The sequence below is a fragment of the Hyphomicrobiales bacterium genome (assembly GCA_039989895.1).
Taxonomy (GTDB): domain Bacteria; phylum Pseudomonadota; class Alphaproteobacteria; order Rhizobiales; family JACESI01; genus JACESI01.
This window is the reverse complement of record JBDXGY010000002.1, coordinates 229,792-287,462: the sequence shown is the minus strand read 5'-3', so window position 1 is coordinate 287,462 and position 57,671 is coordinate 229,792. Positions and strand designations below refer to the sequence as shown.

Here is a 57,671-nt window from a genome sequence, read left to right as displayed (position 1 = left end):
CGTGATCAAACGGGATGACGCTGTCATCCAATTAGACCGAATGTTCCGCGATACTGTTCAGCAATATTGTGGCTATCGGCAACTACATCTTAGGAGCGTGGGCCATTAAATGGTCAGCTCAACGAGCCGCATTCCTGATTGTGAATGCGACCCGCATGGGACCCTTCGCGATTAATGCGACTGGCTCCAAAATATGCCCGAGAACAAGGGCTGGAAAGACAGTTGAGGGGTTTTATGACTGATAATTTTGCAAGCACTCATGCGCCAATGCCAAGTGCATCCAAAAAGTCAAACCGCGCGCTGAACGCAAACGGTTTGCCCGTTGCGCAAGGTCTCTATAACCCTGAGCGTGAACACGATGCCTGTGGCGTAGGCTTTGTTGCTCATATGAAGGGTGAAAAATCTCATTCCATCATTGAAGATGGCGTTAAAATTCTCGTAAACATGACCCATCGCGGTGCAGTAGGTGCGGACCCTTTAATGGGCGACGGCGCTGGCATGCTCACACAAATTCCGCATCAGTTGTTTTCTGAGACCGTCGATTTTGATCTACCCGCCGCTGGTGATTATGGCGTTGCTTTTCTCTTTTTACCTCAAGACGATGCCTTGCGAGCCAATTGCAAAGAGCTGACAGAAAAAGCGGTCGCCTCTGTCGGCCTCACAATTCTTGGTTGGCGCGTGCCTGAAGTGGATAACAGCTCCCTCAGTCAAGCCGAAAACATTGCCGCAACCGAACCCGTTCACAAACAGCTTTTTGTTGCCCGCCCGGATGGCATGGATGAGGAGACGTTCGAGCGCACGCTTTATCTGGCCCGTAAAGTTCTCTCCAACACTGTATTTGGTCAGACAGATGGTCGGGACAACGGCTTTTATCCCGTTTCATTCTCATCGCGCACGATTGTTTATAAAGGCATGTTCCTAGCTTATCAGCTTGCTGCCTATTTCAAGGATTTAACCGACCCGCGCTACCAATCTGCCCTTGCACTTGTTCACCAACGGTTTTCAACCAACACGTTCCCTTCATGGAAACTGGCACACCCATACCGCGTGGTCGCCCACAACGGTGAAATCAACACCAAACGTGGCAATGTAAATTGGATGGCAGCACGCGAAGCGTCCGTAACATCACCTCTTTATGGCGATGACATCAAAAAGCTCTGGCCTATCTCTTATGAAGGCCAATCTGATACGGCCTGTTTTGACAATGCCTTAGAATTTCTCATGCGTGGCGGCTATTCAATGGCCCATGCCGTGATGATGCTGATCCCTGAAGCTTGGGCCGGCAATCCCCTGATGGATCAAGAGCGCCGCGCGTTTTATGAATACCATGCAGCACTTATGGAGCCATGGGATGGTCCAGCTTCCGTTGCCTTTACCGATGGCCGCCAAATAGGTGCAACCCTCGACCGCAACGGCCTACGCCCTGCCCGCTATATTGTCACCAATGATGATCGCATTATCATGGCATCCGAAGCAGGCACACTGCCTGTAGATGAAGCAAAAATCATCAAAAAATGGCGCCTCCAGCCCGGCAAAATGCTTTTGATCGATCTGGAAGAAGGCCGCATCATCTCTGATAACGAGCTAAAAAAAGACATCGCCACAAAGAAGCCGTATCAAGAATGGCTTGATGAAACACAGATTATATTGGAAGATCTTCCAGACACTGGCGCACGCCCTCGCCGCTCAAGTGTGGCGCAGCTCGACCGACAACAGGCTTTCGGTTATTCGCAAGAAGATTTGAAACTACTCATGACTCCTATGGCCACCACTGGCCAAGAGGCCATCGGCTCCATGGGTACCGATACACCGCTTTCCGCGCTGTCAGACAAATCAAAATCACTGTTCACTTACTTCAAACAAAATTTCGCACAGGTCACCAATCCACCGATCGATCCCATCCGCGAAGAAATTGTGATGAGCCTCGTGTCTTTCATCGGGCCGCGTCCAAATATTTTGAATAAAGCGGATATGGCCACAAAAAAACGTCTCGAAGTGCGCCAGCCTATCCTTACTGATATCGACCTAGAAAAAGTACGTATCATCGGCGATATCGGCGATAATCAATTTCAGACCATCACGCTTGATTGCACCTATAATGCATCCAAAGGCGCTGAAGGCATGGAAGGTGCGTTGAACCTTATCTGTGACAAGGCCGAAGAAGCCGTCAATAAGGGTGACAACATCATCATCCTTTCAGATCGACTGGTCAGCCCTGATCGTATAGCTATCCCATCTCTCCTTTTCACAGCTGCCGTACACCATCACCTCATTCGCAAAGGCCTACGCACATCTGTAGGTCTTGTCATTGAAACCGGTGAAGCGCGCGAGGTACATCATTTCTGCGCATTGGCTGGTTATGGCGCAGAGGCAATCAACCCCTATCTCGCCTTTGAAACACTAGCAGACATGCACGCTCAAGAAGAGTTTCCAGAAGAAGTGGATGAATTCGAGGTTGTTGAACGCTACATCAAGTCCATCGACAAAGGCATTTTGAAAGTCATGTCCAAAATGGGCATTTCTACCTATCAATCCTATTGTGGTGCTCAGATTTTTGACGCTGTTGGTCTTTCATCTGACTTCGTGGAAAAATATTTCTTCGGAACAGCCACCACCATTGAAGGAGTTGGTCTCGCTGAGATTGCCCGTGAAACGGTTATTCGCCACGAAGCTGCTTTCGGCAATGTGGAAATTATGAAAAACGCCCTTGATATTGGCGGAGAATACGCATTTCGCCAGCGAGGTGAAGCTCATGTGTGGACACCGTCTGCGATCACCAATCTGCAGCACGCCGTACGCACAGAAAACTATTCAAAATACGAACAATTCGCCGCTGAGGTGAATGGAGAAAACAAGCAACGCAAAACCATTCGTGGGCTGTTTGACATTAAAATGGCGAAAGACATCGGTCTTGAGCCCGTATCCATTGACGAGGTCGAAACCACAGCTGATATCGTTAAGCGATTTTCAACTGGCGCCATGTCCTTCGGCTCCATTTCGCGTGAAGCCCACACGACACTCGCCAAAGCCATGAACCGCATTGGCGGCAAATCCAACACAGGTGAAGGCGGCGAAGAACGCGACCGCTATGAAGACTTACCAGATGGATCAAAAAACCCAGAACGCTCTGCCATTAAGCAGGTAGCTTCCGGCCGTTTCGGCGTGACCACTGAGTTTCTGGTCAATGCCGATATGATCCAGATTAAAGTGGCACAAGGTGCAAAACCCGGCGAAGGTGGGCAGCTGCCTGGCCATAAGGTTGACGCGCTGATTGCCAAAACCCGTCACTCAACACCTGGTGTCGGTCTGATCTCACCACCACCACACCACGACATCTACTCGATCGAAGATTTGGCACAGCTGATTTTTGATTTGAAAAACGTCAATCCAGACGCCGATATTTCAGTCAAACTCGTCTCTGAGGTCGGTGTTGGAACCGTGGCCGCTGGCGTTGCCAAAGCCCGCGCTGATCACATAACAATTTCAGGGTTCGATGGCGGCACTGGCGCCTCTCCCCTGACATCCCTCAAACATGCAGGTTCAGCATGGGAAATGGGTCTTGCCGAGACACACCAAACACTCGTCTTGAACGGTCTTCGTTCCCGCATTGCCCTTCAGGTCGATGGTGGTTTGCGCACGGGCCGTGATGTTATTATTGGAGCTTTATTAGGCGCGGATGAATTCGGTTTTTCCACCGCACCTCTGATCGCCGCTGGCTGTTTGATGATGCGCAAATGTCATCTCAATACATGCCCTGTTGGCATCGCCACACAAGACCCTGAACTGCGCCGCCGCTTTAAAGGGACGCCTGAACATATCATCAATTACTTCTTCTATGTTGCCGAAGAAGTCCGGCAGCTGATGGCCGAAATGGGCTACCGCACCTTTGATGAAATGATAGGCCAGTCCGATCGTCTCGACAAACGTGACATGGTAGATCACTGGAAAGCAAATGGCCTCAATTTCGAGAAAATTTTCTACAAAGTAGACGCCGAGCCAAACGAAATTTATTGGACACAAAAGCAAGATCATCCAATTCATGACATTCTGGACCGCCGCCTTATTGCCAATGCGCAAACTGCGATTCAAAACCGTGAGCCAATTAGCATCAAAACAACCATAGGCAATGTTGATCGTTCTGCTGGCGCCATGCTATCGGGCGAAGTTGTGAAGCAGCATTTCGTTGAGCCACTCGAAGATGACACAATTAATGTTCAATTGACGGGTACAGCAGGCCAAGCCTTTGGTGCGTTCCTTGCTCAAGGTATTACTTTTGAGTTGATCGGTGATGGCAATGATTATGTGGGCAAAGGACTTTCAGGCGGTAAGATCATTATTCGCCCGTCCGATGACAGCACCATCATCGCAGAAGAATCCATCATTATTGGCAATACCGTGCTTTATGGAGCAACAGCCGGTGAATGTTATTTCAGCGGTGTAGCTGGAGAACGTTTCTCGGTTCGAAACTCTGGCGCATTGGCAGTTGTTGAAGGCTGCGGTGATCACGGGTGTGAATATATGACCGGTGGCGTTGTTGTTGTGATCGGTGATACAGGCCGTAATTTCGCAGCGGGCATGTCTGGCGGTGTAGCTTATGTCTTAGATGAAGACAAAACCTTCGCTCAGCGCTGCAACCTTGCTATGGTTGATTTGGAACCCGTGCCTGAAGAAGATGATATTCTAGAAAAAATTCACCACCACGGCGGTGACATCATGCATAAGGGTCGTGTTGATGTTACGGCAAATATGACAAAGCATGATGATGAACGCCTGCGCCAGTTGATTTCAAATCATCACCGCTATACGGCCTCACAACGCGCAAAAAATATTCTCGATAATTGGGAAGAATTCCGTCCTAAATTCGTGAAAGTAATGCCAGTTGAATACCGCCGTGCACTGCGGGAAATGGAAGATCAAAAGCTAAATGGTGTGGAAGCTGCTGAATAAGCAATCGCACCTTAATACCGCTAATCAAGTTTGGACTACATTATGGGTAAAGTAACAGGGTTTTTAGAAATCGATCGCCGCGAGCTTAAATATGAGCCTGCGTCTGATCGTATTCGCCATTTTCGCGAGTTCACACTTCGCCCATCAGAAAACTCTATAAAAAATCAAGCCGCCCGCTGCATGGATTGCGGTGTGCCTTTCTGTCAAGGTGACGATGGTTGCCCGGTGGAAAACCAGATCCCCGATTGGAACGATCTCGTCTATAACGGCAATTGGCAAGAAGCAGCAGACAATCTGCATTCGACCAATAATTTCCCAGAATTTACAGGCCGTATCTGCCCCGCTCCTTGCGAAATGGCTTGCACATTGAACATAGAAGATGTGCCTGTCTCAATTAAAACCGTTGAGCAAGCCATCGCTGATAAGGCGTGGGAAAATGGCTGGGTTAAACCGCAACCTCCAGAACAAAAGACCGGCAAGTCTGTTGCCATCATAGGAGCCGGACCAGCTGGCATGGCGGCGGCTCAGCAGCTCGCTCGCGCCGGACATGACGCCCACATCTATGAACGCGAGCCGCGCGCAGGCGGCCTACTCACCTATGGCATTCCAGATTTCAAAATGGAAAAACACCATGTGGAGCGCCGCGTACAGCAGATGGAAACAGAAGGCGCTATCTTCCATTTTGGCGTCAATATTGGTGTCGATATCAGCATGGATGAGCTACAGAAAAAACACGATGCAGTACTCTTATGTGCCGGCGCAGAAAACCCGCGCGATCCAGCCATCCCCGGCATGGACTTGACGGGTGTTCATTATGCAATGCCCTTCCTTGTGCAACAAAACCGGCGCGTGGGCAGTGAAGAAAATATTCCTGAAGAATTAATAACTGCAACAGCTAAAAACGTTGTAGTCGTCGGCGGTGGTGATACCGCATCAGATTGTGTTGGCACCTCTTTTCGTCAAGGTGCAACCAACGTCACCCAAATGGATATCCGACCTCTTCCTCCTGAAAAAGAAGACAAGATGACAACTTGGCCTTACTGGCCGACACGTTTTACCACGTCTTCATCACAGGCCGAAGGTGCAAAACGTGAATTTCAGGCAGCGACGCTGGAGTTTGTTTCCAAAGGCAACACTGGAAAACTCACCCACGTCAAATGCGCAAAGGTGGATGAAGCTCGTAACCCAATTGACGGCACTGAATTTTTCATTAAAGCCGATTTAGCTCTTATCGCTATTGGTTTTGCCGGACCCAATGAGAATACTTACTTGAGCAATTTCAATCCTGAAATTTCTGTCGATCGACGCGGTAATAAAGCTATTGCAGCCAATGAACTAAACTATCGCACTTCTGTTGACGGCGTATATGCCGCTGGTGATGTGCGTCGGGGTCAATCTTTGGTGGTCTGGGCAATACGCGAAGGCAGACAAGCAGCACACGCGATAGACCTTGCCTTAATGGGCAAAACAAACCTACCGCGCTAATTTTCTAATCATGTCACTAAAATCATTTGATCAATAATAGATATTGATTATTGCGACAGAGTGGGATCTTCTTGCTTTGGCTCAACCCATGAGAAATCATCAGCACGCCCCTTTGGGGCTACAAGAGACTTGCCACCAACAAAATAATCACGCGCTCTTTCATCTTTATAAAATGCACTCACTCTTCCGTTGCCGCCTGCTAATGTAGCGCCTTGTATCAAAGCTGGACGCGTTAAAATAGCTATCTGCTGTGCATTGCGTTTTGTTGTTCCGGCCTGTAATTGCAATCCTTGATTAAGTTGCGCATCAAGGATGTCATCAATTTCCTTTTGAACGTAATAGGCAATTTTTCTAGAACCACTTTTGGTGAACCCTATCCCCAACCCATCACGTAATTGAACACGATTACCATTAATACTGACCCCGCGATGTCTAAACTTGCCTTCACGGTTCAAAAATCCCCCATGCACATCAACCACGCGGAAATTAAGTGGCTCTACTGCACTACGTTGGATTGCTGAAATAGCCACGGCCATTTCAGTATTCTCATCATCTATAACTGGTGGCGGCAACACCCAAATAATAGGTTTATTTAAAAGCTGCAATTGCGCTGAAACATCCACTAAACGGCGGCGATAAGCTCGCTCCCATTGTGGCGTACCAAATGCCTCTGTCTTTCCCCCGCTAGCAATCGGGCCTCTATCAAAGCTACCAAGAGCGATCACTACAGCTCTCACTCTATCCCCTAAAAAAGTAAAATCTGAAGCATCCAGCCAAGTGTAAAACTTATCTCCTACGATGGAGATATCCTTTTGTATGCGTGGCGAGATAACAACCGAAGGTGTACGCTTATAGCTTTCCACCAAACCTTTAGATATCGATTCAGCTGTTGAATCACCTATTACTACGATACGATTAGCATCATCTATTTTAGGCAATGCAGCGATGGCTTTTCGAGTTTTACCTGGGCTTTTGCGCTTCTTCTTCACGTTCTTTTTTCGACGGGTTTTTGTCTTTGTTTCAGGCACCTGTTGTAAACGCTTCTTTTTCTTCCCAAAAAGGCGCTGAAGAAAGGTGCGCTTTTTCTCTTGGGCATGAGCAATAGACGTTTCCCCCAATATGGGTGCGTGAATATCGCTAATCACAAAAGACGTTGTGAGAATAACCAGACAAAAAAACTGAACCAAACGCTGCAATGTAAAATTCCATATATAGATTTACTAACGCAATTATAACGCAAACATGTCAGAAAGAAATGCCTGTATTAGAGCTACCGTTAAGACTGTAATTCCTCTAACAGCAGCGTGGTGACAAATCCATCCGGTATTTTGCCTATTGCTTTTTGGTAAGCACGTACGGCCGCACGTGATTTTGGACCAAGAATACCGTCAACGCCACCAGTACTAAATCCTTTCTGTGTTAAAAGCCGTTGTACTTCTTTTGTTTGATCGTGGGTCAGCGGTTTTAAATGTCGGGGCCATGTCGCCTGAAAGGGAGTGGCTCCCTCAATGCGATCAGAAAGGTGGCCGATCGCTAAGGCATAAGCATCTGCATTGTTGTATCTTTTTATGACCTCAAAGTTTTTGAAAAGCAGAAAAGCAGGTCCAGAAGCGCCGCCAGGCAAAAACAATCGAGCCATATCTGACATAGAAATATTATTACTTAAATTTAAGGTAATTCCTTTATTTAACCATTCTTCTGTAGATTTCTTTATTTTACCATCCGCCAGATCATAATCAAACTCAGATGGCAGTGTTACTTCTACCCCCCAACCTTTTCCGCGCTGCCAGCCACTAACAGCTAGATAATTAGCTGCCGATGCTAATGCATCATGCGGCAGCCCCCAAACATCACGTTTTCCATCGCCGTCATAATCAATCGCATGAGCAAGGTAGGTCGTAGGAATGAATTGCGTATGCCCCATCGCACCGGCCCAAGAGCCCGTTAACCTGTCGAGCGTTGTGTCACCATTTTGAAGAATTTTAAGCGCCGCAATCAATTGCGTGCGGCCAAATTTTGCCCGCTTCCCCCCTTGATAAGCGAGGGTGGCCAGTGAGCGTATGACACTTTTCACGATTTTGGGGTTATCCAAAATATCCCCATAGGCTGATTCCAGCCCCCATATGGCTACTAATACAGATTGATCTACGCCCCATTTCTCTTCCATCAGAGCCAGATCAGCCGTGAATTCTTCATGCTTTATTTTGCCATTAGCAACACGCGTATCAGAAACAGCACGATCCAAATAATCCCAGATGGCTTTCACGAACTCAGCTTGATTATTTGCAGCCGCTAAAACAGTTGGATCAGGCGTAATCCCTTCAAAGGCACGTTCGAACACCTCTTCCTTGATGCCATTTGCCTTTGCCACAGGCAATAAACTGCGCACCCAACCATCAAAGGCCGGATCAGCTTGAATTGGTTCAGCCTGAGCTGATGTAGCTTGAATTTCCGTAGCCTGAAGTGGAGCGGCAAAAAAGCACATGGCCCCGCACAAAATAAGCTTTATTATGCTCAGATATTTCATCACAAAACCTCTATATGAGACGAATCAACCAAATCATACGCTGAACAATATGGCAAAATATCAGTGGACCGTTAAGCCTCAACACAAAGAACGCCTTCATCCATAGACGGGATCGGCAAAAGCAATCACCAACAAAGTGACACTTTCTTAAGCACAGAATAAAATATCCCAGACAAAATGAGTAAAATATGAGATTTTGTAGTAAGAATCTGAACCAAAGGGATTGATATGTCTTCTAAAATTCGCACTGCTGTTCTTCCCGTTGCTGGCATGGGCACCCGCTTTCTTCCTGCAACCAAAGCCATCCCAAAAGAAATGCTAACTATTGTCGACAAACCAGTCGTCCAATATGTCGTTGAAGAAGCGCTAGAGGCAGGCATAGAGCACATTGTCTTCGTCACGGGACGAAACAAAGGCGCAATAGAAGAACACTTCGATATCCATTATGAGCTTGAAACAACCTTGCGGGAGCGCAATAAAACAGACGCCCTGCGTGAAGTAGCAAGCTCCCAAGCGCCAGCCGGATCAACGAGCTTTACCCGACAGCAAGCACCACTTGGTCTTGGCCATGCGGTATGGTGCGCGCGCCAGATTATTGGTCGCGAGCCTTTCGCGCTGCTCTTGCCTGATATGCTAAAAGCGGCCGAGCCAGGCTGCCTCAAACAAATGATGTCTGCCTATGAAAAACATGGTCAAAATGTCGTGGCCGTAGAAGCCTGCCCGCCTGATGAAGCCTTTAAATACGGTGTTGTCGGCATTGGCGAAGGTGACATGTCAGGTTTTGAAATAACAGAAATGGTTGAAAAACCGCCGAAAGGTGAAGAGCCGTCAAATCTTTTCATTTCAGGTCGATACATATTGCAGCCGGAGATTTTTGATATTCTCGAAGATCAAGAACCCGGTGCAGGCAATGAGATACAATTGACAGATGCCATGGTGACGCTTGCTAAAACACAACGATTTACCGGCATGAAATTCGACGGCGAGGCCTATGACTGTGGTACCAAAGTTGGCTTCCTAGCCGCCAATGTCGCATATGCCTTAAAACGCGCAGATATCGCGCCAGAGTTCAAACATGAACTGACCAGAATATTGGGCTAACGTAACAAGCCGCCGCTATCTCTCCGCTCGTAGCCCTAGAGTGAATGTATTGGATGTAAAGTCTGCACCACCATCAGCTGTAAACTGCTGTGCGTAATTGTAATTCAGTGCAACACCAAAATTGCGACCCAATTGATACTCAAGCCCAAGACCCGCCGTAAAGGTGGTATCTGTATCCCTACTGGCTCCATCAACCTGAAAGAGCAACCCAGACCCAGCTGTTGCCGTGAGGTTATCGCGGATATCTCGAGACGCATTTAAATTAAACGTATATGTTGTATCGCCGGGCGTTGCGATCGACGGGAAAGCATCCAGCGTTGTCGCGCCATTAAACGTCACAGTGGTTAGGCGCTGCGGCGACCAATTCAAGTTAAATTCAGCGACAAAGGCACCAAAATCCTCAATGCCATCACCATCCACAAGTGCTTGAGCAAAACCAAGACCAATGTCGCCTGTTAATTTTTCTCCACGGTCAATTTCCACTCCGACAATGCCGCGCAATTCAGTAACATTACGTCCATTGCCTAAATCATCGACATCTTCATCAAAAATCTCTCGGGATACATCAGCTTCAACAAAAGGCTCAAATGCCCCGCCGCTACGAAGCGTCCCGCGAAGATTCGCGCCAAATAGCACCGAATTCAAGTCTTCTTGGTCATCTGTAACACCAGCCGCATCTACAAATGAACCATTAGAGTTACGCGAAACCCGCACTTGAGAACGGGTATCGATCTGACGCAAAGCATGATCGAGCTGCAAACTTGCGGTTGTCGTTGTTTCCAACGGATCATCAGAGACGCCTGTCAAATCATCCTCTGCAGCCACAAAGTTCAACGTGCCAGTAATTGATGTATCTTCATCCACATCAAATCGACCGGTTGCATTAATAGTGACCTCAAGGTCAGAACTGTCATCACCAGAGGCAAATCTATCCAAACCGGCGTCAACCTGAAGTCCTAGAGCATGACGTGCGAGGTCAGATTCAATATTAAGTTCAGGACGGATACTAACAAAAGCTGAGCTTGAACCTGTTACATCATTTGTGCTGTTTGTTGTATATCCCGTATCCACCTCGAGTGCGGGCCGCAGAATATATTTACCAACCCTGACACCAAGTGGTTCAAAAGGTGCCGTATCGGCAGTCCGGCCACCACCGCCCTGTATCGTTGGTTCACGTGGGGAGCGCTGCTGTTCTGTGACTTCAAAAATTTCAGGAAGGGCACGTACCGAACCAGCTGTTGCCCCTGCTACGGCACCAGCACCCACCCGACCTGCGAGCGGATTATCAGCTGCTTGATTGTTGCCATTTTGACCTGGTGTATTTTGATTATTTCCTGCTTGAGCCCCCGTTTGGGCTTGAGCATTATTTGTGGCATTTTGACCAAATAAAGTGCCAGCGTTTTGATCTGCAACACCACCAAGCGTTCCTCTGTTACTTAAAAGCGCAGGATTTAAACCATTAAGAGGAGGCAAATCACCCGCTGCCTGACCATGTGCAAAATCACCGTGATGTATGGTCGCTATCATCGTCACGCCAAAAAACATTATAGCGCGCAAAGGCATAGCCGCACGCTGCCTATGCAACAGGGCGTAACAACTTGATGCGCCAAACAGGCGAATGTCTTTTAAAGCAGCCATCAACGCTCACGAGTCTAAAATACTAAACAGACAGTAAATACTCATGGTAAACAAAACGTTGTCAGCACCCTTCTAGGCGCGCTAAAAGGTATAATTATTGTTTGAAGGAATATTATATGCCTGAATTAGTCAAAATGGCTTCATCAGTTACGGCAAAAGATCCAATGCCAGCTAGCTATTTACGTCAACTCAATGCTTCCGCGCGGCGCACATTGATGAGTGAGCAGGCAGGCATATCTCTTCTTGCTGAAGCTTTTGAAGGTGAACTTGGTATAGAATTCCCTAAAGCCATGCAACTAATGCATCAAGCAACCGGCCGCATTATTGTAACGGGTGTTGGCAAAAGTGGACACATCGGCTCTAAAATTGCAGCAACACTTGCCTCAACCGGATCACCCTCTTTTTTCCTCCATGCGGCAGAAGCCGGCCATGGTGACCTAGGTATGATCATAAAGGGTGATGTCATCATCGCTCTGTCTTGGTCAGGGGAATCATCAGAGCTTCATTCAATTATTGATTATTCCAGCCGATTTGGCATCCCGATGATTGCTATCACTTCAAAATCACATAGCTCACTGGGCCTACATGCGAATGCCTGCCTGACACTCCCAGCGGCCGTCGAAGCCTGCCCCAATAATTTAGCCCCAACGACCTCAACAATCATGCAACTAGCGATAGGCGATGCCTTGGCAGTCGCGCTTTTGGAAGCACGCTCCTTTTCCGCCAATGATTTTGGTATATTCCATCCTGGTGGGCAACTAGGCGCCAAGCTCAAGACCGTAGGCGACATTATGCATCAAGGTGACGCTCTTCCGCTCACCGATGAAAAAACGATGATGAGCGATGCTATAATCATTATGAGCGAGAAAGGATTTGGCTGTCTCGGCATTTGCGATAAAGAAGGGTGCCTCATAGGCGTCATCACAGATGGCGACTTGCGACGACATATGAAGCATGACTTGCTTGAAAAAAAGGTTAGCGATGTGATGACAACAAATCCCATCATCATCGACCCCAGCAGACTAGCAAGTGGTGCACTTGATTTAATGAATTCATCAGGTTCTGGCGGCATCAATGCTATATTTGTGGTCGACAATAATAAGCCACTCGGCCTTTTACATATCCACGATCTGCTGCGCCTAGGTGTTGCTTAAGCCTGAGAGGATTAAGTTTGAATGGCAATGAAGAATTTCCCGCTTCTTGATGCCTTTTAGCATCTGGCATTCTCAATTTATTAACTTTGTTCTTTAGCGATATATTATTCATCGAACCGTATTCTGTCTCTCAATGGGAAAAGGCTTTTTGATAAGTCAGACGAATATTTAGACACGGTTTTGGCGGTGGGATTATGGATTTAGCAACTCTAATAGGAATTGTAGCGGGTTTTGGCATTATTGTTGCTGCGATCTTCGTTGGCGGTGAATTATCGACATTTGTTGATGTTCCCTCAGTTCTTATTGTGGTTGGCGGCGGCTTAGCCGCAACGCTGATCCGCTTCCCTCTTTCAGGTATCTTAGGCGCTTTCGCCCTTGGTGGGAAAATAGCCTTCACTCACAAAAAATCCTCACCAGCTGGCATCATCGAACAATTGACCGAAATGTCAGAAATCATTCGTAAAGATGGTCCACTTGGCCTTGAAAATTATGAGATTGCGGAAGAAACAATGGCCAAAGGTGTGCAATTTATAACCGATGGATATGAGGCCGACTTCATTAAAGAAAATATGGAACGCGAAGCTGACCTTGGTCTACAGCGACTTGAAGAAGGAAAGCGTGTCTTCACAGCACTTGGCGATGCTGCACCCGCATTCGGCATGATCGGTACACTCGTTGGCCTGGTTCAGATGTTGGCGACAATGGATGACCCAGCCACAATTGGTCCTTCAATGGCGATCGCGCTTTTGACAACCATGTATGGTGCGGTGCTCTCAAATCTGATTTGCTTGCCTATGGCAGACAAAATGGGATCGAAATTTAAAGTGGATGAGCAAAAGTCCGCGCTTATAATCGATGGCGTTCTTCAACTGCGGGCTAACAAAAGCCCAGCCGTCATAAAAGAAATGCTCGTCGCTTATCTTCCAGAGAAACAACGCGCACAATTCGCAGAAGAAGCACTAGCTTAATTGCTAGAGCGGCGACGCGAAAGGAGCCTTTGATATGGCAGAAAAATGCAAATGCCCAGAACCAGTAGCAGGTGCGCCGGCCTGGATGGTGACTTTCGCTGACTTGATGTCATTGCTGGTATGCTTTTTTGTTTTGATCGTTTCATTTTCCATTCAAGACAAAGAAAAACTTCAGGTAGTTGCAGGCTCATTGCAAGAGGCTTTTGGTGTTGTCGAAGAACAGCGCAAAAATGGCGTGATCGAAGTGGAAGGCAAACCAACGCGCGACTGGCTTAAACAGATTGCCCTTATAGATAATGAACAAGATGCCGATTTTGATCCCATCCGTCAGGATGATTCTCGAAAGCAAGGTCCCGAGGCCAACACACACACATTTGAGCGCGCAGAAATCTCTCGACCAAAACAGTTTGCAACAGCCGCCGCCTCTCTGCGTCAAGCATGGCAAGAGCTTCCAGAAATTGCCGAACTTTCCAAAAGCATCATCATTGAAGAAACACCAGAAGGATTGAATATTTCTTTTGTCGATCAAGATGGTCGTTCAATGTTTCCCGAAGGCTCAAAACGTCCATATGAAACAACCCGCAAACTGCTGGAAGCTGCCGCGCCAATATTGCGCCAGATGCCAAATCGCCTCAGCATTACAGGCCATACAACCGCAGGTGCCATAACTGCCAATCCGAACTATACAGGTTGGGAACTATCCGCTGATCGCGCAAATGGCATTAGGGCAATCTTGACCGGCGCAGGTCTTGGCAGTGACCGTATTTTTGCAGTTGTTGGCAAAGGGTCAACAGAACCTTTATTCCCGAATGATCCGTTTTTGGCATCTAACCGCCGGATTGAGATATTGCTGATGCACGAAGCACCCCCAACACCAGCTGGCCATAAACTGTGATACGTCAACGATAACGCATCAAACAGCTTCCACGATAAGCATTGTTCCTTCGGACTCAATCACCTTGACGCTAGTACCAGCGGACAATCCATCAGGTCCGCGCACAAGCCAGAATGTGTCACCAGCTTTGATTCGTCCTTGCCCGTTTTCCAGATCATCTTGCAGCATATAAGTTCGTCCAATATGTTGTTTTCCACGCTGATTAAGGGTCGCGCTTTCATCTGTCTTACCAAAGCGATTATTAATCCGCCGACCAAGCACCGCAAAAAGCAAAGCCAGTATAGCAAAGCCGATGATTTGGGCCTGCCATGTCAATGGAACAAGAAGTGCTGCAGTACCAAGAACGAGTGCTGCAAGACCCACCCATAAGAAAAACACGCCCGGTGCTATAATCTCAAGAATGAGAAGCGAAAAACCTAAGATCCACCAACTCCAAGGCCCAAGCTCAGTAATAATTTTCAAAAGCATAGAATCACCCTTTTAAGATTATCGTGTCGTGGGTACCGAAGGCCGTTTTGAGTTTTTTTGTGATGGATTATCATCACTAAACGCAGCTTTAGCAATTTCACTGATACCCGAAATAGATCCAAGCAACGATGTGGCTTCAACCGGCAACATCAACACCTTTTGGTTTGGCGCACCGGCCAACGCTTCAAGGGCACCAACATATTTGTTTGCGACAAAGTAATTAATTGCCTGAACATCGCCTTTAGCAATCGCAGCAGATACAGATTCGGTTGCTTTTGCTTCGGCTTCGGCTTCCCTTTCACGTGCTTCAGAGTCTCGGAAAGCGGCTTCTTTGCGACCTTCTGCCGCAAGAATAAGACTGGCTTTCTCACCTTCGGCTTTCAAAATTTCAGATTGACGCAATCCTTCTGCTTCAAGAATAGAGGCCCGCTTTTCGCGCTCTGCCTTCATCTGGCGTCCCATTGCTTCAACCAGGTCACGTGGTGGATTAATATCCTTGATCTCGATACGGGTAATCTTCACGCCCCACGGTTGTGCCGCCCGATCGACAACGGTCAACAAACGCGCATTAATTTCATCACGATTAGACAACAATGAATCGAGGTCCATAGATCCCATTACTGTTCTCAGGTTTGTCATGGTGAGGTTTAAAATAGCATATTGCAGATTGGTGACTTCATAGGCCGCAGCTGCGGCATCGATCACTTGATAAAACGTCACACCATCCGCCGTCACTGTCGCATTATCACGCGTGATAGCTTCCTGGCTTGGCACATCAAGTACCTGCTCCATCATATTGAGTTTCGCACCAATTTTATCGACAAACGGAACGATAAGATTCAAACCAGGTCTAAGAGTGTTCGTATAACGACCAAACCGTTCAACAGTATAATTCATGCCTTGTGGAATAACCTTCACTGCGGAAAGAACAACAACCAACAGCAAAACAACAAAAATAATGGCAGCTATATCAAATGCGCCTAGAAATAAATTCATTTTAAACCCCTTATAGTATTCATAATGCGAGTTGGGATTGTGCACACATAACACAAGGCGATAAACAATAATCCCCTACTCGAGCCATCTTAGACCCAGCCCGCCAGCTCGCGCTTTGCAAGCATTTCGATCACATCCATACCATGCTCGCTGTCATTCAAACATGCAATCGCGGCGAAGTGTTCACCACCGTTTTCTTCAAAAATCTCTCCCGCTTCCCCAGCAATCTCTTCCAGTGTTTCCACACAATCAGCAGAAAACCCAGGCGTTACAACGGCGAGACGCTTCACGCCATCTTTTGCAAGTTGTTCAACCGTTTTATCCGTATAAGGCTGCAACCATTCTTCTGGCCCAAAGCGTGACTGGAATGTTATTTTGAGCTTATCGCCATTCTCCCCCCACCCGAGATATTCTCGCATCAGCCGTGCGGTTTTATGACACTGACAATGATAAGGATCACCCTTGGCAAGATAGCTTTGCGGCACCCCATGGAAGGAAGCGAGCACCAATTCTGGCTCAAAATCAAGCTTTGCGATTTCCGCTTTCATGCTTTCGCATAACGCCTTGATATAGGCGGGGTGATCCGCATAAGGAGCAGCAGTGCGCACGGCTGGTTGCCAGCGTTGCTTCATCAAATATTCAAAAACCTTATCATTCACCGTTGCTGTCGTTGCAGCTGCATATTGAGGATAAAGCGGCAGGATGACGATGCGCTCGCAGCCTTGTTCTTTCAAATGGTCAAGCCTGGAATGGATAGAAGGATTGCCATAACGCATCGCCCAATCAAAGACGAGATCTGGATAATCGGATTGCATCCGTTCCAAAAGTTTCTCGTTTTGACTGCGCGTTATTGTGCGTAATGGTGATTCGTCCAGCTCTTTATTCCAGATCAAATCATAAGCCGCTCCCGATTTTTTGGGACGCGTTGTCAGCACAATACCATTCAAGATCACCCACCATAAAAGGCGCGGCGTCTCAATAACTCGGCGATCTGACAGAAATTCTTTCAAATATCGGCGCATCGACCAATAATCGGTTGCATCCGGCGTCCCTAAATTAACAAGCAAAACCCCGGTTTTGCCGAAAAGCACTTTTGGGTGATCTTGCGGTAAATTGTCAGGTGAAAATTGAGTTACAATAGCAGGGCGTTTCATGGCATCACATTCAGCTTAAAATAGAAATTATCCCTTCTATTTAGAGCTTTTATAAGCTGACACCAGCCCTATCCGTAAAAAGACGCAGAAAGCAAGGTTATACCAAGTAAGAACACAAAGCTTGCACCTAACAACTCGATGCTCTTGAAAATCCATCGGGCGCTGCCAGTACCATCCAAATAGGCGGTTGCCAGCCCCTTAGCGCCAATCGCAATTGTCGCAAGCGTACTCACTGTGATTGCAGTTCCAAGCGCCATGGCAAATGTTGAAACAACACCCACTAAAAATAATCCTTGGGCCGCAGAAAAAACCAACACTATCAGCGCACCAGAACAAGGCCTCAAACCCACAGATAAAATAGCAGCCCAAGCGGAACGAAGCGTGAGAGGTTGAGTCAAATTTGATGGATCAGGAGCATGGCCACTGCATCCACAATCGGCTTCATGGCTATGGCTATGCTTGTGGCTGTGACTGTGACTGTGACTGTGACTGTGATCGTGGTGGTGACTATGTGTATGGGACTGTTCATGAGCGCATCCTACTTCATGCACCAATACCGGCGCACGCTTCAAATAAGGTCGCACGCCTTTTTGCCATAAAAGAAAAAGTCCAAGCGCTGCAATCAATGCATAGCTTGCCCGTTCAAACCACTGTGTCGCTTCTGTAACAGCAAAACTAGTAAGATTAAAAAAGAACACCGCCGAGCCAATAAGGGCGACAGCAACACTCCCTTGCAGAAAAGCCGACAAAAACGAAATAGTCATTCCACGTCGCACCGTTTGCTCATTCGCCAGCACATAAGAGGAGATCACCACCTTACCGTGGCCCGGGCCTGCGGCATGAAAAATACCATAAAGAAAGCTCAACCCAATCAGCCCCCATACAGCACTACCATCGTCTTTCGCTTGCTTCACAATACCAGTGAGCTTTTTGTAAAACACCGCTTGCTGCTGATAAATCCAGCTTAATTTATCACGCAAAAAATCTCCCCCAACCGGCGCTGGCGCTTGAGGTGCTGAAACACCAAAAGGAGAATTTTGCTGGGCCTCTAGGACTCCATCACCAATATTCAAAAAAAAGAACATCAAGAAAATGAGAAGTAAAATCCGTGAAATCATCATTATATAACCTTAAGAAGAAGGGCAGGTAATGCGAATGGTGTTCGACAAATCACCCACCTCGGGCGCTAATTCTTCTGGTACTGTTTCAGTTGCAGGAATTTCAGATAAAAGCTGACTTTGAATAATATCCAGTTCTTTGCGGCGCTCCAGACTTGCAGTACAGGCCGTTTCACCTCCACCAAGGCTAGCAGTACTAACAGCATTCTTCTCGACAAAAGCCACATCAACAAAAAAGGTCGCATCAAAAACTTCCACCGTTAATTCCTGAAACCCTTTAACAGGGTCAGGCGCAACGGGTTTTTCCATATTCAATGTATAGCGCAAAGTTAAAAGGCCGTCGTTATATTCCAGCCATTGATCGGTTGGCGCTTCATAGGGCGGATCTTTTTCACCTATTTGAACAAATGTGAAATACTCAAAATCTTTGAGTGAATCGACATTAATCGATGCGAGTTCGGCGAGCTCTTCACGCGAAAACTTCCCGTCACCATTTTCATCTAGCCCTTGAGTTGCAAAGGCTGAAAAGCCTTCATCAAATTCCCAAGTATGACGCACAGCAACAAAATTATTGTCGTCATCAAAAATAAGATCAGCCTTTGCCTGAAGCCATACATGTGGGTGCGCAAAAGCCAGTGAAACGCCACTTAATAGAAAACCAAGCCAGAGTATAAATCGTATCATATGGTAATCGCTTCAATCAGCTAGCTTTGTAGGTCACAACCTAGTAAAATTATGAATCATGAATATACGCCTAATTCTGGCAAAACCAAGACCTGAATAAGAGCTAGCATTGGTCCTCCCCATCCATCGTTATCGCTTAAAAGTGGCGAGAAGCTGTAATCCGGTATCTACTAGTTGTCGATCACTCCCACGCGGCCCGATAATACTGAGACCCAAGGGCGCCCCATTCATCGTCGCCATTGGCAGCGTGAGCTGCGGCAAACCAGTCAACCCCGATGTACAAAGCAGCATCAAAGCACGGTTACGAAATGCATCCAATGTTGGATAATCATCTCCCTTTTGGGGCGCAATACTTGGAACCGTAGGCAGCACAAGCAAACCATCATCTGAAATCAATTCTTCCACATGGCGTGTTATTTGTGCACGAAGCAACAGCGCATCGGCGTTTTCCTCATCGCTCACACCACGCCCATAATCAAAGCGCTCTTTAACGCCCTGCCCAAGCTTTGGCTGGCGCGATTCAATCCATGCGCCATGCGCCTGCCATGCCTCATAAGCCTGTGCACGACGAAAAGCCCAATACCAGCTTTCTATATCTTCGTTTGCAAGCGACACGTCTTCATCACTCGCAAAATCTGTCACGTGATTAATCGCTCCATCAAGCGCGCGTGCCTCATCAATACCCATCAGGAGAGCCAAGCAGTCTTCGGCAACCAAAATCCGTTTTGGTTGATAGGTAATGTCATCGCCGCCCAAAATAACATCAGACACTTTTGCGTAGATTTCACTCGTACGGGCAAACCATCCAAAGGTGTCAAAACTTTCCGAAAGCGGCATTGTATGATCGAGCGCAATACGACCATGCGTAGTGCGCAAGCCAATAAGCCCGCAATAACTGGCAGGCAACCGCACTGAACCACCAGTATCTGAGCCAGTCGCAATATCCACCAACCCATGCGACACCGCAGCGACAGACCCGCTGGACGAACCGCCAGTCAGGCGATCAGCAGCCGCCCCATTGATAGGTTGTGGATAGTGTATGTTGTCTCCATTGAGACTAAAGGCCAGTTCTTCCGTAGTCGTCTTGCCAATAAATCGCGCTCCCGCATCAAGTAACTTTTGCACGCCTGAGGCTGTCGTGGTTGCAATCTCAGCCTCAGCCAATTTCTCAGGAGAACCGCAACCAGTTTTATAACCGGCAACATCATAAATATCTTTCACCCCAAGCGTCAGCCCTGAAAGGAGAGCGTCAGCCGCATGAGGTACATCAACAAACGAATGCTTCATAAAAGCATTTGCATTATCACTCACAATTATTTCCTATCTAGCGCCCAAAGCCGCGCCAAGTCAAAGCCATGTACATCATGGCATAAATCAACAAAAGCCTTTGACTGAAAAGCTGCAAGTATCTTGCCTTTTTCAGCCGTGGCTAGGCTTGCATTTCCCGTCACGCCATGCGGATTTAAATCTTGTGCTTTCCAGCCAAAAGAAACCGGCCCATGCGCACGCAACACTTTAAAATCATCCATAAAATCGAGCTGCGTTGAGCGAAAATCCTGCGCCTTTTCCATCGCAACTAAATCTGGGTCAAAATGCAGCATCAAAGATGTTTCAACATCCCCGCCATGAATGCCATATGAGAGTTCTTGTTGAGAGAACAAATCATCCGGCATACCAAACCGCATCCAGCTTGTTGCCACCACCAACATATCAAAGCGCACCCGCAATTCTTGCGCGACAATATCAATCAAGGCTGCATTGCCGCCGTGCGAATTGATAATAATCAGCTTTCGCAGGCCTGCTCGATGTACGCTCTCGCCAATTTCAATCCATGACTGAATGATGGTGTGCCAACCGTATGTCAGCGTGCCAGGTGATGAAATATGTTCATTCGATTTCCCCACAGCTTGTATGGGAAGACACGTCACTGGAATATCGGCGGGCATCACATCGAATGCCGCTTGTAACAGACCTTCCCCAATCACACGATCTGTCGAAATCGGCAGATGCGGTCCGTGTTGCTCAATTGCAGCAACAGGCAAAACGGCAATCCACGACGTCGTGTCGGCTGATGAAAAATCCACCGTTGTCATATCCTGCCAATAAGCTTTAGGGCGCTTCATGCCTCTCACCTTCATTTATCATCAATGCGCGGGGATAAATTTTAATTTGTTAAACGCATCTCACATCAGGCCACATTATGGGTAAATCTTGAAAAATGACAGCAGCCTTTAATGACATTTTCTAACCCTACAATAGCATTCTCTCAAACCCTACTGAAACGGGGCGACCGTGGTGTGGCTGTTGAACATTTGCAGACAAAGTTAAACCGCGAAGACCTGTGCATCGTGACCGATGGCAACTTTGGGCCAGCAACTGAACTTGCCGTTAAAATATATCAAACGGGCCAGCGACTGCACAGTGACGGTATGGTTGGCGTAAAAACATGGACTCAATTCCAAGATAGCGGTTAATCACGCAGCGCAGGCAGACCAATACCAACGGCCTGAAACCCCCCATCTGCTGCCAATATTTGTCCACTTATATAGCTAGCTTCATCGGAACATAAGAACACAATAGCTTGAGCAATTTCCACCTCATTACCATAACGGTTGAGGGGGATTGCATCGTGATAAGCCGCCCGTATCTGCGGCGTGTGAACGCCAAGCGCAAGCTTGGTATTCACTGGCCCTGGCGCTACAGCATTGACGCGAATACCAAATTCACCCAACTCCGCGGCTTGCTGTAATGTAAGCTGAATAATTGCAGCTTTTGACGTGCCATAAGCAACGCGTAACGTACTCGCTCGAAGACCAGAAATAGAAGAAATATTGACGATAGCAGAACCACCAGAAACAACCTTTGATGCCGATCCTTTGGCTAGCAATTCTGTGAAAGCTTGAACCATCAAAAAAGGCCCATCCAAATTCGTCGCCATAACGCGCCGCCAGCGATCATATGTGGTCTCGCGAATAGGGCCAAAATCAGCAACACCCGCATTATTGACCAGCGTATGAATCTCGCCAAATTCTGTTTCAATCCGCTGCGCGAGAGCCACCACCTGATCTGGGTCAGAAATATCAGCTTTCACAGGCACAACATCAGGAAAACCTTCTGCCGCCACAGCCAGTTCGTCACCATCGATATCAACCATGATCACCCGCCAGCCCTTGCCAAGCATCAACTGTGTGGTGGCAAGTCCAATGCCGCGAGCAGCACCAGTAATAAGGGCAGTTTTCATTTGCATTCTCCGATTATCCCAAACTCTTAGGGTCAGGGCCAGCTATGAAGAGGCGTTCTCTTGCTGCAATTTTTCAAGCTGCCGTTTCATCCACCCTTTGGGGATAATATGCCCAGATTCATGAATTTCCAGCTCAACATCATGGCCACTAGCACAACTCTCCCAAACGCTTTGGTCAAAAATACCAAACCGTGCCGATTGATCCGGCGTCTCTTTGCAGCCATTGAGTTGAAGCCAAGGGTTAACTGCGTAAAGCGGATCACCGCCCTCACCGCGAGGCAAATCCATCACCGTATCTCTCAACCCATGCACATGACGTATGGTTATAGGCGATGCGCACTCTTGGAGTTCTTCAAAGTTCCACAATGTACCAGCAATCGACAAAAAAGCGGCATAATCAGCTCCCCGCTCACAGGCAAGCCGCCACGCCATTGCCGCTCCATATGAAAAGCCGGACACATAAATTCGCTTGCGGTCAATCGCAAAGCGTTTTGCCGCATCATCGATCATTGCCTCGACAAAGGGTACATCTTGAGAGGGTGAACGCCAAAAGCTCCATGATTTTCCAAGTCCGTCAGGAGCAAGTAAAAGAACATTCGTTTCGCGCGTGGCATCAGAGATTTTACCGTTGTTGATCACATTTTTTCCGGTGCGTCCCCAGCCATGAAAATGAATCAAAACGGCCAATTCATCACGTCCGTTCCAGCCATCGGGCAAAACAGCCAGATAAGAACGATTGCCCACAACACAAGAAACCGCCCCCCCACATGCAGCTTCTGCTCGGGCAAGACTTTTATAACTGGGCATCAAGCCAACGGCAAAAAGCACCATGGCTATTACCGCAACAAGGCCCATCATTTTTATTGAGAATAAACGTTTCATACGCTGACCTTCTAGAGTCTCGAATTAATATCTAGAAATTAGCCTCAAAAATTTATCAAGACAAATCAGACTTTTGCGAACACCATAATAAAAACGAAAGAGCCTTGCGTAAATTCCTCAAACGGATAGAAAAAACATCACCTAGAACCAAGACTTAAAATGAGGCGGACAAGGGATGACACTGCTCAAGACATATAAAGGCTTTGACCGCATCGGAGAAGAAAATGCTTTTGCCGTTCTTGCTCGAGCAACCGAGCTTAGCCAGCAAGGCAAAGACATTATCAATCTGGGCATTGGGCAGCCTGACTTTCCAACACCAGACCACATCGTAGAAGCCGCCATTAAAGCCCTCAAAGATGGGCACCATGGCTATACACCTGCAAACGGTATTTTACCTCTACGCGAGGCCGTAGCCAATGATTTGAATACTCGATATAACGTGGCTGTAAACCCTGACAATGTGATCGTCGTACCAGGCGGTAAGGTGACAATGTTTGCCGCCATCTTGATGTTCGGCGAACCAGGGGCAGATATTCTCTACCCCGACCCAGGCTTTCCCATCTACCGCTCGATGATTGAATATACAGGCGCTAATCCTGTCGCCATCCCTATCCGCGAAGAAAACGGATTTGCTTTCTCAGCTGACGAAACTTTATCTCTCATCACAGATAAAACACGCCTCATTGTCATCAATTCTCCTGCCAATCCTTGCGGTGGTGTTACACCGAAAGCCGAGATTGATAAACTTGTCGCAGGCCTTGAGAAATTCCCGAATGTCGCCATCCTATCTGATGAAATCTATGACCAGATGACCTATGATGGCGAGGAACATGTATCGCTTCTCACCTATCCCGAAATACAAGACCGATTGATCCTGCTAAACGGTTGGTCAAAAACCTACGCCATGACAGGTTGGCGTATGGGATATTCAGTCTGGCCGGACGAGCTTTATGACAAAATGCGCAAGCTTGCCGTCAATTGCTGGTCATGCGTGAACGCACCAGCACAACATGCCGGTCTTGCCGCCCTCACCGGCCCACAAGATGCAGTGAGGGAGATGATGGTCGCCTTTGATGCACGTCGTAAACTTGTCACCGAAAAATTAAACGCCCTACCACAGGTATCTTGTGTCACACCCAAGGGCGCTTTTTATGCCTTCCCTAACATCAAAGAAACTGGTTGGAAATCAAAGAAACTTGCCTCTACTTTATTAGAAGATGCAGGTGTTGCCCTTATAGGCGGGCCTGACTTTGGCATTTATGGTGAAGGTTATATTCGCGTCTCTTATGCAAATTCTGCTGAAAATATTGAGCGCGCTATAGACCGTGTGGGTGATTTTTTGGCACAGCATAAATAACGGCATAAATAACGAGCCACATGCGCTTTATATAACGCCGTCGACAGCCACAGACTTAACCAACACAAACACTTGTTTTTCAACTTCCAGACCAAGCTCATCGCAGGCTTTGCGTGTCACGCGGGACATCAGTGCCTGACCATCTATGCTGATCGACACATCAGAATAATTGCCACCATAATGTTGGATGCCAAGAATACGGCCATGTAGAATGTTTTGAAAACTTGTATCCGCGGGTTCACTGGTCGAAAGCGCGACATCACTCGCATCAATGCGTATTCTAAAGGCGTCTACCCTCGGCTCCAGTTTCTCTGGCACGATTAGCTTTTGCTGGCCTATCGTAAGCCATGTCATTGAATAGGTATCATCAACCCCGCCAAAATAGGCCTTGAGGAGCGAATTAGGCGCATGACGGGCAAAATCAAACTGACCATGGATCCGAGGCAATACATCTATAATTGGGCCTTCGCTGACCACACGCCCGCCATCCATCAAAACCAAATGACCAGCCAATCGCACCACTTCGTCAAGATCGTGACTGACATAGATAATCGGCACACCGCTCTCATGAGCAAGGCGTTCGAGATAGGGCATGATTTCGCTCTTTCGCTGATAATCAAGCCCTGAAAGCGGCTCATCCATCAACAAAACGCGGGGGTCAGATAAGAGGGCTCGACCGATTGCCACTCTTTGTTTTTCGCCGCCAGAAAGTGTTCCCGGCATGCGCGTCAATAAGTCACCTAACCCGAGCAGAGCCACAACATCATCAAATGATGCCGATTTACGGCTGCGCCATCCAGCCCATCGCGCATAGGTAAGATTACGCTTAACTGACATATGCGGGAACAATCGTCCATCTTGAAAAACATGACCAACTCGCCGTTTACGTACTGACATATTTTTACGCGTAACACTGTCATAAAAAGGCGTATCGCTTATATCAATGCGCCCATTATCTGGCTGCATATCACCCGACAAAGCATCGATTACGGTGGTTTTTCCAACTCCAGAAGCACCAAAAAGTGCCGTCACATTTTCTGATGATTTAAAACGCACGGCATAATCAAAATCACCGCGTTTACCTGCGATATCAACATCAATCATGGTGTGCTCCCGAGAAGCGTTTGGCCCTTCGTGCCATCACCTCTGAAAACACAACAGCAATGATCGCAAGCACAATACTTAAAACAGTCAATCGCCAAAGTTGTAGCTCATCACCCGGTGACTGCAAGAACGAATAAATCGCCAGCGGCAGTGTGCGCGTCTCGCCTGGAATATTGGAAACAAATGTGATGGTCGCACCAAACTCACCCAAAGCTTTAGCGAACCCTAAAATGACTGCCGCAAAAATGCCGGGTAACGCGAGTGGCAAAATGATAGTGACGAAAATAGTCAGCCGCCCAGCCCCAAGGCTGCGCGCGGTTTTCTCCCAATTCAACTCAATCGCCTCTATCGCTTGACGAATAGGGCGCACCATCAAGGGAAAGGCCATGACCCCTGCCGCAAGCGCTGCACCTGTCCACTGAAAAGCGAAGGAAAAATCAAATTGCTCTTCCAAAAACCGCCCTATAACGCCATTGCTACCAAAAGCGATCAAAAGCAAATAACCCGTGACAACCGGTGGCACCACCAGCGGCAATAAAACCAGAATATTCAAAACCGTATGGCCCGGAAAACGATACCGCGCCAAAATAAAAGCAACAAGAAGTGCTAATGGCAAAGCAACAGCAACAGCAGCACAAGCCACCTTCAAAGAAAGAATAACCGCGGTCCATTCAACATCTGACAATTTGAAAAACTGGAAAAAACCGTCCAACTGATCACAACCCTCTGGTAGGCAGCGAGAACCCTGCATCTTTAAAATACTTATGAGCCATTGCACTACCTAAATATGTAACAAACGAGTCCGCTTCAGGGCGTCCCTCTACGGTTCTAACGGCAGGGTATACAATATCTGCGTGACTATCGGGAGGAAAAAGACCAACGAGCTTAATACGCGGCTCAATCACAGTATCTGAATTATAGACAACACCCAATGAGACCTCTTTGCGGGCAACCAAAAGAGATGCAATGCGAACATTTCCCGCGATTGCAAATCGCTTTTCTAATGCCACATATGGACCGATCTCGCTCTCAAGCGCCATCAGGGCTGAGCGAGCATAACGCCCTGCTGGTACGTGCTCCGGGTCAGCAACAGCAATACGCCCCACCCCACCTTTGCGCCATTCATTCAATATTTCAGCTATATCCTGTTCACTGGAAAAATTGCTGTCGACGGGGGCTGCAAGCGCCAATCGATTCAAAGCAATCGTGCGTTGTGTTTCCGGCAAAGTAAGATTTTGAACCTGCAACCAGCCAACCCAATCAATATCAGCTGAAATAAACAGATCAGCCGGTGCACCAGCAGCAATCTGCCTTGCGAGTGTCGATGTTCCTGCAAAGGAAAACGTGATTTTTTGCCCTGTTTTTTTCTCATAGCCAGCGGCAATTGGCTCAAGCGCATTCTTCATACTAATCGCCGCAAAAACTAAAATAGGCTTGTCATCAGCCCGTATCGATTGCGTAACAGGCAAGAGAGGGAGAATGAGAACAAGAAATAGACGAAGTAAAATCAAAAAATAATCCTTGGTGAGAACGGGAGGCATTGATCTATCCTCAACGACTGAAAATTAACAGTCACTTTATCATCAGCATGATCATTTATTCAATAACGCGGCATGCTCAAGCCTATGAAATCCATTTTGGTTTGCGCTTTTCAAAAAATGCGGAAATACCTTCAGCGCTTTCCTCATTTGCCCAGCGTTCAGAAAGGCGAGCAGCCGTATAGTCAGTCGGATCAACAGGTGTTCGAGCAAGATATTTGGCAAATGCCTTAGCATCGGCAACCGCACCGGGCGCGCATTGCAAAAAAGCCTCCGCCTCTAACATCGCGCCCGCATCAAGTGCTTCGGCCGCAAACACTTCAGAAACAAGGCCAACTTGAAGCCCAATATCACATCCAAAAACTTTAGAGTTCATGAAAAGGCGCCGTGAGGCACCTTCACCCAACCGGCGCGAGACAAATGGCCCGATGGTTGCGGGGATAAGACCAAGTTTTGTTTCGGTCAAACCGAATTTCGCATGATCGGCCGCTAAAACAATATCGCAAACGCACATCATGCCGACGCCACCACCAAAGGCATTACCATGTATTTTACCAATTAATGGTTTTGGCAAATCATCAAGTGCCTGAAGCATGGTGGCGAGTCTCATTCCCTCGCTGACACGCTCAGCTTCTGACTTATCAGCCTGCGCACGCATCCAGTTAAGATCACCACCCGCACAAAAGCTACGCCCTTCAGCGGCCAATATCACCGCCCTGATGGTTTGGCTATTAGCAATCTCACGGGCGGCAGCTGTCAATTCGTCCATCATCTCTACATTCAACGCATTGTGCTTTTCAGCCCGCGCCAAGGTTAAGGTTGATATACCGCGTCCATCTTCTTCAAGCTTGATCGTTTTATACGTCATCATCCCTCTTCAAATTTAAGCCTGCTGTTGCCGTAGCACAGTAGAAGACAGCGCCATTTTAGGCGCATGAATGAAAGTCCATGCGGGTGCCTTATAGTTTTTTAAAAGCTTGGCATCACTTTCATCAATACGAGCATAGCCAAACTTCTTCGCAGCCCGTGAAGAGCGGGTCGCAAGTGTATCACCCGGGCGATCAATCACGCAGATGGGAACACATGCAACGATATCTTCCCAACGTTCCCAGCGGTGAAAATTCGTCAAATTATCCGCGCCCATAATCCATATAAACCGGACAGCTGGAAATCGCTTGACCAAATGACAAACCAGATCAGCTGAATATTTCGTCTCCAATGTCGCTTCGCATCCCGTCACATCAACACGCGGATGCGAGATCAAATCACGCGACTGCGCCAAGCGTTGATTGAGTGGGGGCAACCCATCATTTTGTTTCAATGGATTGCCAGGTGAAACCAGCCACCACAAGCGGTCAAGTTGAAGTCTTTGCAAAGCAGACAATGCCACATGGCGGTGGCCATCGTGCGGCGGATTAAAAGAGCCACCAAACAGCCCAACCGACATACCCGGTTCAACATGAGGAATTTTCAGCGCATCATCATAAGCGGTAGAAGATAAAATCGGAGTGGCAGCCATCGCGTATTTAAGTCCGCGTCTGGCCGGAGCCACGCACACGATAATTAAAGCTTGTCAGCTGCTCTACACCAACCGGCCCACGCGCATGCATTTTGCCGGTCGCAATGCCGATCTCCGCGCCCATACCAAATTCGCCACCATCCGCAAATTGCGTTGAGGCATTATGCAGTAAGATCGCTGAATCCACTTCATTAAAGAAACGCTCAACCACCGCCGGATTTTCTGTAATCACAGCATCCGTATGGCTGGAAGAATAATCGCCAATATGCTGCAAAGCCCCGTCAATCCCATCGACAACACGCACCGATAAAATAGCATCAAGATATTCTGTGCGCCAATCTTCTTCACTAACTTCACTTGCGCCTGCCACCAATGATCGCGCGGTATCATCTGCGCGAATTTCACAGCCCCGATCAGCCAACGCCTTGCATATTGGTTCGACGTAAGTGTCAGCAACCGCTTTATCAATCAGCAGCGTCTCCAAAGCACCACAAATACCCGTGCGGCGCATTTTCGAATTGGCCACCACATCAATCGCCATTTGAAGGTCCGCATCTTTATCAACATAAACATGGCAAAGCCCCTCGAGGTGAGCAAAGACCGGCACACGTGCCTCACTTTGAACGCGCTCTACAAGGCTGCGTCCACCACGCGGCACAATCACATCAATCGAGCCATCAAGCCCGTTCAACATGGCCCCAACAGCGGCACGGTCTGTTGTTGGCACAATCTGGATAGCTTCTTCTGGCAGACCCACAGCATAAAGCCCGTCAGCAAGGCAGGCATGAATAGCGTTCGACGAATGATAACTATCCGACCCACCCCTTAAAATAACCGCATTACCCGCTTTCAAACAAAGCGCCCCAGCATCCGCTGTTACGTTTGGACGGCTTTCAAAAATTACGCCGATCACACCCAAAGGCGTGCGGACACGGTCAATTTGAAGCCCATTTGGACGTTCCCAGCTTGCGATCACACTGCCAACCGGATCATCAAGAGCCACAATAGCCTCAAGTCCTTTGGCAATCGCTTCAATCCGCTCATGGTCAAGCTCTAATCGATCAAGAAAGGATGCAGCAAGCCCTTTGGTTTTACCCGCTGCCATATCCAAAGCATTGGCTTCTAAAATTTTCGCGCTATTCGCTCTCAGGCTATTAGCGGCGACCCCTAAGGCTTCGTTTTTTTTCACCGTCGATGCATTCGCCAAAATGCGCGCAGCCGCCTTTGCCTTTTGACCAATCACACGCATGGTTGCAGCAACATCGTCCACATTCAATTTCTTCACAAGCGAAGGTTTTTCAACCATTTCCAAATGCCTCATTCTTTAGGCTTATCTCATTCATCATTGGCACTATACCCACTTGCATCACGTAAAACCATATCATCACGATGCACCATGGCTGAGCGTCCGGGGTGCCCAAGGATAGATTCAATCTTTGATGTATGTTGACCGATAATCCGTCTCGCATCATCAATATCATAAGCAACCAATCCAAGGCCTACCTTCACCCCTTCAGCGTTCTCTATCAAAACTGTATCGCCAAGTTCGAATGCGCCGAAAACTTTTGTAACGCCCGCAGGAAGCAGGCTATTACCGCCTTGCAGGGCTTCAATTGCGCCCTCGTCAACTGTCAAAGCACCTTCTGGCTTCAAGTGACCTGATATCCATTTTTTACGTTCCGCAACTTGCTTATCGCTGGCGTGGAACCAAGTGCAGCGAGCACCATTATCAATTGCAGAAAGTGGAGACATTCTCTCACCTGATGCAATCACCATCGATGTGCCGCCATTCACTGCAATTCTGGCTGCGTCAATTTTGGTTGCCATGCCACCTGAACCGTAAGATGTGTCCGGCGCGCCACCCATCGCCTCAATCTCCGGTGTGATAACATCAACAACGGGGATATGTTTTGCATCCGGATTTTCTATCGGCGATTTATCATAAAGACCATCGATATCAGACAATAAGATCAAACAATTTGCCGATGCCATTGTCGCCACTCTTGCGGCCAGTCTGTCATTATCCCCATAGCGAATTTCCATGGTTGTCACGGCATCATTCTCATTGATTATCGGGACAGCACCCAGCTTCAAAAGCGTCGAAATGGTCGCACGCGCGTTTAAATAACGTCGGCGTATTTCTGTATCGGATAGTGTTAAGAGTATCTGACCAGCCGTTAGGTCCCGCGCACTCAGCGCCTTACCCCATGCTGGCGCAAGCGCAATTTGCCCAACACTGGCTGCTGCCTGACTTTTTTCAAGTTTTAAAGGACCATCGTCCAAGCCCAATATGCGCCTGCCAAGCGCGATCGCGCCACTTGAGACAATAACAACATCACATCCCGCTTGACGTAAAGCGACTATATCATCGACCAATGTTGCAAGCCATTTTATGCGAAGTTCGCCCGTTGCATAGTCTACCAGCAAGCCAGAACCGATTTTTATTACCACTCGTTTATAAGATGAAAGTTTTGCCATATTAAACGGGACTCCACCCCGACTCCTCATTTACCGGCGCATTGTCCGCATCCCGTTTGGCAACGATTGCCTCCATGATCGCGCGCAAAACATCCTCTACTCCATGGCGCGTTGGCGCAGAAAGCGGCAAGACATTACAGCCCGAAGCTTTCTTCAATACTTTCATTTTCGACTTAATCTCGTCTTTTGACAATGCATCCACCTTAGTCAGCGCAATAATCTCTGGCTTGCCTTCCAGACCATTACCATAGGCATCAAGCTCGCCTCGCACAACGCGGTAGCTTTCAGCCACATCATCCTCGGTGCCATCAACGAGGTGCAAATTAATTGCACAGCGCTCTACATGGCCCAAAAACCGATCGCCAATACCCACGCCTTCATGCGCCCCTTCAATGAGGCCAGGAATATCCGCCAGCACAAATTCACGTTCATCAATGCGCACAACACCCAAATTAGGATGGAGCGTAGTAAAAGGATAGTCAGCAATTTTCGGTTTTGCTGCTGTGACACTTGCAAGGAATGTCGACTTCCCTGCATTCGGCAACCCCACAAGGCCAGCATCCGCAATCAGTTTCAAACGAAGCCAAAGCGTCATCTTCTCGCCGTCTTCCCCCGGATTTGCCCGACGTGGCGATTGATTGATAGCTGATTTGAAATAGGCATTACCAAAACCACCATTGCCGCCGCGCGCGATGCGTATCTTCTCACCCACTTTGGTAAGATCGGCGATCATCGTCTCATCGTCTTCATAAAAAATCTGGGTCCCAACGGGCACTTTAAGCGTTAAGTCTTCGCCATTTTTGCCATGCCGATTACGGCCCATACCATGACCGCCGGTTTTTCCTTTGAAGTGCTGCTGATAGCGATAATCGATCAGTGTATTAAGACCATCAACACATTCAGCATAAACATGCCCCCCGCGTCCGCCATCGCCGCCATCGGGGCCACCATGCTGGATGTATTTTTCCCGCCGAAACGAAATTGACCCACCCCCTCCATTACCGGAGGATATATATACTTTAGCTTGATCAAGAAATTTCATGGCCCTGTCATTTGATAAAACAGCAAGAAAGGCAAGTTATTTGTTGCCAGAACGCTCGTTAATGTGCCGTCATTACGGGGATTTTAGCGCTGATTCATTGCCAACACGGACAAAATTTATAGCTTCACGCCCTACTCTGACAATTTTTTTCAACTCGGATCTACTCTCAAGGACGCCATTTTTTCGCAACGTCCATTTTTCATTAAATGTCACCTTAGCAGGCTTTTTCTTATCTGGTCGCGGGATATTTTTCTTATATTTTAATTTAGCAACACGTCCCTCAATCTTGATTGTTGCTTTCTCTAAAATCTCGTCGCTTTCAGCCGTATAAGTGCCTTTTCCCGTTTTCGTAAAACGCCATACACGCGTCTCGGGACTTGTCGCAGCATATTGATAGGTTTCAACAAGCGTTAAAACCTTGCCATCCCATACGCCTGATGAACTTGTGCGAAAAGATCGACCAACACCCGCAATTTTTGAAAAAATAGAACCACGGCCAATCGTTTCACCAACAAAGAACCCTTCTAAAGTGAAACGCTTTTGTAAATTAATAGTCTCTTTGGAATCCAGACCGGCCTGTTGTTGCACTGGGGCTTTTGTGAGCGGATTTGCTTTGGGGTGAGGCACATTCGCTAGGGCAAAAATGGGGAAACCCATAAAACCCAAGACCATCACAGCTTTCAAATAACAGTTCATTTCAAATTCCCAGTGATTAAGGCCTGACCTTTGACACAAGGTGGTAGCCCTTTTATGGCAAAAACCAAAATTCCTTATAAAGATAATTAGTATCAGGCAATCATATCAACTTTGCGACAAAACAAATTCCAAAAAAATTGTACGCTGTAAAAGTGAATGATTATCATCAGACATAAAGGCAAGCACAGTCTCACCTTTTGAATTTTCATAAATCGACATTGCTTCCATATTATCTATACGATGAGATAGGCCAGCTTCCAAAATAACCTCGCCAGTTAAAACCGCACCTGCTTTGAGTTGATCGCCTTGAATTCGGCGCAGGCGCATAGCCACACCATCAGCAATCGTAAAGCGACGCTCAAGTATAATAAGGTCACCATTTTTTAAGAACCCTGCCTCGGTTACATCAAAAAGATTATCGCGTTTGACGGTAAACATACCGGTTTTTTCTAAACTGCCTTCTGGATTCAATATCCATCCGAAAGTCGGCCCGAGCCGGCTTTTACCTCGTTCGGTTATAGCAACCAAATGCCCCGCAAGTTGTCCATTTCCCGGCACCCGCGCCAAGGCCTCCATACCTTTATTAATACTCGCAAGATCTATACTTTTTGGTAGCGGTAAAATAGTTGGTTCCATTTTCAAAGTAAGCGTATCAAGCTTATATTTTGAAATGACATTGATTGCCTCAAAAGCCACATAGACATCATTGCCATCCGTCAACAAAGCCTCAGCATCAACAAAATATTTTAGAGTATTTTTACGCGGACCTTTACCTGAGTAAAGCGGCGCCATTCGGGCATTTTCAAGGCTCAATATCTCACCTTGTTTATTGCGTTTAATATCAGCGACAAACCACAAGCCTGTATCAGAAACAGCCAACAGGCTTCGCCCTTGATCTAATATTTGCATACCAGAAAACCCACCAAAAGACCTTGGTTGTGCCGCAAATACCCCTCCGCCTTTAAACAGCAGCGATCCAAATTCTCGTTTTTTGGGGAATTGTGGTTGAAAATCAGAAAACGAATCCACCGTTACATCAATTTTTTTAATGTCATCAGCTGTAGCCGTTTGTTGAGCCAGCCCAACAGTCGTCATAACACCAATTAAAATAACCAGTGAAAAACGAATAAGACAGCGATGGATAGTTCCAAATAATTCTATCATTGAACCATGCGTCCCTTAGCACTAGAAGCTGTTTTTTGTTTACTCATTACGCCATCTGGTGTGTCGGTTGTCGGCGTTGCAATGGGTGCACGGCTTTGCGTGCGCGGGTCAAAGCTATTGTTCTCTTCAAAGAGCTCTGCAAGCTTATCGGTCATCGCACCAGCCAGCTCTTCCGCATCAACAATGGTCAAAGCACGCTTGTAATAACGCGTGACATCATGGCCGATACCAATTGCCAGCAATTCTACCGGTGAGCGATTTTCAATTTCCTCGATCACACCGCGCAAATGCTTCTCCAGATAATTACCCGCATTCACCGACAAAGTTGAATCATCCACAGGCGCACCATCAGAAATCATCATCAAAATTTTACGGTTTTCCGGTCGCCCAACAAGACGATTATGCGCCCATAACAGGGCTTCACCATCGATGTTTTCTTTGAGCAATCCCTCACGCATCATCAGCCCAAGATTCCGTCTTGCTCTGCGCCATGGTGCATCAGCCGATTTATAAACAATATGCCGCAAATCATTAAGACGCCCTGGTGCTGCTGGCTTGCCACCTTGCAGCCATTTTTCGCGAGACTGTCCGCCTTTCCATGCTTTGGTAGTAAAGCCTAGAATTTCAACTTTCACACCACAACGTTCCAAGGTCCGCGCCAGAATGTCAGCACAAACAGCAGCAACCGTGATTGGCCGACCACGCATCGAGCCTGAATTATCAAGAAGCAATGTCACAACAGTGTCGCGGAATTCTGTTTCGCGCTCTGCTTTAAACGAAAGTGGTTGCATAGGGTCAGTGACCACGCGCACAAGACGTGCAGTATCAAGAACGCCTTCTTCAAGGTCAAAATCCCAGCCTCGGTTTTGCTGCGCTAAAAGACGGCGCTGAAGGCGATTAGCAAGTTTTGCCACAATGCCCTGCATCTGATTCAACTGCTTATCAAGAAACCCGCGCAAACGATCGAGCTCCTCGGCGTCGCAAAGCTCTTCTGCACCCAGAATTTCATCAAATTCATTAGCAAATATCTTATAATCAATCGTGGGTGGCTCATTAGTAAGATTGTGGTCTGGACGTGGCGCATCACCATCATTTTCATCGAAATCAGCGAAGTCCTCATCGAACATATCATCAGCGTAGGTTTCACCCATTTCGGTTTCGCCAGCTTCTTGCTCATCACCAGAAGCTTCAGACATTTCAGGATCGCCTTGATCCTCCATGTCAGCTTGGTCCTGACGGCCATCATTTTCCTCGGTACCGTCTTCGCCTTGGTCTTCTTCGTCTTCGCTTTCATCTTGATTGGTCGATTGATTATCTTCACCAAATTCATCTTGCATCTCAAGCGAAGTCAGAAGATCCCGCACGCCATTAGCAAAATCTTTTTGATTACCTACAACCTCCCCCAAACGGTCAATCGTTTCTCCGGCTTTTTCCTCAATGAAAGAACGCCATATATCAACAAGACGCTGGCCACTTTCAGGAATAGCCAAGCCGCCAATGCGCTCACGCAACAAAAGAGCAACCGCATCTTCAAGCGGCGCATCGGTTTGGTCGGTTACTTCAGAATAATCACTCTTGTGGTATTTTTCTTCGAGCATCGCGTTGAGGTTTGGGACCATGCCAGGCATTCGCTGAGCACCCAGACTTTCAATCCGCGCCTGCTCAACGGCATCATAAACAGCAGCGCCCGCTTTGCCACTCGGCATATGTTTGCGGTGAATTTTGCTATCATGACACGCCTTGCGCAATGCCATACTGTCACCCAAGCCGCGCGTAATCGCAATCTCGCGTGATGACATTTTGCGCGGCGGTTCCGGCAAACGAGCTGTATCCCCTGTCATAGAAGGACGATCATTAGCAAAAGTCACTTCCAGCTCGCGGCCAGATACGGCGCGCATACAACCAGTTATTGCCTGCTTGAATATATCAGCCGGTGACGCGCCCTTACTGCCAGTACCAGTTTTTTTGGATTTGCTATCAAGAGCCATCCGTTATGCCTCGTTATGCCATAACCAGATTAGCGGCTGATTCCGGCAATTCTTCGCCAAAGGCGCGCTGATAAAACTCAGCAATAAACGGACGTTCCAGCTCGTCACATTTGTTCAAAAAAGTCACACGGAAAGAAAACCCAATATCGCCAAAAATCTCCGCGTTTTCAGCCCATGTCAAAACAGTCCGCGGGCTCATCACTGTGGAAATATCACCATTCATAAATGCATTACGGCTCATTTCGGCGACACGAACCATTTTCGACACCGTGGAACGCTCCTCAGGGGATGAATATTTAGGGGCTTTCGCTTGAATAATATCCACCTCACTGTCATGGGGTAGGTAGTTCAGAGTTGTGACAATCGACCAACGGTCCATCTGACCTTGGTTCAGCTGTTGTGTACCGTGATAAAGGCCTGACGTATCACCAAGGCCGATTGTATTTGCCGTCGCAAAAATACGGAAAGCGGGATGCGGCGTAATCACACGGCTTTGATCAAGCAAGGTCAGTTTACCTTGCCGCTCCAGCACGCGCTGGATCACAAACATTACGTCAGCACGCCCAGCGTCATATTCATCGAACACAAGCGCGGTATTGGTCTGTAAAGCCCAAGGCAAAATGCCATCGCGAAATTCTGTCACCTGTTTGCCATCACGCACAATAATCGCGTCTTTACCAATCAGATCAATACGGCTGATGTGACTATCAAGATTGACACGCACAGTTGGCCAATTCAAACGAGCGGCCACCTGTTCGATATGGGTAGATTTACCCGTGCCGTGGTAACCTGAAACAATGACGCGACGATTGAAAGCAAAACCAGCAAGAATGGCTAGTGTTGTCTGCTTGTCAAAAAGATAATCCGGATCAAGCTCGGGCACATGCTCACTTGATTCCTTATAAGCTGGAACCATCATGTCGCTTTCAAAGCCAAAAGCATCACTTGCAGAGACTTTTGTGTCAGGAAGACCGGCAGATGGGGATGTCATATCGTTCATAAGTACCTCCGACCCTTTTCTGCATTGCATAATGCAGGGTCGATTTTGTGTTTCGATCAAATTTTGGGTGAATGACCCCGCTACAACGCTGGTAGTGTCATCATTCGCGATTACCTAAGGCCGATAATCATCAAATCAGTTCCCGCTTAAGCTCAAGCTTTATCTAGTGTTTCTTAGTCCGTAAAGCCAGCAGATTTTAAGAAATTATACGCCTGAATAATTTCACGCAGCCGGTCTTCTGATGAACGGTCACCGCCATTTGCATCTGGGTGATGTATTTTCACGAGCTGCTTATACTTGGATTTAATCTCTTTGGATGTCGCATTGTCATGCAAACTCAACTTATCAAGGCTTTGTTTTTCCAACCTTTTCAATTTGCGTTGACGGCGAGCTTCAGGAGAAGCCGCCCCACCTGCTCCGCCAGGATATGCGCCATCGCCGCCCTTCCCACGATGAAGCCATGGCTTGCTGCCTGGAATGCCGCCACTTGCTGTACGCGCTTTAGAACCCCATGAATTAGCGCTCATTTCCCACGTAGGACGGTGCCCTGTGGATGAGGCTTTTTGAAAAGTCGCAACAGAATCATCATCCATACCGGAAAAATAATTGTAATTCTTATTATATTGGCGCACGTGCTCAGTGCAAAACCACAAAAACTCGCCTTCCCGATCTCGGCCTCTTGGCGCTTTATTTGTGCCCTTTTTCTCACAGCCCTCCCAGTCGCACTCACGCTCGCCATCTTTCGCGGGCTCTTCATTTTTTTTGGGCTTTACACGAATTGAATCAAAAATAGAGGATTTGGACGTCATTTTTTATAAAAACCTAAACTGCCTAGGGGGTGGCTAAATGCATTTTTCGCAAAATCTTGTCTGTACAAGTCGCGACGCATAACTATAGCTGAAAAGGATTCAAAAAATCACCCCAGAAATAGAAACAATTTGGATTGATGCAAAAATGTCTACTAAAATGATAATAGAAAAAAAGCTAAGAGCCGCATTCGAGCCTTCCAATCTGGAGGTGATTGACGAATCTCATCAACATGCTGGACATGCTGGTCACCGTGAAGAAGGCGAGAGTCATTTTCGTGTGCGCATGACAACAAGTGCTTTCAAAGGAAAACTGCGCATCGAACAGCATCGTGCAGTCAACGAGGTGCTGGCCGATGAAATGGATAATCCCATTCATGCTTTAGCTCTGGAGCTCAAAGCAGACTAAAAGAGAAAAAAGGTCTGACATCGCGATGACGTCAAACCAAATAAAGTACCGCTATTAATTGACTTTGCGTCAATTATTGAACGTTTATTGTAATGACCTCTGAATACACAGGCGGGTTATGGGGAATGTGATTATTATCTCCCAGAACGAGCTGAATGGTGTGTTGGCCCGGCTCAAGATCTAAAGTCGCCTCTGTTTGGCCCTTCCCAAAATGAATATGCTGCTCATCTGCTGGAAGATTAAATTCAAATTCCTCGACGCCGTCCTCACCTTTGCCAAACGCTGAACGATTAAGCAAAATGTGATGATGTCCAGTAAGCTCCTTTTCAACACCAGCGGGAGCAACCCCCATCCCTGAAAGACCAAAGATGACTTTCACGGGGCTGGAAACAATATCCCCATCTTCTATATTAACAATATATTGTGTAGCATTTTTTGCAGATGGTGTCTCGCCAGCAAGTGCTGTGCCTGATATCATCATCGCAATAACGGTTGGGGCAATTAAAAAATTCTTCATATCAATATTCTCCTGTTTAATCTCAGCGCACAGTGTCTAAGTGGCATTCAACAAACGTTTCAACTTGAAATATATTCAAATGTTCTCGAACAAAAAAACAAAATCTCAGGTCACAGACGGATTACAAGCCATATATCCTCGTCTTTGGCGCTATTGTCTGGTGTTGACAGGAAGCAAGCATCAAGCCGATGACCTTGCACAAATGACAGCGCTGAGAGCCTTAGAAAAAGCGCACCAATTTAAGGCTGACACTCATTTAGACAGATGGATCTTCAAAATCACACAACGCCTATGGATCAATGAGCTGCGCAAGCAAGCCGTTAGGACAGGCGGCGGCATTTCGTCGGTTGATGAGATTGATCTGCCAGACGACAAACCAAATCAAGAAATGAATTTATTTGCTCGCCAAGTGTTATTAGAAATAATGGCACTACCCGAAGCCCAGCGCGGCGCTGTCGTACTGGCTTATATTGAAGGCTATAGCTACAAAGAAGTTGCCGAAATATTGGAAATACCGATTGGCACTGTGATGAGCAGGCTTTCAACAGCGAGAACAAAACTGGCGGGCAAAATGCACAATACAAGGGGTGCTGTTTAATGGGCAAAATAATTAATCACACCGATGAGGAATTGACCGCCTATCTCGATGGTGAGTTGAAGGCCGCTAAAATTGCCGAAATAAATGAAGTCCTAGCCCATGATGAAACCTTACGCGCGCGACTGGATGCTCTATCAATCGACAAAGATCATCTAAAAAGCACTTTTAGCGCCTTGTTAGATGAAGCCCCCACAATGGCTCCTATCATCATCGCACCGCCCAAATGGAACTTTCAGCAAATGGCTGCTGCCGCTGTGGTCGCTCTCACTGTTGGGCTAGGCGCTGGCGCATTATTACCAGAACGATCAGAGCAAAAAGCCCCAGGTTGGCGCGCTTATGTCGCCTCCTACCAATCGCTTTATTCCCACGCCACATTATCCCACGTTGAGATAACAGAGGAAGCCGCAAAAGCAGAGCTGACACGTGTGTCAGCTGCGATTGGCAAAAACTTTGATTACAAAACATTCTCTGAGGATCAAAATCTCTCTTATAAGCGTTCACAGATTTTGTCTTTCAAGGGAAAACCTCTTATTCAGCTCGCCTTTTTAACCCCTGACGGCAAGCCAATTGCTTTATGTATTATTCGCAAAGACGTCAGCAACACACAGATTCAACTAGGGGAAGCCGAAGGCATGAAATCAGCCTTTTGGGTAGATGATGGATATGAGTATCTGCTCATTGGCGGAGAAGACAAAGCCTTGATCGAGAAAACAGCCAGCTATTATTCTCAGCATCTGTAATAAAGCCTATAGGCTGAATTCATAAACTAAACACAAAACGCGTGCAGGCCTTAAGGTTCCAGCTCCGCATCCCAATAGAGATAATCCATCCAGCTTTCATGCAGATGATTTGGTGGAAACAAACGACCATTATTGTGCAAATCATAAACCGTCGGCTGATAGGGCTTCATGCGTGGGTTCATACCAATCGCATGAGCGTATTTATTGCCCTTACGCAAATTGCAGGGCGAGCAAGCCGTGATAACATTATCCCAAGAGGTCACGCCGCCTTTTGAGCGCGGTATCAAATGATCAAATGTCAATTCATTCATTGAGCCACAATATTGGCATTCAAACCTGTCGCGCAAAAACACATTAAACCGCGTGAAAGCTGGGTACCGCACAGGCTTCACATAATTCTTTAAAGAGACGACACTTGGAATTTTGAACTCTGTGGAAGGGCTTCTAACAGCATGGTCATATTCAGAGACAATGTTAACGCGATCAAGAAAAACCGCCTTTATCGCATCTTGCCACGACCATAAAGATAAAGGGTAGTAACTCAGCGGACGATAATCCGCATTAAGCACCAGCGTTGGATGGGCCTCTGGCGAGACATGTATCGTCAAGATATCCTCCCATAGCATTCATTCAAGATAACTATAGGGCTAAAGACACAGATGTGAAGCTTTTACGTCATCTGTTCCACAAATGCATAAGGAGGAGAACAAACTATCGAATGCACAATGATGGGAAAAGGATTGCTTATTGATTGCGGGTTTTCTGCTGCGCTTCAAATTTTTCCCATACATGCATCCGCCCTTTTTGGCGAGCATCCGCAAGCCATAACTTCTTCCTGATGCCTTGCACTTCCAATACTTGATAAAAACCGCCTGAATATTTTGGCCAATCAATAGCTAATCCAAGCTTAACCATTTCGGCGGATAAATCACGCCCATCTTCTAAGTAACACCGCGCTACAGTTCGACCGTAATCATCTTGTTCGGTAATTTCTGCCTTTATTCTTTGCCCCTTGCACAAAGCAACCAATGCCCATTTGGATTTTTGCCCATATGGGTGATTTATTTCTGGCGCATCAACACCAAACAAACGCACCTGCACTTTGTTTATAACCAAACTATCCCCATCGACTACATAGGCACGCCCTTCTAAAACCTGCTCCGAAAGAGTTGGTTCTGAACTACTTGAATCAAAGGGCTTAAATGTTGTGTCGCCACCTTGGCGGTCATCCCACCGTTTTTTTTGTGGCCTATTATCATCACTATGACGGCCAATGGCCAAGGCCAAAATGACCGCACCCAATAATAGTAAAATCATAAGTGTAATATCAAACATACTGTAAGGTCGCATTGCTCGAATTCATATAATTACAATCAACTATTGTAAGCTTCCTTAATAACAAACTATCGCAGCACGCGCTTCAAAAAATTATAGCCGAGCTGAAAGCCTAGGCCATCAATCCCGTGACCAAGACCATCGACAATATGCCACTCCGGATCAATATCAATGGTTCGCAACGCCTCTTTCGCAAGAGATAAAGCCTCCACGGGAATAACCGGATCAGCCTCGCCGTGCACTAAAAGAACCGGTGGTTTGACTTTAATCGACGTATCAAGTTTTTCTGATCCTGCCAACACGCCGGAATAGGCGATAATGCCCGCAAATGACTTCTTGCGACGCAGACCCACATGCAGTGCCATCATCGTGCCTTGCGAAAAACCAACCAGCACACAAGATGTTTCATCAATCCCGTATTTTGCAAGCTCACTATCAATAAATGCTTGCAAGACCTCTTCTGAGTGGCAAACGCCTTGCCAATATTCCTCAGGACTTCTCATGCCGCCGGGGTTATGGGTAAGCGGGAACCACTGCAAACCTGTGGGAGATATGGCACATGGTTCAGGCGCATTAACCGAAACAAAGGACGTATTGACAAATTGTGGCGCCCATTGTTTGCCAAGATCGATCAAGTCATCGCCATTTGCACCATACCCGTGCAATAGAATAACAAGACTATCCGTTTTGCCTGAAAGCGCTTCAAGGCGGGTCCCATCAAGAGGTTTATGAGCCATAGTATCTCCTAAACAGCCCTACCCTCAAACAGGTAGCGCATTACGGTTTTTACGTTGTTCGCCGTAGTACGCCCAGAAAAGACGCGCTGCAACCCCACGCCACGGTGACCATTGCGCCGCGATTGCTGCTAAATCATCCCCTTTTGGCCGAGCCGACAGACCAAAAGCATCCATCACTCCTTGTTGAAGCGCAATATCACCAACGGGGAAAATATCGGGATGCCCGAGACAAAACAGGGTAAAAATCTCTGCGGTCCACGGCCCAACACCATGGATCGTCGTCAACCGCGCGGCAATCTCCTCACGAGGGCGGCCCATAAGGGCCGCACAATCCAAGCCTTCATCCCTTGCTGCAACGGCAATGGCTCTCAGTGTTTTGATTTTAGGGCGCGAAAGGCCAACAGCGCGCAGCGCATCCTCATCAGCTTTCACAATCTCATCAGGGTTTAAGGGATTAAACGCCTCCTCAAATCGCACCCAAATCGCCGCCGCACTTTGGACCGACAATTGTTGTGAAACCACAATCTTCATAAGACTAGCAAGAGAAGGCTCGCGCAGCCGCAATGAGAGTGGCCCGGCACTTTCCACAACAGGAATCAATCGCGGATCGAGTACCTTTAAAGCGTCAAGGCCAGCAGCAATATCATCAAGGGTTTGAATTGGTTTCATATGCGAGGTGATAAGCCACAGCAGAAAAAACCGCAATATCAAACAAGGCTGATCTGGGTTTATGTGCCCTTTTGCGTCCATGCCATGCAGTTAAAGCTTGACCTTGCGTCACCAAACACAATCAATAAGCGGTATGACATCTTATGCCGCTTCAAAGCCACACTTCAGGTTTGCACCAAGCCCTAACGGGGCTCTTCATTTGGGGCATGCCTATTCCGCCCTTCTCAATCATGGCCTTGCCAAAAAGACCGGTGGCAACTTTATAATCCGCGTTGAAGATATAGACATCACACGTTGTACGCCTGCTTTAGAGGCTGGCATGTTTGATGATCTCACATGGCTGGGGCTTGAATGGCAAAAACCTGTGATGCAGCAATCCAAGCGCTTTGCCATTTATCAACAAGCCCTCGATAAATTAATTGAACGCGAGCTGATTTATCCCGCATTCATGTCACGTGGCGAAATTAAAAAACACGCGCGCGTAGAACCCAATTGGCCCCATGACCCAGACGGCGCACCGCTTTATCCCGGCCTTGAGAAAAACTGGGATAAGCCTACATGCACGGAAGCCATAGCAAGCGGCACGCCCTTCGCATGGCGGCTCGACATGGAAAAAGCGCTCACCCTTTTTCCGATTGAAGGCGCAAAAGACTGGGGCGATGTTGTGCTTGCCCGCAAGGATACCCCTACCAGCTATCATCTATCTGTCGTGATTGATGACGCAGCACAAAATATCAGCCATGTGGTGCGTGGTCTCGACCTTAAAGCCGCAACGCCCGTGCATCTTCTCTTACAAAATTTACTCAGCCTTCCATCACCCTGTTATTTTCATCATCGATTAGTTCTTGATGAAGAGGGCGCAAAATTATCAAAGTCCAATAAGGCAACTGGTCTTAAACATCTACGCGACGAAGGTGCCACTTTAGATGATATTTTAGAGCGTATTGACTGGGATGAAAGCGAGCTTGAAACGCTGTATCAGAGCCTCATCATTCAAAGCACATAAGTTGCCAGCATCCACAGCCAGAATGTCATTGTGAAAACACAAAGCGGCGTCGTGATGGAGATTGAATTAGAAGACAATGCCTGACCCGTGCCAAAGTGCTGCGCAAACAGATAGGAATTTACACCGGAAGGAGAGGCTGACGCGATAACGAGGGCAGCCGTAAAGACCGGCGGCAAATCAAAGACGAAAGCCCCTAATGTAAAAACCATCCCAGGTAAAATAAGGAGCTTCAGGAAGCTTGTTAAAAAAGCAGGGCCAATATTACCCTTGATGCCATATTTCGTTAGCCCCATGCCAAGTACAATCAACGCCATTGGCCCGGCAATATCTGCAATTTTCCCTGTCACATCCCAAAATATCTCAGGCAGGCCCACCCCCGTTGTCCGAACAATTGCGCCAAGAACGATACCTATCAAGATAGGGTTTTTGACAATACTCAAAACAAATTTCTTCACTTTTTCAGCAAATGACTGCCCCTCAATACCCCCTTGCCCATCCATCCATTGCGCAAGATCATGATGAGCCGTTGTTGCAAACAACATGATCGGCAAATGCACGGATAAAAGAATGGTCACAGCGATCATCCCTTCCTCGCCATAGGCTTGAATAATCACAGGAATGCCAATCATCACCGTATTAGCAAAAGTAGAAGCAACACCGCCGATGACGCCGTAAAGAACCTCACGGCGGAACACGAGCGGCAATAGCGTCGCCGCAACAAGCCACACAACAGCAACACTGCCAAAATAGGTTGCCCAGATCGACCATGGATCGACACCGTCTAGGTGGGATGTTGCAATGAGCCGGAACAGCAAACAAGGGATTGCAATCTTGAAGACAAAATCACCAATGATGTCATCTGCATCTTCCTTCACCAAGCCAAAAGCGCGCGCCGCAAATCCAACCGCCACAAGCGCACAAACAGGCAAAACAATTTGAAGAAGAGACCACATGATAAAACCTATAAAAAGAACTGTATTTTTTTCATAGCAGCACAGACTTATTCTAGTGCATCAAATAAATGATGCGCTCAACATAAATTCACATTTGCATTTCATAAAAACTCCTGCATTAAGTCATCCCATGAGAATAATGACAGTCGGACTTCCTCTTCTTTTTGTATTTTTGTGGTCGACCGGTTATGTAGTCGCAGCTCTGGTAGCACCCTATTCAGAACCCTTTTCAATTTTAACATTCCGCTTTATTGGCGGGGCCGTCCTGCTTTTTCTTTTTGGACTGATCACGCGTGGCCAATGGCCCTCAAAAAAACGCGCGCTCATCATCACGATATCAGGCGCGCTGATCCATGGCGTTTATTTATCCGCGGTTTTTTGGGGCATCAAGAACGGCATGCCCGCAGGCATCAGCGCGCTGTTAATTGGCCTACAGCCCCTCATCACCGCCCTTTTAGCATATCCCATGCTTGGTGAAGTTATCCGTCCACGCCATTGGCTTGGTTTAATTATTGGTCTCATTGGCTGTGCGCTTGTTATCTCCCCCAAATTCAGCCTCGACACAATCGGCATCACCCCTTTAACCGTGGGGGCACATGCAATCGCGGTTTTAGGAATTGTGCTTGGTTCTTTCTTCCAAAAGCGTTTTGTGGGCACAATGGATTTCAAAACAGAACCGGGCTTGCAGCTCATCGGCGGGCTATTTATCGCCTTACCAATTGCTTATTTTACTGAGAATTTTTCCTTCACCTTCTCCCCTCAACTCATCTTTGGTTATCTATGGATGACCCTGATTTTATCTTGTGGCGCTTTCACGCTTTATATGTACCTGTTGCAACAAAGAGAGGCGTCAAAAGTCGCCAGTGTGTTTTATCTCGTCCCTGTTTTTTCAGCCGTCCAAGGTTATTATTTTTTCAACGAAACACTTTCGATTATTCAACTGATCGGTATGATGGTAACAACTGCAGCGGTGGCGCTTGCCTCCGATGTATTCTTTAAACCACGGGTTTAATCATTCCATGACGCAAAAGACCATATTAATTACCGGATGCTCTACAGGCATTGGCTACACATGTGCCCATGGCATGAAAGCCCGAGGCTGGAAGGTATTTGCTACTGCCCGCAAAGACCAAGACATCGCCCGCCTTCAATCCGAAGGCTTCACAACATTTTATCTCGATTACTGTGATGAAGCATCAATTAAAGCCTGTTTTGACAGCGTCATGGCCGAGACCGGCGACACATTAGATGTTCTTTTCAACAATGGTGCTTATGGCTTACTTGGTGCAATAGAAGACATAAAGACCGACGATTTGCGCGAGCAGTTTGAAGCTAATTTCTTTGGCTGGCATAGCCTCACAAAATTGATAATACCTATAATGCGCAAACAGATGCACGGACGGATTGTGCAATGCTCCTCTGTGCTTGGCATTGTTTCCGGCAAACACCGCTCGCCTTATGCTGCAACCAAACATGCGGTTGAAGCCTTAGCTACATCCATGCGCATGGAGTTGAAAGCGTGGAATATCCGTGTCTCCTGCATTCGCCCCGGCCCAATAGAGACCGAGTTCTTAGCAACAGCACTCAAAGTTTTGCACGAGAAAGTGGATATGGAAAACACAGCCCATAAAGTAGATTATGAGGCAAGTCTCAGCCGAATGAACAAAGGCAACAAGTCATCGGCCTTCAAGCTCGGGCCTGAGGCTGTGCTGGCCAAACTCATCCATGCTTGTGAGGCCAAATCCCCGAAACCAGCCTATTCAGTGACAAAGCTGACTTATATCGCTGACATCATTCGCCGCCTGCTGCCAACCGCGCTTGCTGAACGTATTCTAGCAAAAGGATAGCCGTAACCCTTTACGTCAAGGCATGGCACGCCATATAACTACGATAATCAGAAAGGTAATATTTTGGAATTCTTCTATAAATTCATCATCGTTGCTTCCCTTATCAGTGTTGCGATCGTTCTCTTTCTGGGTTTGAAAAATATGGCAACCGGCGGGTCAGCCAATGTATCGCAAAAACTGATGCGATTGCGCATTTTGATGCAAGCAATTGCTGTTGGTATTTTAATGCTGGGTCTGTTTATTTTCGGGAAATAACAATGGTTACTTTGAACAAAATATACACCAAAACAGGTGACGCAGGCACAACAGCCCTTGGCAATGGTGAACGCCGCTTGAAAAATGACCTGCGCATTGACGCCTATGGCACTGTGGACGAGACCAACGCCTGCCTCGGTATTGTTCGATTGGAAACAGCGAAAATAGTCGACCTAAAAGACTTAGATACTATGCTTGCTCGCATTCAAAATGATCTTTTTGATTTAGGTGCTGATTTGGCGACGCCAGACACAGGTGAAGACCTCGGTTATGAGCCTTTGCGCATTATCGATAAACAAGTTACCCGTCTTGAATCCGAAATTGACCTGCTCAATGTCGATTTAGAACCATTGAAGTCTTTCGTCTTGCCCGGCGGTGAACCAGCAGCAGCTGGTCTTCACCTTGCCCGAACGGTTGCTCGTCGCGCAGAACGCCTGATGGTTGCCCTTGCCCAAATAGACGACAATGAGATCAGTCCAGCTGCTATCAAATATATCAACCGGTTATCTGATTTTTTCTTCGTCGCAAGCCGTTATGCCAATGCGAAGGCTGGCGGTGATGTGCTTTGGGTGCCGGGGGAAAATCGGTAACAATCACAGTTAAATACATATATCACCAACCTGGTCTCAATTAATATTTTGTATAGCTTCTAAGCTTATACTTTACAGCCATATAATATGTACTTTTTTGAATTGATGGCTTTGGTGAATCAATGTTACTTTTTTTAAATTTATTAAATAAAAGAAAAACCTCATTGGCACTCGCGTCCGCGCTCGCCACATCTTTGATAACCACTGCCCCACAAGCAGCCAGTCCGGCTGATGCATTTCAAAGGGCACAGCACCTTGGACAAATGATTGAGCGGCTTTTGCACAGTGATCTGCATGAAGCTACTTTATCCAAAGATCCAGCTATTTCTCCTAGCCGTCCAAGGCATGTCCTGCGATTGGCATCTCATGCCTATGAAAATGTGCAATTCCTGAAATCACTCAATGGCTTAGCCGAAGATAAAATCATCTCGACCAGCGCCAAAGAAGTAAAACCGGATGATGTGGTTGCTATTTTGGATGCGGCAATTGCGTCCACAAAAGCGCTTGCTCCCATTTACAAAGTAGATTTGAACTTCCAAGCCCCTGCCGTTGCGGCCAAAAAAACCCCGGGCGAGGTAATGGCAAGACTGCGAGCAGTCAATAAAGACCTTGTTAAACTGGGCGCGCCGAAAACGCTGCCAAATGACGTTTATCGCGTTTCTCTCGGCATTAACGAGCAAGCCAAAGCGATGACACGTTCACAGGGCATTACCATCACTGACAAGATCGAAAATGTAAAAAAAGCATCCCCCGCCGATGCTCTTGCAGAAGTAATCGGTCTTATTAATGATTTAGACAAATTATCGAAGTCTAATGCACAATATGCACTACCAAATGGTGTAGCAACACCACCAAGACCTCAATTAGGCGATCCGGTGACACCTGCAAATGTATTACTGGCGACACAATTCGCACTCGCAGACGTCTATTCTTTACAAGTGGCAACTGGCTACAAAAAAGATCTTGTATTACCGCCCGCTCAAGCGGGTCGTAATCCAGCTGATGTTAAAAACATACTTGTCGAAGCCCGTCATCACATCAAAGCTTTGTCGAAAACTAAATAGGACCTGCCCATTAGCAGTAGAGATATTGTATCCATGACTAAATCTAAAAAGCTAATATTAAACGGTCTATCGTTTAGAATTATCATGCTTGTCCTTTTGCCCGCATTGCTTCTTGGTGCAGGCATGATTTGGCAATCAATGCACACAACGAACACAATGGTAACCTCGCTAAACGAGCTATCAGGCAAGTCAACTGACATCATGGAGACACAAGCAAAAATCCAAACTGCGCTTGTTACATCCAATCAGCTTTTTATCAGCTCATCAACGCTTGCAAATGAGCAACAAATCGGACTCCTGCGAAATAGTAAGGCTGCGTTAAAAGCGGGCCCTGCGCGGGTCAATCAATTACAAAAAAATACCGAAGCTTACAGCACAGCCATTAACGCGTTATCAGGTCTGCAAAATACCATTGATGCAACAGCTGATGATGTTTTAATACGTGAATATAACTATGTATTGCGAAGCGCTGTGAGCGTCCCAAAGCTGCTTGAGCTGGCTATCAATTCTCATAAGCGCACGAATGAACTTCTGGCTAATGATAAAATAAATGAAGCAAAAACGAATTATCTGTTTGAAGAACGCTTTCGCATGGCTGCAACAATCGATCGCCTGCAACGCGCCTCGCAATTTCTCACAAATGTGTCTGCCAGTCTGCAAACTATTACGCAAAACAGCTTCAACACAAAACAAACTGATATTGTCTCAAACAATAAAGCAACAGGCAAAATCATTATTTCGATAGTCGTCATCGCACTCACAATTCTCTCAATCGCGGCGGTTGCTATGTCTATGTTTACGATCGCGCGTCCTTTGAAAGCTGCCGTCAATGCCCTTTCCTTGTTAGCAAGCGGCAAACTGGGTGTTGATCTTCCAAAATCAAGCATCAATGAAATTGGTGATCTTTCAAAAGCCATGGACATTTTCAAAAACAACATGGAAGAAAACAAACAGTTGGAAGCAGCCACCGCACAAGAGCGCGAACAGGCAGCGGAACGCCAGAAGGCAATGATGAATGATATGGCCGATCGTTTTGAACAAAGCGTTGGTACAATCGTCAATAATGTTTCTACGGGCGCAAGCCAGCAACGTGGTACTGCCCAGTCCATGAGCCAATCAGTAAGCGATGTGAGCAATCAATCGAATGCAGTGATGGAAACAGCAAATGAGTCCAATTCAACCATCCAAACAATTGCAAGTGCAGCTGAAGAGCTTGCATCCTCTGTTCAGCAAATAGGTCGCCAAGCAACCGAAACCGCTGACAAAGCAATTGAGGTTTCATCAGCCTCCAAAGAGACTGTTAATGAAGTAAGTAAGCTGGCGAAAACCGCCGAGGCGATTGGTTCTATTGTCAGCCTTATTCAAGATATCGCCGGTCAGACCAACCTTCTGGCATTGAACGCAACCATTGAAGCAGCCCGTGCTGGAGAAGCTGGCAAAGGCTTTGCTGTGGTCGCAAGCGAAGTGAAATCTCTTGCAAGCCAAACTGAAAATGCCACATCTGAAATTGCCGAACAAATTTCCCAAATCCAGACAGGAACCGAATCTTCCATGTCAGCGATTGAGCAAACATCTCTTATCATCGAAGACCTCAACACTATTGCTTGCAGTATTGCACAGGCCGTTAAAGAGCAAGAAAGAGCCACAGATGAGATTGCACAAAATGTTCATATTTTCGCTGAAGGCAATAAAAACGTCACCCAAAACATCGAGGGTATCAGCGGCACAACCAATACTGTCGCTCAATCAGCAAACGAGATGCTAAGCTCAGCCGATGAGCTATCAAACACAGCTGACAAATTATCCACGGAAGTATCTGAGTTCCTGACAACAGTACGCGCAGGATAAGACTTTAGCCCCCAGCATGCTCAAAGTGTATCGCGCCAACACGGCAGCAAATCGTCTTGTTTGGGTGCGGCATGATAAACACCACGCGCAATCGCACGACTTAAACACAGAGCCGCCGCATGGCCAATTTCGAGCAAATCAACCATCGGATCAGTGAGCTGCTTTTGATTCGTGGCAGCTGAAAAAACCAAATCACCATCATAGGGTGTATGGGCAGGCACAATAGCCCGCGCAATACCATCTTGAGCAGCAACAGCCATACGTTTAGCCTGTGCTTTTGTAAGCACTGCATCCGTTGCGACGATCGCAATCGTGGTATTACCGTGGGGATTGAAGGCATCATTTTTGAAGCTTGTCGGACGCACAGAAAGGGCAGATCGTGGATCAACACCCTTACCACCGAACTCATCACCTATCTCAAAAGGAGCTGCCCAAAAATGAGATGCATCAGGTGTTGTCACACTACCAAAAGGATTAATAGCGACCAAGGCGCCAATAGTAATCCCGCTCTCCAAAACCAGAGAGGCCGAACCAAGGCCACCTTTATGTTGTCCGGTTAAAGCGCCAGTGCCCGCACCAAAGCTACCAAGATCAAATTCAACGCTAGCCGCATCAAAGGCCGCCCAACCAAGCATCGGATAGGGATTTGTCTGCCAACTTTTATCACCACCATTTTCAAGATCAAAAAGGATAGCTGCCGGCACCAAAGGCACAAACGCTGATCCAACTTGAAACCCTCGCCCTTTTTCATGCAACGCGGAAACGACGCCAGAAGCCGCATCAAGCCCAAAGGCCGAACCACCGGACAAAACAAGCCCATCAATCCTCTCAACGGACTTATCAGGAGAAAGTAATTCCGTATCCCGTGCACCCGGCGCACCGCCCATCACATCAACCGATGCTGTAAAAGGCGCATCCCCAATAAGCGCTGTAACCCCCGTTTTAAGCCTCTCACTTTGCGCGTTACCAACAACAAGGCCCTCAACATCTGTAATAAGATTTTTTAGTCCCGGCTTCATGGAAGACTCCCGCACACAATATTTTTTCTGCATCAAATAATAGCAAGCCAATGGCTTTGCTTTACATTGTAAACGCCATCACACATGATCTGCCCCACAATAGCAATCAAGAACCCATAGTTGAATCACGCATGTTTATACCAATTTATGATGGCAATCCTCTTGTTAATATTAAACGCTCATGGGTCAATTGGAGCTTGATTGCGGTCAATATTTTCATCTTTTTTGCCTTCCAAAAGACTGAGAATGGTGATGCCATCAATCTCTCACTGGGCCTCATTCCCGCCGTCGTCAATGATATAGCCAATTTACCGCAAGAGGCCGTGTGGGTTCCTGAGGATTTAACATATATCACCTATGCCTTCCTTCATGGCGATACATTGCACCTTATCGGCAATATGCTCTTTCTATGGGTATTCGGGGACAACATTGAAGATGCCATGGGACACGCGAAATATTTCATATTCTATATTTCCTGCGCGGTGCTAGCAGGTCTCGCCCATGCTGTCTTGTACAGCGATAGTCAAGGCCCTCTCATAGGAGCATCAGGGGCGGTGGCCGGCATCGTCGCTGCCTATCTCATTCTACACCCCAACATGAAGGTTTGGGTTTTGGCGTTCGGTAAAATTCCACTCCCCATTAGCGCCTTTTGGTGTTTAGGGGCTTGGGTTGCTTTTCAAATATTCCAATTACTGACAAATCCTGAAAGTCAGGTTTCCTGGATTGCCCATGTTGGCGGCATTGCAGCAGGCGCTGTTTTAGTCGTCATTCTTAAACATCGCCATGTGCCACTGTTTGATCGCACAACACAAAAAGATCTCACCGAGTAAACGCTCTGTTACATAGACCAAGATAAGGCTGACATAAGGTTCATGTCATCAACTCAAGTTTTTACTTTTCTCAAAAGCTCAAATAAGCCATTAATAAGGAAGCCACTACATAACGATAACAACAAAGTAATCTGCCCAAAAGCCAATTAGCTTTGAATGAGGCGCCTTGGAAGGAAAGTCATGAAAATTCTGGTCCCCGTAAAACGTGTTGTCGACTACAACGTGAAGATCCGCGTCAAAGCTGATGGGTCTGGCGTTGAACTAGCCAATGTGAAGATGTCCATGAACCCATTTGACGAAATCTCCGTCGAGGAAGCCATCCGCCTTAAGGAGGCTGGCAAAGCGGAAGAAATTATCGCAGTTTCAATTGGCCCCCAACAAAGTCAAGAAACCCTGCGCACTGCCTTAGCTATGGGGGCTGATCGGGCTATTTTGATCAAAACCGATGATGAAATAGAGCCGCTAAGTGTCGCTAAAATTCTCAGAGCTGTCGTTGAACAAGAAAGTCCAGATTTGGTCATTCTCGGCAAACAGGCAATTGATGATGACAGCAACCAGACCGGCCAGATGCTCGCAGCCCTCTTGGGCTGGTCTCAGGCAACCTTTGCATCCAAGCTGGAAATTGATGGAGATAAAGCGGCTGTAACCCGCGAGATTGATGGTGGTCTTCAAACCATCAGCGTGAAGATGCCAGCGGTTATCACAACTGACCTGCGCCTCAATGAGCCACGCTATGCCTCGCTACCCAATATTATGAAGGCAAAGAAAAAACCTCTAGACGAGAAAAGCACAGCCGATTATGGCGTCGACACAGCGCCTCGCCTCACAGTGGTTAAAACCGTGGAGCCAGCTAAACGTGAAGCCGGTGTCATCGTTGGCTCTGTTGCAGAACTGGTCGATAAACTCAAAAATGAAGCAAGCGTCATTTAACTGGCAATAAGAGGAAAAGAATTATGACAACACTTTTAATTGCCGAACATTCAAACGGCGCCCTTTCTGAAGAAACAGCAAAAGCCATGTCCGCCGCCAGCGCCATTGGTGCGAACATTGACATTCTGGTTGCAGGCAACGGCTGCAAGGCCGCAGCAGACGCCGCCGCCAAACTCGACGGCGCAACTAAGGTGCTCATGGTGGAAGCCGCTGAACTCGAAGCTCATCTAGCAGAGCCAATGGCCGATCTCATTGTCTCAATGGCATCGAGCTATGACACCATCATGGCGCCTGCAACGACCACAGGCAAAAACATTCTGCCCCGTGTTGCAGCTCTTTTGGATGTGATGCAGATATCCGAAATCATGGCCGTCATCAGCCCAGATACATTTGAACGGCCTATTTATGCAGGCAATGCCGTACAGACCGTCAAATCAGCCGATGCAACCAAAGTGATCACCGTGCGCACGTCCTCTTTTCAAGCGGTCGCCAGCACTGGCTCAGCCAGCATTGATAGCGTGGCAGCTGTGGCAGACCCCGCTCTGTCCTCTTTTGTCTCCAACGAACTATCAAGCTCGGATCGTCCAGAACTGACATCAGCTAAAATCATCATCTCAGGCGGGCGAGCACTCGGTTCTTCTGAAAAGTTTCAAGAAGTTATCATTCCAGTTGCTGATGCACTGGGCGCTGCCGTTGGTGCGTCACGCGCCGCTGTTGATGCAGGCTACGCACCGAATGACTGGCAAGTTGGCCAAACGGGCAAGGTAGTCGCCCCAGACCTTTATATCGCTGCAGGCATTTCAGGTGCAATCCAGCATCTTGCAGGTATGAAAGATTCCAAAGTCATCGTCGCCATCAATAAAGATGAAGAAGCACCTATTTTCCAAGTTGCTGATTATGGTCTTGTCGCAGACTTGTTTGATGTGCTCCCGGAATTTGAAGCAGCGATCAAAGCAGGCTGAGCTTCGAATTAACGACATTGAGCAAAAAATGCTGCGGTGCAAGATAACGTCTTGCGCTGCATTTTTTTATCAGCAATGATGTCTCAAAGTTGGCACGTGTAAAATTGAGACTAAAATGACTATTAAACGAGTTGGTGTTATTGGCGCAGGTCAGATGGGTGCTGGTATTGCCCATACGGCTGCCCTTGCGGGCTATGATGTTGTGATACAAGATATCAACACTGAAAGCCTCAATAAATCCCTTGAAAATATTGCCCGTAACATGATGCGTCAGGTTGATAGTGGCAAACTGGAAGCAGCACAAAAAGAAGTCGCCCTTAATCACATAACCACGGTTACAACACCCGCTGAGCTCGGCGATTGCGATTTGGTCATTGAAGCCGCCACAGAAAACGAAAAGATCAAAACAGAAATCTTCACAGAGGTTTGCAAAACCCTCAAACCCGATGCGATTTTAGCAACAAATACATCCTCAATTTCAATCACCCGCCTTGCCGCCTCAACTGACAGGCCAGAAAAATTCATCGGTATTCACTTCATGAATCCTGTACCAGTTATGAAGCTCGTTGAATTAATCCGTGGCATCGCAACAGATGATGAAACTTTTGCTCAAAGTCGCACATTCGTAGAAGGCTTGGGCAAAACCATAGCCGTTTCCGAAGATTTCCCAGCCTTCATCGTCAACCGCATTTTAATGCCGATGATTAATGAAGCCGTTTACACGCTCTATGAAGGGGTGGGCTCTATTGAAGCAATCGATAAAGCCATGAAGCTTGGCACCAACCACCCGATGGGCCCACTGGAACTTGCAGATTTTATTGGTCTTGATACTTGCCTATCAATTATGCAGGTACTTTATGATGGGCTGGGGGACAGTAAATACCGTCCCTGCCCGTTGCTTGTGAAATATGTTGAGGCTGGCTGGCTAGGCCGCAAGACAAATCGCGGATTTTATGATTATCGCGGCGAAGAACCCATCCCGACACGATAACCATAGGTGAAAAAGGCTTTTAAGCCTTCTTCCACATTTTGAAAAATTCCTGCGAGCCACATTCTTGCTTACGCTTGCCAATAACGCGCCGAATTTTCGCAACCGATTCAGCAACCGTCTTATCGCCTAATACAGAACGATTAGCTCTGATTTCTGCAGCACTCATAAAGTTGGCGGTCGGCACATCAAAGGCAACCGGCTGGAGCATTTTGACACCACGCGGCCAGCCCACAAGATTCATCAGCTCAAGACGATCACTAGGCACATTGCCAAGGCCTTTTTCGACCGCAATATTGCGCACAAACGCCAATTTACTCATCTGAATCATTGGACCAATATCAGGATCAAGGTTAAGTGCATGAATAGCACGGCCCAGTTTAGTTCGGCCAAGCGCGCGGAATTCTGCCCAATTATTCTTTTTCACATTCATTCGCGAAATCGCAACATTCATATCTTTAATCATACGATCCACCAGTTTGGCTTTTTTCTTCAACTGCCGCTTACGCTTGCCACGATGCTCCTTGGCTTTCGCACGCAGACGATTGGCGAAGCGTTCAGCTTTCGGCCCCTTCGCATTGCCTGCAACCGTGCTTGATGTATTAGCCGTAAGAAGTTGAAAATAGCCAAGCGCTGTAGAAAGCGGCCGACCAACATAACTAGTTACCCGACACTTCCGATCCATTTTAGGGATTTCACCAGATACGCGATCAAAGGGTCCTAATCCGCCTGTCTCAAGCGCATAAACACCAATTACTTGTTCAGCAGAGATGCCAACGCGTTTAGCTTCACGGGCAAAAGCAAGCTTGAAATTTTTTTCTTTAACCTTTGGCAACTGATGGCCATATAAATCCTTCATCGCCGCACGAAGATCATTAGCCCTTGGCAATGTGCTCTTTTTGCGTGGTTTTTTCTTAATCGGGCCTGCATTTGGATCACGCGGCCGTTTGGGGCCAGTATATTTTGGCGGCTGGGATAGCACATAATCTTCACGCACGAAGGGTTTTCCAGCTCGGCGTTTGGCTGTACGAATATCTTTCTTTCTAGAAATCGCTGCCCAATAGCTTTTCTCGCGCTTTTGGTATTGAGCATATGCCGCACGATAGGCTGAAAGCTTTTCTTGATAGCTCGCCGCATTTGCTACCTCAACGAAGCTGAAATTAGAAAGTGTCAACAAAACTGCAAATACAATTGCAAAAATAGAGTTTGTTCGTCGCATATTATGTTCTCCGAATCTCAACACATTAAAATGTTAATCTTGGTTCATACTCAAAGCTGTATTTGGTTAACAAAACTCTACCGAATAGTACTCTAACAACCTTGTGTGACCATTATTATCAAAATGTGATCAAAATGAGCTACCAGAGCGTCTTATTTAGGCGATCAATCAATCCTTCATCACTTTCGTCCGTCGACACAACACCAGACTGATCGCGTAACATCTGCCCTAATGTTGGTAATGCTTCACGCTTGATTTGGGCCTCTTTATCCCACAACTTCGAACGAATAATCGATTTGGGACAGTGAATAAAAATTGTCTGGATAGACACCATCATCACTGTTTTTGGCAACCGACCATTAATAGCACATCGCTCAAGAAGGTCCTCATCATCACGAATTTCTGCATCCCCATTGATCCGCAATGTCTCGCCAATACCAGGGATGAGAAACAGCATCCCCACAGACGAGTTAGTCAAAATATTGGTATAGGTATCGAGGCGATTATTACCAGGTCTATCAGGCACAAGAAGCGTACGGCTGTCATAAGCCTGTACAAATCCGGGCGCATCACCACGCGGCGTTACATCGGCATTGCCCTTACCATCGCTTGACCCGATCAAACAAAACGGCGAGAGCAAAAGGATGCGACGGCTGTGAATATCCAATTCATCGAGTTCTTTTTTTGCTGTATGAGGCTTTACGGTGTTGTAAAGACTGCGCAGTTCTTCAAGTGTTTCAATTCTCGCCATAATAGCACTTTCTCTTTTTCTAAAAAGACCTCTTCGTGCACGCTTAATTCATCCATTGAATACGGTAAATTAATTAGCACGATGCGCAATAAAGCGAGCCATCTCACGCAACGTTTCTCCTTTGTCGCCAAAGGGCGCTAAAAGCTGTTCTGCCTCAGACACTTGTTCATCTAACAAGCGACGAACGCCTCCAATACCATGGATACTCAATAGCGTTGCCTTACCTTGTTCAGCATCTTTACCAGTGGCTTTACCCATGGTTTCTGCGTCAGCTGTTGCATCCAACAAATCATCTGCTAGTTGAAAAGTAAGGCCAATTACTTCACCAAAGCGCACGAGCCTCGCACGATCTTCTTTGCTGGCACCGGCAATAATCGCACCCATCTCAATGCCAACACGCAATAGCGCACCAGTTTTCATCGCTTGCAAAGTGCGCACTTCTTTTTCGTTCTTC

At 47.2% G+C, this 57,671-nt stretch carries 56 protein-coding genes and 1 pseudogene (1 of these 57 running past the window's edge); 22 read left to right on the top strand and 35 right to left on the bottom strand.

Going from position 1 to position 57,671, the window contains the following annotated elements; genetic code table 11:
• Positions 1–267 precede the first annotated feature (267 nt).
• Both gltB and ABJ081_02120 read left to right on the top strand, forming a co-directional pair.
• On the top strand, positions 268–4,947 hold the full coding sequence (gltB, locus tag ABJ081_02125) for a glutamate synthase large subunit (protein MEP6355463.1): 4,680 nt from the start codon (positions 268–270) through the stop codon (positions 4,945–4,947).
• A gap of 42 nt (positions 4,948–4,989) precedes the next feature.
• On the top strand, positions 4,990–6,432 hold the full coding sequence (locus ABJ081_02120) for a glutamate synthase subunit beta (GenBank protein ID MEP6355462.1): 1,443 nt from the start codon (positions 4,990–4,992) through the stop codon (positions 6,430–6,432).
• A gap of 47 nt (positions 6,433–6,479) precedes the next feature.
• Here ABJ081_02120 and ABJ081_02115 read toward each other — a convergent pair whose 3' ends face one another.
• Both ABJ081_02115 and ABJ081_02110 read right to left on the bottom strand, forming a co-directional pair.
• Positions 6,480–7,628: a hypothetical protein gene (locus ABJ081_02115; GenBank protein MEP6355461.1), complete on the bottom strand. Its 1,149-nt coding sequence runs from the start codon at positions 7,626–7,628 to the stop codon at positions 6,480–6,482.
• An 80-nt stretch (positions 7,629–7,708) separates the two neighbouring features.
• On the bottom strand, positions 7,709–8,959 hold the full coding sequence (locus tag ABJ081_02110) for a lytic murein transglycosylase (GenBank protein MEP6355460.1): 1,251 nt from the start codon (positions 8,957–8,959) through the stop codon (positions 7,709–7,711).
• A gap of 228 nt (positions 8,960–9,187) precedes the next feature.
• On the opposite strand from ABJ081_02110, the gene galU reads away from it, so the two are divergent.
• Complete coding sequence (galU, locus tag ABJ081_02105; protein ID MEP6355459.1) at positions 9,188–10,060, top strand: UTP--glucose-1-phosphate uridylyltransferase GalU; 873 nt, start codon at positions 9,188–9,190, stop codon at positions 10,058–10,060.
• A gap of 15 nt (positions 10,061–10,075) precedes the next feature.
• Here galU and ABJ081_02100 read toward each other — a convergent pair whose 3' ends face one another.
• Positions 10,076–11,698, bottom strand: coding sequence for an outer membrane beta-barrel protein (locus ABJ081_02100; protein MEP6355458.1), 1,623 nt, complete (start codon positions 11,696–11,698; stop codon positions 10,076–10,078).
• Between the two features lie 116 nt (positions 11,699–11,814).
• Here ABJ081_02100 and ABJ081_02095 point away from each other — a divergent pair, with 116 nt between their 5' ends.
• The 3 genes from ABJ081_02095 (at position 11,815) to ABJ081_02085 (ending at position 14,715) form a co-directional block, all read left to right on the top strand.
• Positions 11,815–12,852, top strand: a complete 1,038-nt coding sequence (locus ABJ081_02095; GenBank protein MEP6355457.1) for a KpsF/GutQ family sugar-phosphate isomerase — start codon at positions 11,815–11,817, stop codon at positions 12,850–12,852.
• A 194-nt stretch (positions 12,853–13,046) separates the two neighbouring features.
• Positions 13,047–13,820 carry a MotA/TolQ/ExbB proton channel family protein gene (locus tag ABJ081_02090; protein ID MEP6355456.1) on the top strand — a complete coding sequence of 258 codons (774 nt, stop codon included), beginning with the start codon at positions 13,047–13,049 and terminating at the stop codon, positions 13,818–13,820.
• Positions 13,821–13,854: 34 nt separating this feature from the next.
• Complete coding sequence (locus ABJ081_02085) at positions 13,855–14,715, top strand: flagellar motor protein MotB (GenBank protein MEP6355455.1); 861 nt, start codon at positions 13,855–13,857, stop codon at positions 14,713–14,715.
• Between the two features lie 18 nt (positions 14,716–14,733).
• Here the strand turns inward: ABJ081_02085 and ABJ081_02080 are convergent, their stop codons facing one another.
• The 7 genes from ABJ081_02080 to ABJ081_02050 form a co-directional block, all read right to left on the bottom strand.
• A complete protein-coding gene (locus ABJ081_02080) occupies positions 14,734–15,183 on the bottom strand; it encodes an NfeD family protein (protein MEP6355454.1) in 450 nt (149 codons plus the stop codon).
• Positions 15,184–15,201: 18 nt separating this feature from the next.
• A complete protein-coding gene (locus ABJ081_02075; GenBank protein MEP6355453.1) occupies positions 15,202–16,179 on the bottom strand; it encodes an SPFH domain-containing protein in 978 nt (325 codons plus the stop codon).
• An 89-nt stretch (positions 16,180–16,268) separates the two neighbouring features.
• A complete protein-coding gene (hemH, locus tag ABJ081_02070; protein ID MEP6355452.1) occupies positions 16,269–17,333 on the bottom strand; it encodes a ferrochelatase in 1,065 nt (354 codons plus the stop codon).
• Positions 17,334–17,401: 68 nt separating this feature from the next.
• Positions 17,402–18,454, bottom strand: a complete 1,053-nt coding sequence (locus tag ABJ081_02065) for a nickel/cobalt transporter (protein MEP6355451.1) — start codon at positions 18,452–18,454, stop codon at positions 17,402–17,404.
• A 9-nt stretch (positions 18,455–18,463) separates the two neighbouring features.
• On the bottom strand, positions 18,464–19,135 hold the full coding sequence (locus tag ABJ081_02060) for a DUF1007 family protein (GenBank protein ID MEP6355450.1): 672 nt from the start codon (positions 19,133–19,135) through the stop codon (positions 18,464–18,466).
• Positions 19,136–19,264: 129 nt separating this feature from the next.
• On the bottom strand, positions 19,265–20,446 hold the full coding sequence (locus ABJ081_02055; GenBank protein MEP6355449.1) for an amidase: 1,182 nt from the start codon (positions 20,444–20,446) through the stop codon (positions 19,265–19,267).
• Positions 20,447–20,448: 2 nt separating this feature from the next.
• Positions 20,449–21,258, bottom strand: a complete 810-nt coding sequence (locus ABJ081_02050; protein ID MEP6355448.1) for a creatininase family protein — start codon at positions 21,256–21,258, stop codon at positions 20,449–20,451.
• A gap of 111 nt (positions 21,259–21,369) precedes the next feature.
• Between ABJ081_02050 and ABJ081_02045 the strand changes: the two genes are divergently transcribed.
• Positions 21,370–21,609, top strand: coding sequence for a peptidoglycan-binding domain-containing protein (locus ABJ081_02045; protein MEP6355447.1), 240 nt, complete (start codon positions 21,370–21,372; stop codon positions 21,607–21,609).
• On the opposite strand, the gene ABJ081_02040 is transcribed toward ABJ081_02045, so the two are convergent.
• A complete protein-coding gene (locus ABJ081_02040; GenBank protein ID MEP6355446.1) occupies positions 21,606–22,382 on the bottom strand; it encodes an SDR family oxidoreductase in 777 nt (258 codons plus the stop codon). The two genes, ABJ081_02045 and ABJ081_02040, sit on opposite strands and share 4 nt — an antisense overlap.
• A 36-nt stretch (positions 22,383–22,418) precedes the next feature.
• The gene (locus ABJ081_02035) at positions 22,419–23,258 is read right to left on the bottom strand and encodes a polyhydroxybutyrate depolymerase (GenBank protein ID MEP6355445.1); all 840 of its coding nucleotides are present in this window, start codon (positions 23,256–23,258) and stop codon (positions 22,419–22,421) included.
• Between the two features lie 175 nt (positions 23,259–23,433).
• On the opposite strand from ABJ081_02035, the gene ABJ081_02030 reads away from it, so the two are divergent.
• The gene (locus tag ABJ081_02030) at positions 23,434–24,615 is read left to right on the top strand and encodes a pyridoxal phosphate-dependent aminotransferase (GenBank protein ID MEP6355444.1); all 1,182 of its coding nucleotides are present in this window, start codon (positions 23,434–23,436) and stop codon (positions 24,613–24,615) included.
• 27 nt (positions 24,616–24,642) lie between these two features.
• Here the strand turns inward: ABJ081_02030 and modC are convergent, their stop codons facing one another.
• The 13 genes and pseudogenes from modC to ABJ081_01965 form a co-directional block, all read right to left on the bottom strand.
• Entirely contained in the window at positions 24,643–25,719 is a 1,077-nt protein-coding gene (gene modC, locus ABJ081_02025) for a molybdenum ABC transporter ATP-binding protein (GenBank protein MEP6355443.1), read from the bottom strand.
• On the bottom strand, positions 25,712–26,431 hold the full coding sequence (gene modB / locus ABJ081_02020; GenBank protein MEP6355442.1) for a molybdate ABC transporter permease subunit: 720 nt from the start codon (positions 26,429–26,431) through the stop codon (positions 25,712–25,714). The genes modC and modB overlap by 8 nt, the downstream gene beginning before the upstream one ends.
• A gap of 4 nt (positions 26,432–26,435) precedes the next feature.
• On the bottom strand, positions 26,436–27,260 hold the full coding sequence (gene modA / locus ABJ081_02015; protein MEP6355441.1) for a molybdate ABC transporter substrate-binding protein: 825 nt from the start codon (positions 27,258–27,260) through the stop codon (positions 26,436–26,438).
• An 82-nt stretch (positions 27,261–27,342) separates the two neighbouring features.
• Positions 27,343–28,128, bottom strand: a complete 786-nt coding sequence (locus ABJ081_02010) for a crotonase/enoyl-CoA hydratase family protein (GenBank protein MEP6355440.1) — start codon at positions 28,126–28,128, stop codon at positions 27,343–27,345.
• 12 nt (positions 28,129–28,140) lie between these two features.
• On the bottom strand, positions 28,141–28,776 hold the full coding sequence (locus ABJ081_02005) for a nicotinate-nucleotide adenylyltransferase (GenBank protein MEP6355439.1): 636 nt from the start codon (positions 28,774–28,776) through the stop codon (positions 28,141–28,143).
• A 7-nt stretch (positions 28,777–28,783) separates the two neighbouring features.
• Positions 28,784–30,025, bottom strand: a complete 1,242-nt coding sequence (locus ABJ081_02000; protein MEP6355438.1) for a glutamate-5-semialdehyde dehydrogenase — start codon at positions 30,023–30,025, stop codon at positions 28,784–28,786.
• An 86-nt stretch (positions 30,026–30,111) separates the two neighbouring features.
• Positions 30,112–31,254: a glutamate 5-kinase gene (gene proB / locus ABJ081_01995; GenBank protein ID MEP6355437.1), complete on the bottom strand. Its 1,143-nt coding sequence runs from the start codon at positions 31,252–31,254 to the stop codon at positions 30,112–30,114.
• A 1-nt stretch (position 31,255) separates the two neighbouring features.
• On the bottom strand, positions 31,256–32,296 hold the full coding sequence (obgE, locus tag ABJ081_01990; protein ID MEP6355436.1) for a GTPase ObgE: 1,041 nt from the start codon (positions 32,294–32,296) through the stop codon (positions 31,256–31,258).
• 72 nt (positions 32,297–32,368) lie between these two features.
• Positions 32,369–32,992, bottom strand: a complete 624-nt coding sequence (locus tag ABJ081_01985; GenBank protein MEP6355435.1) for a DUF3833 family protein — start codon at positions 32,990–32,992, stop codon at positions 32,369–32,371.
• A gap of 105 nt (positions 32,993–33,097) precedes the next feature.
• On the bottom strand, positions 33,098–34,156 hold the full coding sequence (locus ABJ081_01980) for an esterase-like activity of phytase family protein (protein ID MEP6355434.1): 1,059 nt from the start codon (positions 34,154–34,156) through the stop codon (positions 33,098–33,100).
• A gap of 122 nt (positions 34,157–34,278) precedes the next feature.
• A pseudogene (cobT, locus tag ABJ081_01975) lies at positions 34,279–36,144 on the bottom strand (cobaltochelatase subunit CobT).
• Positions 36,145–36,157: 13 nt separating this feature from the next.
• Complete coding sequence (gene cobS / locus ABJ081_01970) at positions 36,158–37,144, bottom strand: cobaltochelatase subunit CobS (GenBank protein ID MEP6355433.1); 987 nt, start codon at positions 37,142–37,144, stop codon at positions 36,158–36,160.
• 173 nt (positions 37,145–37,317) lie between these two features.
• Entirely contained in the window at positions 37,318–37,953 is a 636-nt protein-coding gene (locus ABJ081_01965) for a J domain-containing protein (GenBank protein ID MEP6355432.1), read from the bottom strand.
• Between the two features lie 145 nt (positions 37,954–38,098).
• Between ABJ081_01965 and ABJ081_01960 the strand changes: the two genes are divergently transcribed.
• Positions 38,099–38,359, top strand: a complete 261-nt coding sequence (locus ABJ081_01960; GenBank protein MEP6355431.1) for a BolA family protein — start codon at positions 38,099–38,101, stop codon at positions 38,357–38,359.
• 73 nt (positions 38,360–38,432) lie between these two features.
• Here ABJ081_01960 and ABJ081_01955 read toward each other — a convergent pair whose 3' ends face one another.
• Complete coding sequence (locus ABJ081_01955; protein MEP6355430.1) at positions 38,433–38,876, bottom strand: DUF4399 domain-containing protein; 444 nt, start codon at positions 38,874–38,876, stop codon at positions 38,433–38,435.
• Between the two features lie 79 nt (positions 38,877–38,955).
• Between ABJ081_01955 and ABJ081_01950 the strand changes: the two genes are divergently transcribed.
• The gene (locus ABJ081_01950; GenBank protein ID MEP6355429.1) at positions 38,956–39,474 is read left to right on the top strand and encodes an RNA polymerase sigma factor; all 519 of its coding nucleotides are present in this window, start codon (positions 38,956–38,958) and stop codon (positions 39,472–39,474) included.
• Complete coding sequence (locus ABJ081_01945; GenBank protein ID MEP6355428.1) at positions 39,474–40,214, top strand: hypothetical protein; 741 nt, start codon at positions 39,474–39,476, stop codon at positions 40,212–40,214. The genes ABJ081_01950 and ABJ081_01945 overlap by 1 nt, the downstream gene beginning before the upstream one ends.
• A 50-nt stretch (positions 40,215–40,264) precedes the next feature.
• Here the strand turns inward: ABJ081_01945 and ABJ081_01940 are convergent, their stop codons facing one another.
• The 4 genes from ABJ081_01940 to ABJ081_01925 form a co-directional block, all read right to left on the bottom strand.
• A complete protein-coding gene (locus ABJ081_01940) occupies positions 40,265–40,822 on the bottom strand; it encodes an HNH endonuclease (GenBank protein ID MEP6355427.1) in 558 nt (185 codons plus the stop codon).
• A gap of 136 nt (positions 40,823–40,958) precedes the next feature.
• On the bottom strand, positions 40,959–41,549 hold the full coding sequence (locus tag ABJ081_01935; GenBank protein MEP6355426.1) for a thermonuclease family protein: 591 nt from the start codon (positions 41,547–41,549) through the stop codon (positions 40,959–40,961).
• Positions 41,550–41,617: 68 nt separating this feature from the next.
• Positions 41,618–42,286 (bottom strand): dienelactone hydrolase family protein, encoded by a 669-nt coding sequence (locus tag ABJ081_01930; GenBank protein ID MEP6355425.1) that lies wholly within the window; start codon positions 42,284–42,286, stop codon positions 41,618–41,620.
• Between the two features lie 24 nt (positions 42,287–42,310).
• Entirely contained in the window at positions 42,311–42,955 is a 645-nt protein-coding gene (locus ABJ081_01925; GenBank protein ID MEP6355424.1) for a DNA-3-methyladenine glycosylase, read from the bottom strand.
• 133 nt (positions 42,956–43,088) lie between these two features.
• On the opposite strand from ABJ081_01925, the gene gluQRS reads away from it, so the two are divergent.
• Positions 43,089–43,961, top strand: a complete 873-nt coding sequence (gluQRS, locus tag ABJ081_01920; protein MEP6355423.1) for a tRNA glutamyl-Q(34) synthetase GluQRS — start codon at positions 43,089–43,091, stop codon at positions 43,959–43,961.
• Here the strand turns inward: gluQRS and ABJ081_01915 are convergent.
• On the bottom strand, positions 43,949–44,914 hold the full coding sequence (locus ABJ081_01915; protein ID MEP6355422.1) for an AEC family transporter: 966 nt from the start codon (positions 44,912–44,914) through the stop codon (positions 43,949–43,951). The two genes, gluQRS and ABJ081_01915, sit on opposite strands and share 13 nt — an antisense overlap.
• Before the next feature lie 139 nt (positions 44,915–45,053).
• Here ABJ081_01915 and ABJ081_01910 point away from each other — a divergent pair, with 139 nt between their 5' ends.
• The 6 genes from ABJ081_01910 (at position 45,054) to ABJ081_01885 (ending at position 50,518) form a co-directional block, all read left to right on the top strand.
• On the top strand, positions 45,054–45,926 hold the full coding sequence (locus ABJ081_01910) for an EamA family transporter (protein MEP6355421.1): 873 nt from the start codon (positions 45,054–45,056) through the stop codon (positions 45,924–45,926).
• Positions 45,927–45,933: 7 nt separating this feature from the next.
• The gene (locus ABJ081_01905; protein MEP6355420.1) at positions 45,934–46,761 is read left to right on the top strand and encodes an SDR family NAD(P)-dependent oxidoreductase; all 828 of its coding nucleotides are present in this window, start codon (positions 45,934–45,936) and stop codon (positions 46,759–46,761) included.
• 60 nt (positions 46,762–46,821) lie between these two features.
• A complete protein-coding gene (locus ABJ081_01900; protein ID MEP6355419.1) occupies positions 46,822–47,016 on the top strand; it encodes a twin transmembrane helix small protein in 195 nt (64 codons plus the stop codon).
• A gap of 2 nt (positions 47,017–47,018) precedes the next feature.
• Positions 47,019–47,606 (top strand): cob(I)yrinic acid a,c-diamide adenosyltransferase, encoded by a 588-nt coding sequence (locus ABJ081_01895; GenBank protein ID MEP6355418.1) that lies wholly within the window; start codon positions 47,019–47,021, stop codon positions 47,604–47,606.
• A 164-nt stretch (positions 47,607–47,770) separates the two neighbouring features.
• The gene (locus ABJ081_01890; protein MEP6355417.1) at positions 47,771–48,670 is read left to right on the top strand and encodes a hypothetical protein; all 900 of its coding nucleotides are present in this window, start codon (positions 47,771–47,773) and stop codon (positions 48,668–48,670) included.
• Positions 48,671–48,754: 84 nt separating this feature from the next.
• The gene (locus ABJ081_01885) at positions 48,755–50,518 is read left to right on the top strand and encodes a HAMP domain-containing methyl-accepting chemotaxis protein (GenBank protein MEP6355416.1); all 1,764 of its coding nucleotides are present in this window, start codon (positions 48,755–48,757) and stop codon (positions 50,516–50,518) included.
• A gap of 20 nt (positions 50,519–50,538) precedes the next feature.
• On the opposite strand, the gene ABJ081_01880 is transcribed toward ABJ081_01885, so the two are convergent.
• Positions 50,539–51,537: a P1 family peptidase gene (locus ABJ081_01880; protein MEP6355415.1), complete on the bottom strand. Its 999-nt coding sequence runs from the start codon at positions 51,535–51,537 to the stop codon at positions 50,539–50,541.
• A gap of 131 nt (positions 51,538–51,668) precedes the next feature.
• Here ABJ081_01880 and ABJ081_01875 point away from each other — a divergent pair, with 131 nt between their 5' ends.
• The 4 genes from ABJ081_01875 to ABJ081_01860 all read left to right on the top strand — a co-directional run bounded on the left by ABJ081_01875 (position 51,669) and on the right by ABJ081_01860 (position 55,250).
• Positions 51,669–52,367 (top strand): rhomboid family intramembrane serine protease, encoded by a 699-nt coding sequence (locus tag ABJ081_01875; protein MEP6355414.1) that lies wholly within the window; start codon positions 51,669–51,671, stop codon positions 52,365–52,367.
• Between the two features lie 180 nt (positions 52,368–52,547).
• Complete coding sequence (locus ABJ081_01870; GenBank protein ID MEP6355413.1) at positions 52,548–53,297, top strand: electron transfer flavoprotein subunit beta/FixA family protein; 750 nt, start codon at positions 52,548–52,550, stop codon at positions 53,295–53,297.
• Between the two features lie 23 nt (positions 53,298–53,320).
• A complete protein-coding gene (locus ABJ081_01865) occupies positions 53,321–54,259 on the top strand; it encodes an electron transfer flavoprotein subunit alpha/FixB family protein (GenBank protein MEP6355412.1) in 939 nt (312 codons plus the stop codon).
• Positions 54,260–54,374: 115 nt separating this feature from the next.
• Positions 54,375–55,250, top strand: a complete 876-nt coding sequence (locus ABJ081_01860; protein ID MEP6355411.1) for a 3-hydroxybutyryl-CoA dehydrogenase — start codon at positions 54,375–54,377, stop codon at positions 55,248–55,250.
• A 19-nt stretch (positions 55,251–55,269) separates the two neighbouring features.
• Here ABJ081_01860 and ABJ081_01855 read toward each other — a convergent pair whose 3' ends face one another.
• The 3 genes from ABJ081_01855 to ABJ081_01845 all read right to left on the bottom strand — a co-directional run.
• A complete protein-coding gene (locus ABJ081_01855) occupies positions 55,270–56,466 on the bottom strand; it encodes a hypothetical protein (protein MEP6355410.1) in 1,197 nt (398 codons plus the stop codon).
• Positions 56,467–56,605: 139 nt separating this feature from the next.
• Positions 56,606–57,217 carry a pyridoxamine 5'-phosphate oxidase family protein gene (locus tag ABJ081_01850; protein ID MEP6355409.1) on the bottom strand — a complete coding sequence of 204 codons (612 nt, stop codon included), beginning with the start codon at positions 57,215–57,217 and terminating at the stop codon, positions 56,606–56,608.
• 69 nt (positions 57,218–57,286) lie between these two features.
• Positions 57,287–57,671: the end of a polyprenyl synthetase family protein gene (locus tag ABJ081_01845; GenBank protein ID MEP6355408.1), read on the bottom strand. 530 nt of this gene lie beyond the right edge of the window; 385 of the gene's 915 nt are visible here — the last part of the coding sequence; its start codon lies beyond the right edge, outside the window — the gene reads right to left on this strand; its stop codon occupies positions 57,287–57,289.

Excerpts from the sequence above, each read along its gene's own strand:
- gltB (MEP6355463.1), top strand. The coding sequence starts at position 268 with ATGCCAAGTGCATCCAAAAAGTCAAACCGCGCGCTGAACGCAAACGGT.
- ABJ081_02120 (MEP6355462.1), top strand. The coding sequence starts at position 4,990 with ATGGGTAAAGTAACAGGGTTTTTAGAAATCGATCGCCGCGAGCTTAAA.
- ABJ081_02110 (MEP6355460.1), bottom strand. The coding sequence starts at position 8,959 with ATGAAATATCTGAGCATAATAAAGCTTATTTTGTGCGGGGCCATGTGC.
- galU (MEP6355459.1), top strand. The coding sequence starts at position 9,188 with ATGTCTTCTAAAATTCGCACTGCTGTTCTTCCCGTTGCTGGCATGGGC.
- ABJ081_02100 (MEP6355458.1), bottom strand. The coding sequence starts at position 11,698 with ATGGCTGCTTTAAAAGACATTCGCCTGTTTGGCGCATCAAGTTGTTAC.
- ABJ081_02095 (MEP6355457.1), top strand. The coding sequence starts at position 11,815 with ATGCCTGAATTAGTCAAAATGGCTTCATCAGTTACGGCAAAAGATCCA.
- ABJ081_02090 (MEP6355456.1), top strand. The coding sequence starts at position 13,047 with ATGGATTTAGCAACTCTAATAGGAATTGTAGCGGGTTTTGGCATTATT.
- ABJ081_02085 (MEP6355455.1), top strand. The coding sequence starts at position 13,855 with ATGGCAGAAAAATGCAAATGCCCAGAACCAGTAGCAGGTGCGCCGGCC.
- ABJ081_02080 (MEP6355454.1), bottom strand. The coding sequence starts at position 15,183 with ATGCTTTTGAAAATTATTACTGAGCTTGGGCCTTGGAGTTGGTGGATC.
- ABJ081_02075 (MEP6355453.1), bottom strand. The coding sequence starts at position 16,179 with ATGAATTTATTTCTAGGCGCATTTGATATAGCTGCCATTATTTTTGTT.
- hemH (MEP6355452.1), bottom strand. The coding sequence starts at position 17,333 with ATGAAACGCCCTGCTATTGTAACTCAATTTTCACCTGACAATTTACCG.
- ABJ081_02065 (MEP6355451.1), bottom strand. The coding sequence starts at position 18,454 with ATGATGATTTCACGGATTTTACTTCTCATTTTCTTGATGTTCTTTTTT.
- ABJ081_02060 (MEP6355450.1), bottom strand. The coding sequence starts at position 19,135 with ATGATACGATTTATACTCTGGCTTGGTTTTCTATTAAGTGGCGTTTCA.
- ABJ081_02050 (MEP6355448.1), bottom strand. The coding sequence starts at position 21,258 with ATGAAGCGCCCTAAAGCTTATTGGCAGGATATGACAACGGTGGATTTT.
- ABJ081_02045 (MEP6355447.1), top strand. The coding sequence starts at position 21,370 with ATGACATTTTCTAACCCTACAATAGCATTCTCTCAAACCCTACTGAAA.
- ABJ081_02040 (MEP6355446.1), bottom strand. The coding sequence starts at position 22,382 with ATGCAAATGAAAACTGCCCTTATTACTGGTGCTGCTCGCGGCATTGGA.
- ABJ081_02035 (MEP6355445.1), bottom strand. The coding sequence starts at position 23,258 with ATGAAACGTTTATTCTCAATAAAAATGATGGGCCTTGTTGCGGTAATA.
- ABJ081_02030 (MEP6355444.1), top strand. The coding sequence starts at position 23,434 with ATGACACTGCTCAAGACATATAAAGGCTTTGACCGCATCGGAGAAGAA.
- modC (MEP6355443.1), bottom strand. The coding sequence starts at position 25,719 with ATGATTGATGTTGATATCGCAGGTAAACGCGGTGATTTTGATTATGCC.
- modA (MEP6355441.1), bottom strand. The coding sequence starts at position 27,260 with ATGCCTCCCGTTCTCACCAAGGATTATTTTTTGATTTTACTTCGTCTA.
- ABJ081_02010 (MEP6355440.1), bottom strand. The coding sequence starts at position 28,128 with ATGATGACGTATAAAACGATCAAGCTTGAAGAAGATGGACGCGGTATA.
- ABJ081_02005 (MEP6355439.1), bottom strand. The coding sequence starts at position 28,776 with ATGGCTGCCACTCCGATTTTATCTTCTACCGCTTATGATGATGCGCTG.
- ABJ081_02000 (MEP6355438.1), bottom strand. The coding sequence starts at position 30,025 with ATGCGTGTGATTGGTCAAAAGGCAAAGGCGGCTGCGCGCATTTTGGCG.
- proB (MEP6355437.1), bottom strand. The coding sequence starts at position 31,254 with ATGGCAAAACTTTCATCTTATAAACGAGTGGTAATAAAAATCGGTTCT.
- obgE (MEP6355436.1), bottom strand. The coding sequence starts at position 32,296 with ATGAAATTTCTTGATCAAGCTAAAGTATATATATCCTCCGGTAATGGA.
- ABJ081_01985 (MEP6355435.1), bottom strand. The coding sequence starts at position 32,992 with ATGAACTGTTATTTGAAAGCTGTGATGGTCTTGGGTTTTATGGGTTTC.
- ABJ081_01980 (MEP6355434.1), bottom strand. The coding sequence starts at position 34,156 with ATGATAGAATTATTTGGAACTATCCATCGCTGTCTTATTCGTTTTTCA.
- cobS (MEP6355433.1), bottom strand. The coding sequence starts at position 37,144 with ATGAACGATATGACATCCCCATCTGCCGGTCTTCCTGACACAAAAGTC.
- ABJ081_01965 (MEP6355432.1), bottom strand. The coding sequence starts at position 37,953 with ATGACGTCCAAATCCTCTATTTTTGATTCAATTCGTGTAAAGCCCAAA.
- ABJ081_01960 (MEP6355431.1), top strand. The coding sequence starts at position 38,099 with ATGTCTACTAAAATGATAATAGAAAAAAAGCTAAGAGCCGCATTCGAG.
- ABJ081_01955 (MEP6355430.1), bottom strand. The coding sequence starts at position 38,876 with ATGAAGAATTTTTTAATTGCCCCAACCGTTATTGCGATGATGATATCA.
- ABJ081_01950 (MEP6355429.1), top strand. The coding sequence starts at position 38,956 with ATGTTCTCGAACAAAAAAACAAAATCTCAGGTCACAGACGGATTACAA.
- ABJ081_01945 (MEP6355428.1), top strand. The coding sequence starts at position 39,474 with ATGGGCAAAATAATTAATCACACCGATGAGGAATTGACCGCCTATCTC.
- ABJ081_01935 (MEP6355426.1), bottom strand. The coding sequence starts at position 41,549 with ATGTTTGATATTACACTTATGATTTTACTATTATTGGGTGCGGTCATT.
- ABJ081_01930 (MEP6355425.1), bottom strand. The coding sequence starts at position 42,286 with ATGGCTCATAAACCTCTTGATGGGACCCGCCTTGAAGCGCTTTCAGGC.
- ABJ081_01925 (MEP6355424.1), bottom strand. The coding sequence starts at position 42,955 with ATGAAACCAATTCAAACCCTTGATGATATTGCTGCTGGCCTTGACGCT.
- gluQRS (MEP6355423.1), top strand. The coding sequence starts at position 43,089 with ATGACATCTTATGCCGCTTCAAAGCCACACTTCAGGTTTGCACCAAGC.
- ABJ081_01915 (MEP6355422.1), bottom strand. The coding sequence starts at position 44,914 with ATGTGGTCTCTTCTTCAAATTGTTTTGCCTGTTTGTGCGCTTGTGGCG.
- ABJ081_01910 (MEP6355421.1), top strand. The coding sequence starts at position 45,054 with ATGACAGTCGGACTTCCTCTTCTTTTTGTATTTTTGTGGTCGACCGGT.
- ABJ081_01905 (MEP6355420.1), top strand. The coding sequence starts at position 45,934 with ATGACGCAAAAGACCATATTAATTACCGGATGCTCTACAGGCATTGGC.
- ABJ081_01895 (MEP6355418.1), top strand. The coding sequence starts at position 47,019 with ATGGTTACTTTGAACAAAATATACACCAAAACAGGTGACGCAGGCACA.
- ABJ081_01885 (MEP6355416.1), top strand. The coding sequence starts at position 48,755 with ATGCTTGTCCTTTTGCCCGCATTGCTTCTTGGTGCAGGCATGATTTGG.
- ABJ081_01880 (MEP6355415.1), bottom strand. The coding sequence starts at position 51,537 with ATGAAGCCGGGACTAAAAAATCTTATTACAGATGTTGAGGGCCTTGTT.
- ABJ081_01875 (MEP6355414.1), top strand. The coding sequence starts at position 51,669 with ATGTTTATACCAATTTATGATGGCAATCCTCTTGTTAATATTAAACGC.
- ABJ081_01870 (MEP6355413.1), top strand. The coding sequence starts at position 52,548 with ATGAAAATTCTGGTCCCCGTAAAACGTGTTGTCGACTACAACGTGAAG.
- ABJ081_01865 (MEP6355412.1), top strand. The coding sequence starts at position 53,321 with ATGACAACACTTTTAATTGCCGAACATTCAAACGGCGCCCTTTCTGAA.
- ABJ081_01860 (MEP6355411.1), top strand. The coding sequence starts at position 54,375 with ATGACTATTAAACGAGTTGGTGTTATTGGCGCAGGTCAGATGGGTGCT.
- ABJ081_01855 (MEP6355410.1), bottom strand. The coding sequence starts at position 56,466 with ATGCGACGAACAAACTCTATTTTTGCAATTGTATTTGCAGTTTTGTTG.
- ABJ081_01850 (MEP6355409.1), bottom strand. The coding sequence starts at position 57,217 with ATGGCGAGAATTGAAACACTTGAAGAACTGCGCAGTCTTTACAACACC.